46 protein-coding genes, 1 other RNA gene and 1 riboswitch (2 of these 48 cut by a window edge) are annotated in these 57,671 nt (G+C 60.7%); of the genes, 43 read left to right on the forward strand and 4 right to left on the reverse strand.

Going from position 1 to position 57,671, the window contains the following annotated elements; all coding sequences use genetic code 11:
* From atpF to NFR19_RS02160, 36 genes are all read left to right on the forward strand, one after another.
* A protein-coding gene (gene atpF / locus NFR19_RS01985) for a F0F1 ATP synthase subunit B (RefSeq protein ID WP_251212102.1) crosses the window boundary here: on the forward strand, nt 1–248 show its end. 364 nt of this gene lie to the left of the window's left edge; 248 of the gene's 612 nt are visible here — the last part of the coding sequence; the start codon falls outside the window, past its left edge; it ends in the stop codon at nt 246–248.
* On the forward strand, nt 238–813 hold the full coding sequence (atpH, locus tag NFR19_RS01990; protein ID WP_251212103.1) for an ATP synthase F1 subunit delta: 576 nt from the start codon (nt 238–240) through the stop codon (nt 811–813). The genes atpF and atpH overlap by 11 nt, the downstream gene beginning before the upstream one ends.
* Nucleotides 813–2,378: a F0F1 ATP synthase subunit alpha gene (atpA, locus tag NFR19_RS01995; RefSeq protein ID WP_251212104.1), complete on the forward strand. Its 1,566-nt coding sequence runs from the start codon at nt 813–815 to the stop codon at nt 2,376–2,378. Before atpH ends, atpA begins: the two co-directional genes overlap by 1 nt.
* Nucleotides 2,379–2,394: 16 nt before the next feature.
* Complete coding sequence (atpG, locus tag NFR19_RS02000; protein ID WP_251212105.1) at nt 2,395–3,330, forward strand: ATP synthase F1 subunit gamma; 936 nt, start codon at nt 2,395–2,397, stop codon at nt 3,328–3,330.
* Nucleotides 3,331–4,776 (forward strand): F0F1 ATP synthase subunit beta, encoded by a 1,446-nt coding sequence (gene atpD / locus NFR19_RS02005; protein WP_251212106.1) that lies wholly within the window; start codon nt 3,331–3,333, stop codon nt 4,774–4,776.
* A complete protein-coding gene (locus tag NFR19_RS02010) occupies nt 4,777–5,217 on the forward strand; it encodes a F0F1 ATP synthase subunit delta/epsilon (protein ID WP_251212107.1) in 441 nt (146 codons plus the stop codon).
* Nucleotides 5,218–6,359: 1,142 nt separating this feature from the next.
* Complete coding sequence (locus NFR19_RS02015; protein ID WP_251212108.1) at nt 6,360–6,761, forward strand: DUF2185 domain-containing protein; 402 nt, start codon at nt 6,360–6,362, stop codon at nt 6,759–6,761.
* Nucleotides 6,762–7,017: 256 nt separating this feature from the next.
* Nucleotides 7,018–13,176, forward strand: a complete 6,159-nt coding sequence (locus tag NFR19_RS02020; protein WP_251212109.1) for a leucine-rich repeat protein — start codon at nt 7,018–7,020, stop codon at nt 13,174–13,176.
* Between the two features lie 195 nt (nt 13,177–13,371).
* The gene (locus NFR19_RS02025; protein ID WP_251212110.1) at nt 13,372–14,100 is read left to right on the forward strand and encodes a hypothetical protein; all 729 of its coding nucleotides are present in this window, start codon (nt 13,372–13,374) and stop codon (nt 14,098–14,100) included.
* A 163-nt stretch (nt 14,101–14,263) separates the two neighbouring features.
* On the forward strand, nt 14,264–15,064 hold the full coding sequence (locus tag NFR19_RS02030) for a hypothetical protein (protein ID WP_251212111.1): 801 nt from the start codon (nt 14,264–14,266) through the stop codon (nt 15,062–15,064).
* Between the two features lie 60 nt (nt 15,065–15,124).
* Nucleotides 15,125–15,904 carry a flagellar protein FliS gene (locus NFR19_RS02035; RefSeq protein WP_251212112.1) on the forward strand — a complete coding sequence of 260 codons (780 nt, stop codon included), beginning with the start codon at nt 15,125–15,127 and terminating at the stop codon, nt 15,902–15,904.
* Between the two features lie 60 nt (nt 15,905–15,964).
* Nucleotides 15,965–20,305 (forward strand): InlB B-repeat-containing protein, encoded by a 4,341-nt coding sequence (locus tag NFR19_RS02040; protein WP_251212113.1) that lies wholly within the window; start codon nt 15,965–15,967, stop codon nt 20,303–20,305.
* Between the two features lie 202 nt (nt 20,306–20,507).
* Nucleotides 20,508–23,963 (forward strand): DNA polymerase III subunit alpha, encoded by a 3,456-nt coding sequence (dnaE, locus tag NFR19_RS02045; RefSeq protein WP_251212114.1) that lies wholly within the window; start codon nt 20,508–20,510, stop codon nt 23,961–23,963.
* Between the two features lie 40 nt (nt 23,964–24,003).
* Nucleotides 24,004–24,777 (forward strand): tRNA pseudouridine(38-40) synthase TruA, encoded by a 774-nt coding sequence (gene truA, locus NFR19_RS02050; protein ID WP_251212115.1) that lies wholly within the window; start codon nt 24,004–24,006, stop codon nt 24,775–24,777.
* Complete coding sequence (locus NFR19_RS02055; protein WP_251212116.1) at nt 24,764–25,024, forward strand: hypothetical protein; 261 nt, start codon at nt 24,764–24,766, stop codon at nt 25,022–25,024. The genes truA and NFR19_RS02055 overlap by 14 nt, the downstream gene beginning before the upstream one ends.
* A gap of 207 nt (nt 25,025–25,231) precedes the next feature.
* Nucleotides 25,232–26,671, forward strand: a complete 1,440-nt coding sequence (locus NFR19_RS02060; RefSeq protein ID WP_251212117.1) for a sodium-dependent transporter — start codon at nt 25,232–25,234, stop codon at nt 26,669–26,671.
* A gap of 69 nt (nt 26,672–26,740) precedes the next feature.
* Nucleotides 26,741–27,805: a redox-regulated ATPase YchF gene (ychF, locus tag NFR19_RS02065; protein ID WP_251212118.1), complete on the forward strand. Its 1,065-nt coding sequence runs from the start codon at nt 26,741–26,743 to the stop codon at nt 27,803–27,805.
* A 346-nt stretch (nt 27,806–28,151) separates the two neighbouring features.
* Nucleotides 28,152–28,463, forward strand: coding sequence for an Asp-tRNA(Asn)/Glu-tRNA(Gln) amidotransferase subunit GatC (gene gatC / locus NFR19_RS02070; protein ID WP_251212119.1), 312 nt, complete (start codon nt 28,152–28,154; stop codon nt 28,461–28,463).
* A complete protein-coding gene (gene gatA / locus NFR19_RS02075) occupies nt 28,463–29,956 on the forward strand; it encodes an Asp-tRNA(Asn)/Glu-tRNA(Gln) amidotransferase subunit GatA (protein WP_251212120.1) in 1,494 nt (497 codons plus the stop codon). The genes gatC and gatA overlap by 1 nt, the downstream gene beginning before the upstream one ends.
* 156 nt (nt 29,957–30,112) lie before the next feature.
* Complete coding sequence (gene gatB, locus NFR19_RS02080; RefSeq protein WP_251212121.1) at nt 30,113–31,702, forward strand: Asp-tRNA(Asn)/Glu-tRNA(Gln) amidotransferase subunit GatB; 1,590 nt, start codon at nt 30,113–30,115, stop codon at nt 31,700–31,702.
* 176 nt (nt 31,703–31,878) lie between these two features.
* Nucleotides 31,879–33,567, forward strand: a complete 1,689-nt coding sequence (hisG, locus tag NFR19_RS02085) for an ATP phosphoribosyltransferase (protein ID WP_251212122.1) — start codon at nt 31,879–31,881, stop codon at nt 33,565–33,567.
* Nucleotides 33,568–33,652: 85 nt separating this feature from the next.
* Nucleotides 33,653–35,026: a histidinol dehydrogenase gene (gene hisD, locus NFR19_RS02090; protein ID WP_251212123.1), complete on the forward strand. Its 1,374-nt coding sequence runs from the start codon at nt 33,653–33,655 to the stop codon at nt 35,024–35,026.
* Nucleotides 35,026–36,141 carry a histidinol-phosphate transaminase gene (hisC, locus tag NFR19_RS02095; RefSeq protein ID WP_251212124.1) on the forward strand — a complete coding sequence of 372 codons (1,116 nt, stop codon included), beginning with the start codon at nt 35,026–35,028 and terminating at the stop codon, nt 36,139–36,141. Before hisD ends, hisC begins: the two co-directional genes overlap by 1 nt.
* Nucleotides 36,134–36,721 carry an imidazoleglycerol-phosphate dehydratase HisB gene (gene hisB, locus NFR19_RS02100; protein ID WP_251212125.1) on the forward strand — a complete coding sequence of 196 codons (588 nt, stop codon included), beginning with the start codon at nt 36,134–36,136 and terminating at the stop codon, nt 36,719–36,721. The genes hisC and hisB overlap by 8 nt, the downstream gene beginning before the upstream one ends.
* 61 nt (nt 36,722–36,782) lie before the next feature.
* Nucleotides 36,783–37,541, forward strand: coding sequence for an imidazole glycerol phosphate synthase subunit HisH (gene hisH / locus NFR19_RS02105; RefSeq protein ID WP_251212126.1), 759 nt, complete (start codon nt 36,783–36,785; stop codon nt 37,539–37,541).
* A 3-nt stretch (nt 37,542–37,544) separates the two neighbouring features.
* Nucleotides 37,545–38,330: a 1-(5-phosphoribosyl)-5-[(5-phosphoribosylamino)methylideneamino]imidazole-4-carboxamide isomerase gene (gene hisA, locus NFR19_RS02110; RefSeq protein ID WP_251212127.1), complete on the forward strand. Its 786-nt coding sequence runs from the start codon at nt 37,545–37,547 to the stop codon at nt 38,328–38,330.
* A 67-nt stretch (nt 38,331–38,397) separates the two neighbouring features.
* Nucleotides 38,398–39,162, forward strand: coding sequence for an imidazole glycerol phosphate synthase subunit HisF (gene hisF / locus NFR19_RS02115; protein ID WP_251212153.1), 765 nt, complete (start codon nt 38,398–38,400; stop codon nt 39,160–39,162).
* A 15-nt stretch (nt 39,163–39,177) separates the two neighbouring features.
* Nucleotides 39,178–40,296: a DNA/RNA non-specific endonuclease gene (locus NFR19_RS02120; protein ID WP_251212128.1), complete on the forward strand. Its 1,119-nt coding sequence runs from the start codon at nt 39,178–39,180 to the stop codon at nt 40,294–40,296.
* 19 nt (nt 40,297–40,315) lie between these two features.
* Complete coding sequence (hisI, locus tag NFR19_RS02125; protein WP_251212129.1) at nt 40,316–40,645, forward strand: phosphoribosyl-AMP cyclohydrolase; 330 nt, start codon at nt 40,316–40,318, stop codon at nt 40,643–40,645.
* 140 nt (nt 40,646–40,785) lie between these two features.
* Nucleotides 40,786–41,916 carry a cell division protein FtsZ gene (ftsZ, locus tag NFR19_RS02130; RefSeq protein WP_251212130.1) on the forward strand — a complete coding sequence of 377 codons (1,131 nt, stop codon included), beginning with the start codon at nt 40,786–40,788 and terminating at the stop codon, nt 41,914–41,916.
* 24 nt (nt 41,917–41,940) lie between these two features.
* Nucleotides 41,941–42,813 carry a purine nucleoside phosphorylase YfiH/LACC1 family protein gene (locus NFR19_RS02135; RefSeq protein WP_251212131.1) on the forward strand — a complete coding sequence of 291 codons (873 nt, stop codon included), beginning with the start codon at nt 41,941–41,943 and terminating at the stop codon, nt 42,811–42,813.
* Nucleotides 42,804–43,493 (forward strand): YggS family pyridoxal phosphate-dependent enzyme, encoded by a 690-nt coding sequence (locus NFR19_RS02140; RefSeq protein WP_251212132.1) that lies wholly within the window; start codon nt 42,804–42,806, stop codon nt 43,491–43,493. Before NFR19_RS02135 ends, NFR19_RS02140 begins: the two co-directional genes overlap by 10 nt.
* A gap of 98 nt (nt 43,494–43,591) precedes the next feature.
* Complete coding sequence (locus NFR19_RS02145; protein WP_251212133.1) at nt 43,592–44,380, forward strand: cell division protein SepF; 789 nt, start codon at nt 43,592–43,594, stop codon at nt 44,378–44,380.
* Between the two features lie 14 nt (nt 44,381–44,394).
* Nucleotides 44,395–45,207, forward strand: coding sequence for a pyrroline-5-carboxylate reductase (gene proC, locus NFR19_RS02150; RefSeq protein WP_251212134.1), 813 nt, complete (start codon nt 44,395–44,397; stop codon nt 45,205–45,207).
* Complete coding sequence (locus NFR19_RS02155; protein WP_251212135.1) at nt 45,204–45,461, forward strand: YggT family protein; 258 nt, start codon at nt 45,204–45,206, stop codon at nt 45,459–45,461. The genes proC and NFR19_RS02155 overlap by 4 nt, the downstream gene beginning before the upstream one ends.
* A 54-nt stretch (nt 45,462–45,515) precedes the next feature.
* Nucleotides 45,516–46,289, forward strand: a complete 774-nt coding sequence (locus tag NFR19_RS02160; RefSeq protein WP_251212136.1) for a DivIVA domain-containing protein — start codon at nt 45,516–45,518, stop codon at nt 46,287–46,289.
* Nucleotides 46,290–46,465: 176 nt separating this feature from the next.
* Here NFR19_RS02160 and rnpB read toward each other — a convergent pair.
* Nucleotides 46,466–46,907, reverse strand: an RNA gene (gene rnpB / locus NFR19_RS02165) — RNase P RNA component class A.
* Between the two features lie 54 nt (nt 46,908–46,961).
* Between rnpB and NFR19_RS02170 the strand changes: the two genes are divergently transcribed.
* A complete protein-coding gene (locus NFR19_RS02170; RefSeq protein ID WP_251212137.1) occupies nt 46,962–47,591 on the forward strand; it encodes a thiamine diphosphokinase in 630 nt (209 codons plus the stop codon).
* Nucleotides 47,592–47,626: 35 nt separating this feature from the next.
* On the opposite strand, the gene NFR19_RS02175 is transcribed toward NFR19_RS02170, so the two are convergent.
* From NFR19_RS02175 to NFR19_RS02185, 3 genes are read right to left on the reverse strand one after another with little or no spacing between them, the layout of a single operon-like run.
* Nucleotides 47,627–48,859 (reverse strand): ABC transporter permease, encoded by a 1,233-nt coding sequence (locus NFR19_RS02175; protein ID WP_251212138.1) that lies wholly within the window; start codon nt 48,857–48,859, stop codon nt 47,627–47,629.
* Complete coding sequence (locus NFR19_RS02180; protein ID WP_251212139.1) at nt 48,846–50,036, reverse strand: ABC transporter permease; 1,191 nt, start codon at nt 50,034–50,036, stop codon at nt 48,846–48,848. Before NFR19_RS02180 ends, NFR19_RS02175 begins: the two co-directional genes overlap by 14 nt.
* A 12-nt stretch (nt 50,037–50,048) precedes the next feature.
* The gene (locus NFR19_RS02185) at nt 50,049–50,984 is read right to left on the reverse strand and encodes an ABC transporter ATP-binding protein (RefSeq protein WP_251212140.1); all 936 of its coding nucleotides are present in this window, start codon (nt 50,982–50,984) and stop codon (nt 50,049–50,051) included.
* Between the two features lie 145 nt (nt 50,985–51,129).
* Between NFR19_RS02185 and NFR19_RS02190 the strand changes: the two genes are divergently transcribed.
* The 6 genes from NFR19_RS02190 to NFR19_RS02215 all read left to right on the forward strand — a co-directional run.
* Nucleotides 51,130–51,834, forward strand: coding sequence for a helix-turn-helix transcriptional regulator (locus NFR19_RS02190; protein WP_251212141.1), 705 nt, complete (start codon nt 51,130–51,132; stop codon nt 51,832–51,834).
* Between the two features lie 36 nt (nt 51,835–51,870).
* A riboswitch (TPP riboswitch) is annotated at nt 51,871–51,980 on the forward strand.
* Entirely contained in the window at nt 51,970–53,352 is a 1,383-nt protein-coding gene (gene thiC / locus NFR19_RS02195) for a phosphomethylpyrimidine synthase ThiC (protein WP_285813430.1), read from the forward strand. It overlaps the preceding riboswitch by 11 nt.
* A gap of 47 nt (nt 53,353–53,399) precedes the next feature.
* Nucleotides 53,400–54,008, forward strand: coding sequence for a cysteine hydrolase family protein (locus tag NFR19_RS02200; RefSeq protein ID WP_251212142.1), 609 nt, complete (start codon nt 53,400–53,402; stop codon nt 54,006–54,008).
* Nucleotides 54,005–54,817 carry a bifunctional hydroxymethylpyrimidine kinase/phosphomethylpyrimidine kinase gene (thiD, locus tag NFR19_RS02205; protein ID WP_251212143.1) on the forward strand — a complete coding sequence of 271 codons (813 nt, stop codon included), beginning with the start codon at nt 54,005–54,007 and terminating at the stop codon, nt 54,815–54,817. Before NFR19_RS02200 ends, thiD begins: the two co-directional genes overlap by 4 nt.
* Nucleotides 54,818–54,833: 16 nt before the next feature.
* Complete coding sequence (locus tag NFR19_RS02210; RefSeq protein WP_251212144.1) at nt 54,834–56,396, forward strand: Re/Si-specific NAD(P)(+) transhydrogenase subunit alpha; 1,563 nt, start codon at nt 54,834–54,836, stop codon at nt 56,394–56,396.
* On the forward strand, nt 56,396–57,671 hold the 5' portion of the coding sequence (locus tag NFR19_RS02215; protein WP_251212145.1) for an NAD(P)(+) transhydrogenase (Re/Si-specific) subunit beta. 200 nt of this gene lie beyond the right edge of the window; 1,276 of the gene's 1,476 nt are visible here — the first part of the coding sequence; the start codon lies at nt 56,396–56,398; its stop codon lies beyond the right edge, outside the window. The genes NFR19_RS02210 and NFR19_RS02215 overlap by 1 nt, the downstream gene beginning before the upstream one ends.

Genomic DNA, 57,671 nt, shown 5'->3' on the forward strand with positions numbered 1-57,671 from the left:
CCACCGGCGAAGCCGTGAAGGCCGACATCGAAGCGAAGGCGCATGCCGAGGCAGCCGATATGATCGCCAAGGCCAAGACCACCATCGAGGCCGAGAAGAAGGCTGCACTGGCAGAGCTGCAGGCGTCCATTGCGGACACTTCGATCGATGTGGCGCAAAAAATCATCGGTCAGGATCTCTCCGACGCCGAGCACCGCGCCATCATCGAGCGCTACGTCAAAGAGGCAGGTAGCTTCAATGGCAACTAATCGTCAGGTCGAAAAACAGAAGGTCGCGATCTACGCGGACGCGATGTTCGACACGGCTGACGAGGTTGGCGGCAAGGACGCGGTCCTTGAGGTGCGCAACCAACTGCGCAGCGTTCGCCACCTGATGTATTCGGACATGGATCTTTCCATGGCCTTGGGCAGCTCCGAGTACACGGCCGAAGAGCGCCGCAAGCTCGCCGAGGCCGCATTCGCCGATTGCCACATCGCGTTCCGCGAAGTGGTGGCCATGATGGCGGAACGGGGCGACATTGAGGATCTGACGAAGGTGTACTTCGCCTACGCCAGCCTGATGGAGCAGAAGCTGCGGCTGTGCGTATGCGACGTCATCACGGCGGTACCGCTGGATGACGACCTGCGTACGCTGATCAAGAACAAAGTCCAGGCCGATCTGGGGCTTGAGGCTGCGCTCAACGAGAGCGTGGACAAGGGCATCTTAGGCGGCATAATCATGAGTGTGAACGGGATGCGCATCGACGCCAGCATGATCAGCCAGCTGAATCGCGCCCGCTACACGTTGAAGGAAACAGATGGAGGTGAAAGCTAGTGACTGAAATCACCGCTCAGGCAATCGACGAAGCGCTGCGCAAGCAGCTCGACGCGCTGAACGTCAGCGTGGAGTCTCGCGAAGTCGGCACGGTCATTCAGGTCGGTGACGGTATTGCCCGTGTTGACGGCCTGCGTGATGCCATGGCTGGCGAGCTTCTGGAGTTCACCGGGGAAGGCGGCAAGACCGTTTACGGTTTGGCTCAGAACCTCGAAGAAGACGAAGTGGGCGCCGTTCTTCTCGGCGATGTCACGGCTATTAAAGAGAACGACCAGGTGCGTACCACTGGTCGCATCATCGAGGTGCCGGCAGGCCGTGGTCTGTTGGGCCGCGTGGTCAACCCGCTGGGCATGCCGATCGACGGCAAGGGCCCCATCCAGGCCGAAGGCAGCCGTCCGGTGGAGTTCAAGGCTCCTGGCGTGACCGCCCGCCGTCCGGTGGACGAGCCCATGCAGACCGGTATTCTGGCCATCGACTCGATGATCCCGATCGGCCGCGGTCAGCGCGAGCTGATCATCGGCGACCGCCAGACTGGCAAGACGGCTATCGCCATCGACGCCATCATCAACCAAAAAGAAACCGACATGATCTGCATCTATGTCGCCATTGGCCAGAAGGCCTCCACGGTGGCGGGCGTTGTTGAGACGCTCGAGCGCCACGGCGTCATGGATAAGACCATCATCGTTGCAGCGAACGCATCCGACAGCGCGCCGCTGCAGTACATCGCTCCCATGTCGGGCGCTGCAATGGGCGAGTTCTTCATCTACAACGGCGAAGACGGCAAGCCAGCGAGCGCTGAGAACCCGGGCCGCGCTGTGCTGATCGTCTACGACGACCTGTCCAAGCAGGCAGTTGCCTATCGTCAGATGTCCCTGACGCTGCGCCGCCCACCCGGACGCGAGGCATATCCCGGCGACGTGTTCTATCTGCACAGCCGCTTGTTGGAGCGCGCGGTGAAGATGAGCGACGAGAACGGCGGCGGCTCCATGACCGCACTGCCCATCATCGAGACGCAGGCAGGCGACGTGTCCGCCTACATCCCGACGAACGTCATCTCCATCACCGACGGCCAGATCTTCCTGCAGACCGACCTGTTCTTCCAGGGCCAGCGCCCGGCAGTCGACGTGGGCATCTCCGTTTCCCGCGTCGGTGGCTCCGCGCAGATCAAGGCCATGAAGCAGGTTGCTGGCTCGCTGCGTCTGGACCTGGCGTCCTACCGCGAGCTGCAGGCGTTCACCCAGTTCGGCAGCGATCTGGACAAGGCCACGCAGGATCAGCTGACCCGCGGCAGCCACATGACCGAGCTGCTGAAGCAGGGTCGCTACAACCCCATGCCGGTGGCCGAGCAGGTTATCGCCATTTATGCGGGCAACCAGGGCTACCTGGACGACCTGCCGCTTGTTGACGTGGTGCGTTTCCGCACTGAGCTGCTGGATAGCATCCGTCTGAACAACGCTGGCATCATCGATGCCATCAACACGGAGAAGAAGCTGACCGACCAGATAGAGGCCGACCTGAACGCTGCGATCGAGGCGTTCAAGAAGTCCTTCGCACCGACGGAGTAAAAGGAAGGGTGGTTGCATGCCTAACCTTCACGACATAGAAAGACGAATCAACTCCGTCTCGTCGACGAAGCAGATCACGCGCACCATGGAAATGGTGGCAGCGGCGAAGATTCGCAAGTCGACGGAGCGAATGGAAGGTGCGCTGCCCTGGGCTCGTGCGGTGTCGGATATGCTCATATCCACCGCGCCTCATGCGCCCATCGATTCCGAGCCGCTGCTGCGCGTCCATGACGACGTGAAGCGCGTGCTGGTGGTGGCAGTGACGTCGGACCGCGGTCTGGCAGGTGGCTTTAACAGCACGGTGCTCCGTGCCGCCGAGAGCTTGATCCGCGAGAAGGAAGCGGCCGGTGCAAAGGTTGAAGTGGCAGCCTGCGGCAAGAAGGCCATCGGCTATTTCAGCTATCGTGGCGTGAAGCCGGTGTTCGAATTCGCTGGCATGTCCGCTGATCCCTCTTATGAGGAATCGGTGGAGCTGTCGAAGTACATCGCCCCGGAATACGCTGCTGCTGAAGATGCGCTCGACGAGGTGTACGTGGTGTTCAACCACGCGAAGAACGCCGCCGAGCAAACGCTGGTCATGCAACAGGTGCTTCCGATCAGCCGCGAGAGTTACGCTGAGATACTGGGCCTGGTGAAGGCGGAGGAAGACGTCTTCCTGCAATTCCGCGAGCCCACCGGCGAGTTCCCGGCAGGGGATATCGACTACGAGCCTGACGCCACCAGCGTCATGCATTGGCTGATGATGCGCTATCTGCACAATTCGGTTAACTTCGCTCTGCTCGATTCGGCGGCAGGGGAGCAGGGCGCGCGTCGTAACGCCATGAAGTCGGCGACCGACAACGCCAATGAGATGATCTCAACCCTGACCCGTGTATACAATCGTGTACGTCAAGGCGCCATTACCACCGAGATCACGGAGATCGTCGGCGGCGCCGCAGCTTTGGAGGAATAAATGGCTGATACTATTTATCAAGAAAGGAGTCAGGGCACGGGCGCAAAGGGCCGCATCGTTCGCGTGGTCGGCGCCGTGGTGGACGTTGAGTTCCCGCCGGAGCAGATGCCGGCCATCTACAACGCTCTCACGGTGAGCGCGACTACGCCAGCAGGCGAGTTCAACACCGTTTTGGAAGTGCAAACGCAGCTTCCGGGCGATATCGTGCGTACCGTTGCCATGACATCCACCGACGGCCTGGTTCGTGGCGTTGAGGCCGTGGACACCGGGGCACCGCTGATGATGCCTGTGGGTCAGTCCACGCTGGGCCGCATTTGGAACGTGATGGGCGAGCCGGTAGACGGCAAGCCCATGCCCACCGATGTGGAATGGATGCCCATCCACCACCCGGCCCCGCCCTTCGATACCCTGATCACGTCCACTGAGACGTTCGAGACGGGCATCAAGGTGGTCGACCTGATCGAGCCCTACGTCAAGGGCGGCAAGACCGGTCTGTTCGGCGGCGCAGGCGTTGGCAAGACGGTTACCATCCAGGAGCTCATCAACAACCTGGCTCAGGAGCACGGCGGTACGTCGGTGTTCACGGGCGTAGGCGAGCGCACCCGTGAGGGCACCGACCTGTACCTGGAGATGACCGAGTCTGGCGTTATCGAGAAGACCTGCCTGGTCTACGGCCAGATGAACGAGCCTCCGGGAGCGCGTCTGCGCGTGGGCCTAGCGGGTCTGACCGAGGCGGAGTACTTCCGCGATCAGGGCCAGGACGTGCTGTTGTTCATCGACAACATCTTCCGCTTCACCCAGGCGGGTTCCGAGGTGTCGGCGCTTCTGGGCCGTATGCCTTCCGCGGTGGGCTACCAGCCGACGCTGGCTACCGAGATGGGCGACCTGCAGGAGCGCATCTGCTCCACCACCACGGGCTCCATCACCTCGGTGCAGGCAGTCTACGTTCCCGCAGACGACCTGACCGACCCCGCGCCGGCCACCACGTTCACCCACTTGGACGCCAAGACGGTTCTTTCCCGTGGCATCGCCGAGCTGGGCATTTACCCCGCGGTCGATCCGCTGGAGTCCACCAGCCGCGCCCTTGACCCCGAGATCGTGGGTCAGGAGCACTACGACGTGGCTGTGGGTGTGCAGCAGATCCTGCAGGAGTACAAGGACCTGCAAGACATCATCGCCATCCTGGGCATGGACGAGCTGTCCGAGGACCAGAAGCTGACGGTGAACCGCGCCCGTAAGATCCAGAAGTTCCTGGGGCAGCCGTTCCATGTGGCCGAGGTCTTCACCGGCGTGCCTGGCGTGTACGTGCCCGTTGAGGACACCGTGCGCTCGTTCAAGGAGATTCTGGACGGCAAGTGCGACCACATTCCCGAGCAGTGCTTCCAGAATAAGGGACCCATCGAGGATGTGTATGCAGCCTACGAGAAGATGAAGGAAGAGGCGTAAATGGCTTCCACGTTCCATTGCGTAGTGGCTACTCCCACCCGCAAGCTGTTCGACGGCGATATCTATTTCGCGTCGGTGCCGGGCGGCGAGGGATCGTTCGGTGTGATGGCGGGGCACGAACTGCTGGTGGCGTTGAACGCTAAGTCGGGCATTGTGTCGCTGAACCTGGACGAGGCTGGCTCGCAGAAGGAAGAATTCCTGATCAGCGAGGGTGCCACGCAGATGTACAACGGCATCCTGACGGTGCTTGGGCGCTTCGGCAAGAACGTGAAGAACATCGACCGCGAGTCCATGGCGGCACGTGCTGATGAGATGCGCAACCACATCCAGGAGCTTGAGGGGCAGGCTGAGTCCGCGCAGGATAAGGCCGAGTTGGAGTCGAGCCGCGACCGCTTGGAGTGGTACGAGCGCCAGATCGCCTACGCCGAAGAGGGAAAATAGCTTTAGGTGATGCGTCTGCGGTCGTTCAGGCGCATCATTGACGCCCATGGCTGCGACGGTAGCTACGTTCCAAGTGATGTATTTGGGGCAGCTCAGGTGCATCATTGACGCGGTGCAGGGCGTGCTTGAGGGCGCGCTGCACATCGCGAAGAGTTTTGAGCCTGTTTTAAAGGGGCGCTTGCGGAATGCGGGCGTCCCTTTCATTTCGGCTGATGGATTCTCGAAAAGTCAGACCATCCTTTCTTTCTGCTCCCTTCTTTCTGTCCTTTTTCCTTCTTCCCCTCCCTATCCATCCATCTACCGACCTATCTATCTGTCTCCCCCGCATCCTCTCTCTTCCCTTCTTTTCCCCTCCGTTTCTTTTTTCTCATTCCCTCTCTTTCCCCTTTTTCTCGTTCCCGTACCTCTTTTTTTCTTTCTCGTCCCCTGATCCCCCTGTTTTTAGCAAATTTCGCTTCTTTTTGGGAATTTCAGCCGCTAATGCGAGTCGCAACTCAACTTTTTTGCGACACGCGATTTGCTGCTGTAGTATTTTCCCTGTTCAGGAGCTTGAACGTTTTTGAGTCATGACAAAAACAGAGCGCTCGACTCGCATTAGCGGCTGAAATTCCCAAAAAGAGGGGTGAAAAAGCCAAAAAAGTGCTGAAAATGCTACTAGAACCAGAAGCGTTGAAAACTAGGAGTGCTAAAGGCTGGGCTATCAGCTGATCTCTGATAACGCGAACTAGAAGCGCTGAGAGGCAGGAGGGGCAAAGAAGCGGGAGTACCAAAGACTCGGAAGTCCAAAGAGTTGGAAGTGCTAAAGTGAGTGACTTTGCCATCCCAAAGAGCCAAAGTATCATGAAGAATGAGCTTGGCATCCCAGAGATCTAGAAATACCGGAGTGTGCGACGTTAACATGGGCGGCTCTGACAGAACTGGAAGCTTCGAAGAGTCAGAGGCCCTCAAAAAGCCAGGGAACTAAGGAGCCAAGAAGCCAAGGAGCCAAGAAGCCAAGGAGCCAAGAAGCCAAGGAGCTAAGGAGCTAAGGAGCCCAGCGTAATGACTGAGGGCAATCGATAGGATCAACGGCAGTGCGAAAGGTCGCAAGAAAGAGCCAATGCGACCAAAAGGTGAATCGTGAATTGTCAGGGGAGAAGATCATGGAAAAGCACTATCTGCTTTCAGGTGAGGCAATAGAACAACTCATCGATTGGGAATACAACGCCGGGTGCATCGCGAGCGATCGGATTACGGTTGATGGCTGCAAGGTCGGCTACTTTTCGCGCGAAGAACCGCTTGCGAATATGCCCGATAGCGGATGGCGCTTCTGGTCGGGTGATGAATCCGACGAGTATGCAAGCGATGTGGGTAATTTCACCGTGTTCAATACGAATACGATTTGCAATTATGATCGCGAGATCATTCCTTTTCTGGAGGCGCCGTGTGGGTGTGAATTCGTGCGTGACGAGACGATCGTTGCACATTTTGCGCCTGACAATGAGCTTGCATTCGCGTGGTTAGTGGAGACCAACCCCGATCTTCTCGCGCGCGTGGGCGAGTAAGAAACGCTGCATACATACCCCATTAAACCTTGCAAAGGCCCAGTTCAGAGCCTTGAAAACGTACGCATGTACCCGTATTGAACCCGTTTGTTGAAAATGTGGAGTCGGTCTGTAGGGGGTTGCTAAAATCGAATTCGACTTTTAGTTTTAGTCGTGGCTTCGGCCAATAGTATCGGGAAAATACTATGGCACATAGAGCTTCGTAACGGGACTAGCGCGTAAGCGCACGAAGCGTGCCGAAAAGGGACGGAATATCATGCGTACTTTACGTGCACCCAAACGGGTCTTCTTGGGCGTGCTCGCGTTGTCATTGGCGTGCACTCTCACTCCTATCGCACCCTCATACGCAGCAGAAACGAACGAAACGCCTCTTGCGAGTGGCGTCAAGAATGCCGTTATCGCTGAGGCGTCGCAAGCCGACCAAAGCGCAGCGCAAACGGACGGCAACGCATCGGCAGCTGATGCGTCCGCAGGCGATAGCGCGTCCAGAGCGGTCTCTGCGGCTGACCAAGCTACCGCTAGCACACAGCCCAGCGCTGGCGAATCTGCTGGCGCAGGCACCGGTGAAGCCGAGGGCGCTCCCGCGTCGGCGGCAACGGCCAGCAACACATCGGCTAGCGCGGCTCCGATTGAGATCATCTCGGGCCAGGTATCGCTTGAGGATGCCGCTGCCGCCCGCACGTTGATCCAGCAAAACGGCCTCACGTTCATCGACAACACCGACGGCACCGCCACCATGGTGGGCTGGAGCGGCAGCGCCCCACAGGGCGAGCTGAGCATCCCTGCCCAGGTCAACGGCCTTGCCGTAACCAACATTGACTTTCTGGCTCAGGTACCGCTTGTCACGGACGACCTGGACCTCAGCGATGCTGCCCGCGCCGTTGCCGAGAGCAACGCCGTGGCAGCCGCCATGCAGGCACCGGCTGTTACGCGCCTGAGCATTCCGGCCAGCGTTGCCACCATCAACACTGCCAGCTTCGCGGCATTCCCGGGGCTCGTTGCCATTGAGGTAGCGGCCGACAATCAAATCTATTCAAGCTACAACGGCATGCTCTTCGACGAGCAGCTCTCTCACCTCCACCTCGTTCCGGAGGCTATGGAGGGCGTTGCCGTGCTCCCTGCGTCTTTGGCCACTGTCCCTGCTTGCGTAATCTCCCGTTGCACAAAGCTTTTTGGCCTGGACATCCCAACAGGGGGCGCGGCTGACGCAGCCTTCGCAGTCCGGAACGGTATTCTGTATGCCAAGAATCTGACACCCTCTGGGACGCCCGATGGCACCCTGACGTTGCTGGCGGCGCCGATGGGAATAGGCGCCAGCACGGTGATAGACGCATCGTGCACGAGCATCGCCGAGGGTGCCTTCTGGGGCAACACGGCCCTTAAGACGATCGTGGTGAAGGGCACGGTTGACCGCATCGCCGCGGGCAGCTTTGCCGCAGCGGTTGCGGAAGGCGAAGAAGGCGCTCCCATCAATACCGCCATGCCGCTTGGCGAGGACGGCACCGTGTGGGCCGCTCTGCCAGCGTTCAGCGAAGAGGCTCCCAAAAACGCCACTGTGGCGCTGATGGTGGGCGAGACCGAGCATGCATTTGCGAAAGGCGCGTGGGAAGCCGCTGGCTTCACCCGCTTCGCGGACCCTGCCACGCCTGGCGACACCGCAGAGACCGATGGCTTCGTGTTCACCTTACTTGATGACTTCACGCTGGCCGTAACCTATGAAGGGGAAGCCCAAGGAGACATCGCCATCCCAGCGCAAGCTGAACTCGGTGGGGTGTCATATGGTGTGACCCGCATAGCCGATGCTGCCTTTGAGAATCAAACGGGCATGACCTCGGTGAGCATCCCGGAGAGCATCACCTCAATAGGCGCTCGCGCTTTTGCCGGGTGCACAAGCCTTGCAAGCGCATCCCTTCCGGGAAGCGTTGTGAACATCGGCACCGCTGCGTTTTCGGGATGCAGCGCGCTTGGCTCAGTTGAGCTGCATGAAGGCACGACCACGATCTCAGAAGGCGCTTTCGCGGGCACAGCACTCACCTCGATCACCCTTCCAAAGACCATGCGCACCGTAAGCGCTGCCGTCTTTGAGGATTGCGCACACCTTGAGCAGGTGCTCATGCTAGGGACTCAAGCAGATATCTCATCAACCGCCCTGGGCAACACGAGCGGAGTTAAGATCTATACCCCCTATAGCGAATCAGGACCGCTCTGGCCCCAGCTTCCCGCCTCTGGTAACACCGTCTGCGAATACGGGGTTGCCATGCCGAGCGATCCTATCGCGCTTACCGTGGGAGATGAGATCTATCTGCCCAACTACGAAGGCGTATCCCTTCATAGCGCAGGGGACATTACCACAAGCTACACCTACAAAGGATATCCCGTCTACGTAGATACCGAAGGCACCGTCAAGGCCAAAACACCCGGGACCGCACCTGTCAACGTCATGCTGTATCTAGGTCCCACTCTGCTGGCCAAGGCTACTGTCACCGTCATGGTGCAGGCTGCTGCAGAAGAAGAGCGCGAGGTCATAACGCCTGAGCCTATCGTGGAGGCCGGGGAAACGGGAGACCTGCAAGAGGAAGATGAAAATGGAGATGAAGGACAGCAACAGGGCAGTGCTGCTGCTCTATATACGGTTGCCTCTTTGAATTTGGTGAATTTTTCTTCAAGCACTCTTTTTAACTCATTAACCGAGCACATGTCTTTGTTTAATGAGTCAGCCAGCAGAGCATCGGGCGGTGTAATAGAGTATGTTGGTGTAGGTCCTGTAACGATTCTGGGGGCATCACCCTTTACTAGGTATTACTACAATTATGATACGGACAAAACAAGTACGGTAGCGGGGCAAAGCAACCACTATACACCCAGATATAAAATGGGAAGCTTTAATCTTGGTAGTACTGGGAAAACAGGGCCGGATGGGCAAAAATACAAAATTCACTTAACAGGTAAAAACACCGACAATAATAATAGTTGCGATTATTATGTTCGGCTTACAGGTAACGGAGATATTACTTCTATTCGCTATGCGTTTGAGAATGCGAATCCGCTTGCTGACTATAAACACACTGTGGGAGATTGTTCTGCCGGAAGCGGTGCAAGTGTCGATTCTATGTCCCATGCCTATCTCTACGTGAACGGATACGGAACCAGAACCGTTACATTTAATGCTAATGGTGGTTTGATTGGATCGGCTTCAACAAGCTCTGCAACAGTGAAGCCATACGAAATCAAGAACTCTCCAACACCAACTCGCACAGGATATACGTTTGCAGGGTGGTATACGGCTAGTAGTGGCGGAAGTCGTATCATGGGCGCCAATGAAGAAATAGAATCTACCCAGCAAACTACTATTCTTGGGAATCAGACTCTATACGCTCAGTGGAATGTCATCAGCTATACCATCACGTGGAACCCCAATGGCGGAACCTGGTCTGATGGGACGACGGGGAACAAGACAACTTCAGTTGCGTACGGCTCCAGGCCGTCAGCACCAGCTACGCTAACAAAAGCTGCTACGGCTCAGTACACCTACGCTTTCACGGGTTGGAGTCCGAGCCTTGCTGCTGTTACTGGCGCTACAACCTACACGGCAGCATATTCGCAAACCCCGCAAAGCTATTCGATTTCAGCTTCTGCAGGTACGGGAGTTAATACAATCACGCCATCAATTTCTAGCTACAGCTTTAGCACAAGTGCGCAGTCGTTCACGGTAACAGCAACAGCGAGAACAGGGTATAACGCAAGCAAGCTAACACTGACGACAAGTACAACAGGCGTTTCTTTTAGCAATAATGGAACTGCGAGAGTCACCGTTACCCTTGCAGCTAGTAAGACGGGCAATGTGACCGTGACCGGCTCTCTTGCACCAAGCACATATACCGTTTCATTTAATGCGAACGGTGGAACGGGAGCGCCGAACGCCGTTACGGCAACCTATGGAGCGGCGATGCCAACGCCGCTCAGTAGTACGCCGAGCAAGACAGGGGTGACGTTTGCGGGATGGTGGGACACCAGTGCCGCTACAGGTGGCACGATGTATTACAACGCAAACAACGCAAGTGTTCGGAACTTCGATAAGACAAGCAGCACTACCTTGTACGCGCGCTACTACGCAACTCCCGGCATTTACGCAAACGGGTATCCTCTGACATGGAATTCCAGTGGGACCATTGGTGGTGCCAGTACGGGAACTATATCGGCTACGGGATCTCACTGGGTCACGCACCGGTATAGCTACAATATCAACCACACATATGGAGTGCTCAGCAGTTATGGTCTCTTTACCAATCTGAGTGATGGATCGTACGTTACGTATACTACGGCAAATAGCAATAATGCTATTATTGGGTGGAGCACGAGTTCTCTCGGGTCGATCATAGGGTCGGGTTCGGGCAGCTATACAGGACAGAATCTATATGCCCAATGGAAAAATACCGTTGTTACGTTGAATCCTAATTTTCCTACAGATGCCGCAACGAGAAGCACAAACCATTCGACCAGCGCCAATACGACATACAATACTGATATGCCCTCAATCACAGCGCCGAGTGCTGGCGGCTATACGTTTTTGGGATATTTCTATGGCGATACCAAATACTATAACGCCGATGGCACGAGCGCTAAGAAGTGGGATAAAGGCGGCAACGCAACGCTGACGGGCAAGTGGGAGCGAAAGACTCTCACGTTAACGCTGAGCAATAAAAGCGCCACGTCGAACGGCACGTCAACGATCTACCTGAAATATGGGGTGGGCTATTATTCCAATTCGACCTGCACTGCGTCCATAACCAAGCTGCCTACGAACCCCTCGCGCACGGCTTATACCTTTGCGGGGTATTCAGGTTTGATCGACAAGGACGGCAAGATCACTGCGGGCAAAACGGATTACTACGAGAACAAATCATTTGATCCATCATGGGATCCCATCGAATACGACATCACATATCAGCTGAATCATGGATCTATGCCGTCGGGTAAAACGAACCCCTCTACCTATACTGTTGAGACGACCACATTTACCCTGAATAACCCTGAGCGCACGGGTTATACCTTTACGGGTTGGACCATTACGGGTGCTTCGAACATTACCGGTGGCGGTGTGGTCAACGGCACTTCTGCTCAAGTGAAGAAGGGAACATACGGCGCGCTCACGTGCTCAGCAAGTTGGGAGCCCAAGGTATATACCGTTCGCTTCGACACGAATGTGGGCGACACGGGCGATGTGGTAAGGAACATGCCGAGCAGTTTCAGCATCAAGTATTCCGATCCATGGATTCTTGGCGATGGCGTATACAACGAGACCAAGCGTATTCCGAGCAATGTACCAACGCGTACCGGGTATACCTTTGTCGCCTGGGAGCTTGACGAAACAACAGGCAACAACGAGCATCTTACCCTCAACTATGCTCCCGAAAGCTGGTATGCGCATCTCTATCCGCGAGACATCACGCTCAAAGCTATGTGGAAAGAGAACTCTAACTACCGTATCAACTTCTACAAGTTCACCGAAGATGGTGCAGATGACCGCATCGAGTTCACCCCTGACTATGCCAACCTCAAATACGAGGACAAGTTCCAGCTGCCGGGACGCGGCAACGTGCCTGACAACGACAAGGTATCGGGCTACTACCTCTACGGGTGGAGCTGGTCTCGTGAGGCAGGTCCTGACGGGAGCGCTCAAGCAACGACGTTCGTGATACCGGCAAGCGCCACGCTTGACGATCGGGTCAGCGTGCGCGATATCCTGACCGCCCTTGGAGGGGGCACCCCCGAAGAGCCGGAAAACGCAGAGATCAACCTCTATGCTGTCTGGCAGATGGTCTATAGCGTGTCCGCCCCGACCTCATCTGACGCAACGGGCATCGTGTTGGATGCGAGCGAGGTTGCGGTGTATCGCCCGGCAGATATCACCTTCACCAACACCACGCCCTGCGAGGTGGCGGTGGGCGCCTACTCCGAATACGACAAGGCGATCTTTGAAGGGGTGTTCCCCAACACGCGGGTGAGGGATGTGGACTTCTCCTTCATCGAGGCTGGAGCAGATGAGGACAGCGCCAAGTACTTCCAGCTCAATGGTGATGCGCTCGACGATGAGACGTGGAGGCGGCGCCTGACGCGCCTCAGCCAAGGATCGGCGGCAATCCCCTCAACGCTTGACGCGCAACTGTCCTTCGACTTCAACAAAAGCTCGGTCAACATCAGCCATGAGCTTCAAGAAGACGCAGATGGCATCCTCATGAACGGCAAGCATTGGGAGCGTCCTATCGCGCGCATCACGTGGCTTCTTTCCCCTGATGAGACCACCGCGCTCACCTATACGCTCCTGCCTCATATGCCAGCTGCGGGAAGCGCTCCTGGACACGGAGAGGTAGACCTTGCAAGCGACTCGTTGCCCTTCGTGAAAGACGAAGGCTAGGCCAGCTCCGCACAGCTTCTAGTAGATGACGAACCTTTGAGGGTGCGCACAGCGCACGCCCTCAAGGACAAGACATATCAAAACACGCAAAAGATACCGAAGACAGAGCAGAGAGACACACCAAAGGCACCACCAAACGATGACCGCACGCAGGCACCCCGGTGCCCCACACGATGCAAAGGACATACCAAGACGATGGCGAACAACAAAGCAGACACGACCCAAACGCACACCCCGCCCATCCAGGCGCCGAACGTGAACGTGCGCACGCGCATGTCCACGCCAGATGCGCAGATGCCCTCGCGTGAAGCTGCGCTGCGAACAAGCCAGGCAGCCGCTTCTGTCCAAGGTGGCGCATCTGCGGGCGCATCCTCGAAAGCGAACATGCCCCCCTCCGCTGCCGTGGCAGCAGGGCAACCTCAGAAGAGCGCGCACGCGCGCACCTTCGTCATCGTTGCCATCATCGTCATCGCAGCCCTTCTCATCTGGCTTTGCGTGTGGCTGTTCGCCTGCGGTGGTCCTTCCATGTTCGATCCCAACGCACGAGACGGGCAAGCACCGTACAAGAGCGCAGAAGAGATGCAAGCAGAGCTTGATCGGGTGGTCGATGAAGGCATGTTCAACATCTCCATCGCAAGCGCTATCCAATTCGATGATGGCGCCTCAACGGGCACGGCCTACATAGAAAACGTTCCCGGCAACCACTACCTCATGCAGGTATCCATCACCGAGGACGCCACAGGGGAGCTGCTCTACGAATCGGGGGTGCTCAAGCCCAACCAGTTCATCGAAGAGATAGCGCTTGCCAAGGACTTGGATGCGGGAACCTACCCTGCAACGGCCACCTTCACCGCACTGGACGAGACGACGCACGAAGAGACCGGACGCGCTGCCGCAAAGATCAACATCAACGTTTTGAACTGACGGCAGCCGCATCACCTGGCGCTTTGCGCATACGCGGAAGCGCACCGGGCACCAGAGATGCTTCGCGGAAAGCATTTCGCACACAAGGTACCACGCACCGCGGGAAACGGTGCTGGACATAAGCAGGACGGAAATGGCTTTTACGATAAAGGAGGATGAAGCCATGAAGAAAAGCAAGTTGATCGGGGCGGTCGCGCTCTCAAGCGTATTGGCCCTGGGGTGCGCTCTGCCAGCGTTTGCTGACCCCTACGGCACCAAGGTCGGCGAGATGGACAGCAGAAACGACCTCAAGCAACACGATGACTCCATGGGCACCGACGTCAACATCGCCACCATGATCACCAACATCTCGGTGGCCGTGCCGCTGGATCTGACCATCGTGACCGACTCGGCAGGTGGTGCTATCATGGCGCCCTCATCGGGGGTCAAGACGCTGGATACCTCGGGCAATCTCGTTGCAGATGATCCGATCTCGGGTTACCGCATCGAGAACTACTCGACCTATCCGGTCAAGATCGAGGGCATCTCCATCACTGACAACAGCAATGGTCAGTGGGAGCTCGTCCAAGCGATCGCCGCGGATGGCAAGACCACCGGAGGCGCGAACAAGATAGGGGATCTGTGCTTGACGCTCACCCCTGCGGCCCCTAAGGCATGGAGCAGCGCCATTCCTACCTTGAACGAAGGAGACGTCTCTGGCGTGAGCGCACAGGTCGCGCTCTTCGATGCGAAGAGCGCAACGCAAAACCCTGCCTGGATCGTGGATCGTCAGGTAAGCGATGCTCATCCCTCCATCTTGGGCCTTACCTTGGCAGGCACCTCATCTGCGCTCAAAAACGTCAATGACGCATCGGTGCTGCTGGGAAGCGATGACGACCCGCGCGATCCTGACCCGACCATGGCAGATCGCGCCTTCCGCATCACCTACACGGTAGCCGCTGCATCCACGGCCGCGACCGCCTAAGGCAACGCGCCCACGCGCACGATAAGACGGGGCGCTTGAGCGCGCCCATAAGGAGAGACCATGACCTCACCCGAGCGATACGATATGCCCTCAACGCCAGCAGTTGGCGCTTCTCGCACACCTGATGGCGCGCCTCGGGTGGGTCACTTCGGGATGGCACACCCCCAAAGCGTGCCATCCCGTATGCCGCACGAGCATCTGCCGCACGGACAAGGCGCGCCGCTCACCCCGCAGGCGTCCTATCCCGGATATGGCGCAGCGGGAGCCTCGTATCCCTATCAGGCCTATGGGGCACAGCCTTATGGAAACGTGCCGGGACGCGCGGTGGAAATCCCTCCTGAGAAGAAGAAGCGCAAATGGTGGGTGGTGCTGCTCGTGGCGCTCATCATCTGCGCGCTCGTCGCAGCAGGGCTGCTCATCTTTTTTGGACACGAGCCTGCCAAAACGACCCGGCAGGGAACAGCCGGTCAGCTTGAGGGCAAAACAGCTGATGAGATCCAAGCAGAGCTTGACCGGGTGGTCGATGAGGGCATGTTCAACATCTCCATCGCAAACGTCATCCAGTTCGCCGATGGGACGAGCGCTGGGGAGCTGCGCATAGAGAACGTACCGGGCAACCGCTATCTCATGCGGGTGGTCATCACCTTAGATGACACCGGCGAGCAGGTATATGAGACCGACATGATAGAGCCGAACTACCACATACAAAAAGACACGCTCGATGTGGACCTTGATGCGGGCACCTATGCAGCAACGGCTCTCTTCGGGGCATACGACATGCAAACAGAGCAGCAGATCGGTCAAGCTGCGGCAAAGATCACGCTGGTGGTGGAAAGCTAGCGGCGCACGCGCGCGGTGCAGGTGCCGCCGAAGTAGGGATCTGAAGGGAAAGAGTAGATCATGGGAGACACACTCAAACGGATGGCAGGCAAGCTAGGGGCGAGCATGCTTGCTCTTTGCTTGGCGCTCAGCCTCGTGCCTGCATACGCGCATGCGGCAGGTGAGCCGTATGGCACCCACGTAGGAGAGATGGCGCAGACAACAGCGTCAGGAGACCATGTGCGCACGGGCACCGACGTCAACATCGCCGTGAAGGGAAACCTCACCCTTGAGACGAGCCCGGCTCTTACCATCTTCGACTATCCCGAACAGCTCGAAGGAGACGAGCGCTTCTTGGTGAGCACTGCGCGCGGAGGCGTGAAGATCAAAGACGCACCCGATGGGCTTCCCTATGCCTATAGCTGGTCTCGTCAGGTCTATGACGCAGCTACCAAGACCTTCGTCGATGAGCTGCCGACCGATCCCTACAAGATGACGGGCACCGTTGAGGTGCAACCAACCGACGATGGCATGACCATGCGCTATGACCTCGTATCGGATGCTTATCGCATGAACACGCTGTACCGCTATCGGGTGAGCATCACGGACGCGGCGGGAAACACCTGCGAGAACACCGTCGAGGTCTTTTGTGGAAACGAATACATCTACGGCACCATCACCAATGGCAAGCCAGGCAAGCGCGATGCGGTGCAAACGGCAGCAGACCTTGCAGCGGAGGCGGACGCCAACACGGACACCGACACCACCATCGTTGACGTGACCGCGATGCGCCTGTTCGACTCAGAGCTCGTGGTCGCAGAGCTTGGAGCTGAGATGCGCTCGATGCTGCTGTCGTATGCGCAAGGAAACGTGATGGACTCGGCCACCAACGTCTCGCTCGTCTCTGAGCGCGCCACCGAGGACAAGCCGGTCTTCATCACCCCTCCCATGGTGAAGCTCGCCTTCCGGCTGCACGATCAGACGATCGAGGAAGGCTGGCCGGTGCGCGTGCTCGCCATCCAAGACGGGCGCGTGGTGACGGTATCTGAAGAAGATGCCGTCGTTGAAACGGATGCTGATGGATACAAGATCGCACGCGTTGGGATCCTAGATGATGAGGACTCAGGGGTAGATGCTCTCGGCGTGTTCGCTGTGACCTATCCGCCACGCGGGGGTGCGGCAGACCAGGTGAAGGTCACCTCAGGCGCGCGCATGCCCGTTGGCCTTGACGGGTTCGGTGAGGCGATCGCTGCGGGAGGTCGCGTCGCACCGGCAGATACCGACACCCTCTATGCGGTCGGCACCCGCGTTCGCTATACCTTCTTGCCCGATGAGGGATACGCCTTCGACTTCGTCACGCTCGGCGCAAACCCTGATGGAGCCAAGAACCCGCGCGTGGTGAGCACCACCGACAACACCACGCTCGGCGCGAACTTCCTCGACCTGAGCGTCTACAAACCAGATACGACAGACCACCTCTACGTGACCGCCTACTTCAAGCATGTGGGGACGCCTTCGGTGCCGGGCACTGACCCGACCGATCCCGACCCGGTCGACCCGATGCTGACCCATCAGATCCAAGCGGTGGCGGGGCCGGGCGGGTCTATCTCGCCTGCGGGTACGTTCCAGATCCGTACCGGCGCTTCCGAAACCTTCACCATCCTGCCCGACGATGGCTTTGACGTGGATGCGGTGACGGTGAATGGACACCCTGTTGCCATAGAGACGCACGAAGGTGGCTTCTCGACGCTCACGCTCAAAAACATTACGAGCAATATGCTGGTGTTCGTTACGTTCAAGAGCGTGCCGGGCCATACCGTGACGCAGGATCCGCTGCGCGTGAGCGTTTCGTCAAGCGGTTCGGGCAGCGCACAGCCCGAGGGCGAGATAAGCGTTGCGCGTGGCGAAGGACTCACGATCACGCTTCTGCCCGATGGCGCTTCGCGGCTGCTTTCGCTGACGCGCGATGGGCGCGACATCACCTCGGAGGTGGCGGCGAACCTCACCTACACCCTCGAAGCCGTGCAGGCGGACACGCGCATCCATGCCACGTTCTCGGACGCGGCGGGCAACGTGGACCCGGTGGTGCCGGGGGCCAGCTTGATCACCACGAAGACCGAGACGGTGCGCGTACAGAACATGTACGGCGATGCGGTGGGCGGTTTCGTGGTGCCCAGTCGTGTTGAGACGAGCTTCGGCGCAACAGAGCGCTTGGTCATCAAACCGGCGAACGGTTCCTACATCGTCTCGGCTACGAAGGTGGTGCGCGCGGCGGATGGGAGCCTGACCGAGACGCCTTTGGAGGTGCATCCGTTCAAGGTGGTCGGTGCAGGCGAGAGCGTGACAGGCGGTATTCGCATGCCGTACTCCTACGTGGATGTGGTGGCTGATGCGCAGGAGGTGGAGGTGCGCGTGGTGTTCGACGGGTCGGAATATGACCCCGACAACCCTGGTGGCTGCATCGATCCGAACGACCCGAACCCGCCAGCGCCGGGCGACCCCGATGCGCCGCCGCGATATGTGTATGAAGAAGAACCGGCCCCTCTACAGCATCGGGTCGATATCGAAGTGGTCGCGCCGGAAGGCGTGCCGGGTGGTCTGGTGAGCGCGGCGCGCAATGGCCAGCAGATCGGGGCCGTTGATTCGTACGTGATGATGGACCATGGCGGAACCTTGTCGTTATCGGCCTTCCCGTATGGCGGCTATGCCGCGCAGATAGCGGTGGTGCGCGGCGAGGATAACCTGCAAGCGGGCAGTGGCGTGCAGGCGACGGTTCCGCAGGTGGGCGATCGCAACCACGCATTGGGCGAGGCGGTCTCTGCGTCATATACGGTAACGGGTCCGGGGACCATTCGCGTCACCTTCACCTTCGTCGGCGGCTACACGCCTCCCGAGGTTGACGAAGGAACGTCGCTGTATCACGCGGTATCGGTGGGCGCGGGTACGGTGACCCCTGATTTCGCGAGCGTGGTGGAAGGCGCGCCTGCGGCTACGTTCACCATCACTCCCGATGAGGGGTACCGCGTGAGCGCGGTGACCCTGTATGACGAGACAACGGGGCGCGACGTGTCAGACAAGCTGGGGGCTTGGAGCGCGTCAGGCGGCACGATCGAACTGGGCTACCTTGGTCAGGGTGCGTATGTGCTCAGCGTTGTGTTCGGCAAGGCGACCGAAGGTCCGGACGGGCCGAAGCCGCCGGTCGATCCGATCGATCCGAGCAACCCTGACAAACCGTACGACCCTGACAAGCCCGTGGCACCGTCCGATCGAGAATACACGCTCACCGCGCGCGTGGGGCATGATATGACCCAGTACGATGGCGATGGCACGGTTGCCATCGTGGGGTCGTCTGCCACCGATCAGGCGGGAAACCCCATCATGAAGGTGAAGGCGGCGCAGAAGGCTGTTGTCACGTTCGCGCCAGAGACGAATTCGATACTGGCATACGTGACCATCGCGACGCCGGGGTCTGAGCCGCGCGAGGTGTCGGTGGTCGGCAGCACGTTGGTGCTCACGTCGTTCACGGCCGACACGACGGTGACCGCTTACTTCAAGTACGGCACCTTCATTCAGCCGGTCGAGCTCAGCGTTGATTTCTCGCAGAACCTCTCGCCCGAGGAATGCGGCTGGGAGCTGACGGGCGCCCCGGCCGACAAGGTCGCCTATGGCGATTCGCTGACAGCGATGGTCTCGCGCGTGGCGGGAAGCGATAAAGCCGACGACTACAAGCTGACCTCGCTCACCGTGAACGGGGAAGAGAAGATCGGCGAGATGGTGGGCGCCGCACAGGGACGCAGCGCGGATGCGCTGGCGTTCTACACGCTGGAGAACGTCGTGCGCGATACGCAGGTGCGCGCGGTGTTCGCCTACGACCCGCTAGGCGTCGATCCGGGCCCTGGCCCGGATGAACCGGACGATCCGAACAATCCGGATAATCCGGATGACCCTGATGACCCGAACGATCCCAACAACCCAGGAAACCCCACGGGTCCCTGGGATGTATCGGGCACGGTCACGGTGACGGCGTCCACCTCGGGTCGTGGCACCATCTCGCCTGAGGGTCGCGTGACGGTGCGCGCGGGCACTCCGTTCACGTTTACGCTGAAACCGAATGCGGGCTACCAGCCGGTTTCCATTACGCTGACCGATTCGCATGGCACGCGCACGCAGCGTCAGACGACCACGCAGTTGAGCCTGACCGTGACCGAGGATACGACCGTGGTGGCGAACTTCGCCGTGCAGGCGTATCCGGGCGCCAACGACACGGTCTCGCGCACCATCAGGCATCTGCAATCGCTTGCCAAGACGGGGGACATCCAGATGGTCGGCGCTCTGGCGCTGGTGGCGCTCGCGTGTGGTGCGGGCGGTATCGCGCTCGTTGCGGTGGCACGCCGTCGGAAGAAGGACGAAGAGACTGCCTAGCGCCGCGAGCCATTCCGTATGAGCCAGATGCGCCCCGTGCTGGCAGGGCGCATCTGGCATCTTCGATCCGTCATCAAAATCGCACAGGCTGTTCGCTGTTTTCGCGCGCCCGATGCTGCTATGATGGCAACGAACGAACAGGCGCCAGAGCATGGCGCAAACCACAACACGTTGCATCAGAGAAACGAGCGAGGCGCTATATATGGCATTCGTGCATCTTCATAACCATACCGAGTATTCCCTGCTCGACGGCATTACCCATGTGAAGGACATGGTGCGCCGGGCGGCCGATCTGGGCATGCCAGCCGTGGCCATCACCGACCATGGCGTCATGAGCGGGGTCGTTGAGCTGTGCGACGCCTGCGATGCGGTGGAGGCCGAAACGGGCAAGCGCGTGAAGCCCATTTATGGGTGCGAGGTGTACTTCACCACCGATGACGAATTGCGCACCGACATGAAGCCGCGGCTATATCATCTGCTGCTGCTGGCGAAGACCACCGAGGGTTACCACAACCTGCTGAAGCTGGTCAGCGAAAGCCATGTGGACAACTTCTATTACAAGCCGCGCACCACGCTCGCGCAGCTGAAGAAGTACGGTCGCGGGGTCATCGGCGCCTCGGCGTGCTTGGCGGGCATCGTGCCGCGCATGATCGATGCGGGCCAGATGGACGAGGCGGTGCACTGGGCGCGCACGCTGGCAGAATGCTTCGAGCCGGGCGATTTCTATATTGAGCTGCAAAATCAAGGGCTCACCACCGATGGCGGCCTGACGCAGGCGCAGCTCAACCACAAGCTCTCGCAGATCGCCGAGCAGCTGGGCTTTCCCACCATCGCCACCAACGATTTCCACTACCTGCTGCAAGAGGACGCGGTGGCTCAAGACATCATGCTGTGCATCGGCACGGGCTCGAACGTGAACGACGTCAAGCGCATGAAGTTCGAGAACGACCAGTTCTACATGAAGACCGAAGAAGAGATGCGCGCCGCCATGGCTGATTTCCCGGAGGCGTGCGACAATACGGTGGCGCTTGCCGAGAAATGCAACGTAGAGCTTGCGCGTGACAGCATCCTGCCGCGCTTCCCGCTGCCCGACGGCGAGACCGAGGAAAGCTATTTCCGCAAGCAGGTGCAAGCGGGGCTCGAGCGCCGCTACGGCGTGCCGGTGCCGCCCGAGGTGCAAGAGCGCGCCGACTACGAGATGGGCATCATCATCCAGCAGGGCTTCCCAGCGTACTTCCTGATCGTGCAGGAATATATTGACTGGGCGCGCAGCCAGGGCATCGGCGTGGGGCCAGGCCGCGGGTCGGCGGCGGGCGCCATCGTGGCATACGCTATGGGCATCACCGATCTTGACCCGCTGTCCAACGGGTTGCTGTTCGAGCGCTTCTTGAGCCCCGAACGCGTGGAGATGCCCGATATCGACGTTGACTTCGAGCAGGGGCGCCGCGAAGAGGTCATCAATCACATCAAAGATGTGTATGGCGAGGACCACGTCTCGCAGGTCATCACCTTCGGCACCTTGCAGGCGAAGAACGCCGTGCGCGACTCGGCGCGCGTGCTGGGGTATCCGTATGGCACGGGCGACCGCATCTGCAAGATGATCGGCGATGAACTGGGCATCACCATCGACAAGGCCATCGCGCAGAATCCTGACTTGAAGCGGGCGTACGCCGAGGAAGAAGACGTGAAGGCGGTCATTGACGCTGCGAAGTCCATCGAGGGGCACATTCGCGGCGAGGGCGTGCATGCGTGCGCCACCATCATTTGCCGCGATCCCATGAGCGATCACGTGCCGATGAAGCGCGACACCAAAGGTGGCGGCATCATCACGCAGTACGACGGCCATTTCACGCCCGAGCTGGGTTTGTTGAAGATGGACTTCTTGGGCCTGCGCACGCTTGACGTGTTGTCCATGGCGTGTCGCAATATTGAAGAGCGCACCGGAGAGAAGATCAGCCCAGAAGACATTCCCACCGACGACGAAGCGGCTTTCGAGTTGATGCAGGCGGGCAATATGGATGGCCTGTTCCAGGTGGAGGGCGCGCTGTACGTGAGCCTGTTCAAGCGCCTGCCACCCAAGCGCTTCTCCGACGTGGTGGCCTCAATCGCGCTGAACCGCCCGGGCCCGTTGGAGTCGGGCATGGTGGACGACTACGTGAAGGTAGCCTCGGGCAAAACGCAGATCCACTACTACGACGATCGCCTGCGTCCTATTCTGGAAGAGACGTATGGCACCATGGTCTACCAAGAGCAGATCATGCAGATCTCTATGGCCATGAGCGGTTTCTCTGCGGGTAAGGCGGACAAGCTGCGTAAGGCTATGGGCAAGAAGAAGCTCGACGTCATGAAAGAGCTTCAAGAGGACTGGAACACCGGTGCTGTGGAAAACGGGTTCTCGCTCGATATTGCCAAGCAGATCTGGACCGACGCCGAGAAGTTCGCGAAGTACGCGTTCAACAAATCGCACAGTGCAGCGTATGCTATTTTGGTGATGCGCACCGCCTACCTGAAGGCGCACTATCCCAACGACTACATGGCGGCGGTGCTGTCAAGCTACATGGGCAAGACCGATCGCCTGATCCGCTACATCGCCAGTTGCAAGCGCAACGGCATTGCGGTGCTGCCGCCGGATGTGAACTCGTCGAATGCGGAATTCACGCCGGTTGAGGGCGGTATTCGCTTCGGACTCGTGGGCGTGCGCGGGGTTGGGCAGGCGGTGGCCGAGGCCATCATCGCCGAGCGTGAAGCGGGTGGTCCGTTCTCGAGCTTGCATGATTTCGTGGAACGCGTGGATGCGAAATGCTGGAATCGCAAGACGCTCGAGGCGCTCATCATGGGCGGGGCGTTCGATAGCACGGGCTACACGCGCAAGCAGCTGCTGTGGTTCGTGGATGAAACGCCGTTGCTCGACGAGGTGTCCCGGCGCCAGCGCGACAACGATCGCGGACAGGTCAGCATGTTCGACATGTTCGGCGACGACGAGGATTCGGGTTTCCAGCAAGACATTCCGGAGCCCAATGGGGTGGAGTGGCCGCTGCGCACGAAGCTCAAGAACGAGAAGGACATCATGGGCATCTACGTGTCGGGTCATCCGCTCGATCCGTATGAGGCAGCCGTGGCGCGCATGAGTCGGTGCAACCTGGGCGATCTGGCCGATGCCAAGCGCGACATCAAGATCGGCGATTATGTTGGGTTGATCAGTGGGGTGAATGTGCGCTTGACCAAGCGTGGCACCAAGATGGCTACGTTTACGCTCGAGGACACCACGGGTTCGGTGGAGTGCCTGACGTTCGAGTTCGAGAAGTTCCAGGATGCCGTGCAGGAGGACTCCATTGTGCGTGTGCGCGGGAAGTTCGAGGTGAGCGACCGCGGCAATCAGATCATCGCCAACGAGATACAGGTGATCACGCTGGAAGGCAAGGAGGGCGACTTGCCGCCGGCGCACCTGGAGCTACGCTTGCGCGCGGGCGAGTTCGATGCGGTGCGCTCGCAGCATTTGAACCGCATCTTGAATCAGTTCCCCGGGCGCGATGGGGTGTGCATCCTGATCAGCCAGGCAGACGGACGAAACTTCCGCGCTGAACTGCCGGTCACGGTTGACAGTCGCAGCCCTCTGATGCGCAACGAGTTGAATGAGTTGTTCGGGCGCGCCGTATAGGTTTCGGGTATCTTAATGGCAGGCAAGGATGCCGAAAGCGATGCAGGTCGAACAGGCCACATACTCTCTCACGCTCGCCTACGATGGGGCGCCGTTTGCAGGCTTCGCGCGTCAGCCAGGTCAGTTGACCGTGCAGGGGGAGCTGGAGCATGCGCTCGAGCTCATCTTTCGCAGACCCGTTGAGACCACGTGCGCTGGTCGCACGGATGCGGGCGTGCACGCGCTCTGTCAAGTGGTCAGCTTCGGGGTGCTCCCCGGTGAGATGGACGGCCGCAGCCCGCGTTCTTTCCTTCGTTCCATGAATGCGCTTACTTGCGACGGCATTTCAGTGCGCGAAGTGTGCGAGCGCCTAGCAGGCTTCAGCGCCCGCTTCGATGCGAAGGCGCGCGAGTACCGCTACTTCATCTGCCAGCAGGAAGCGCCGCCCATCTTCACGACGGCGCACAGCTGGCATATCTCCCAGCCGTTGGATGTGGCCGCTATGGAAGCTGGTGCTGCGCATCTGATCGGCGAACATGACTTCAAGAGCTTTTGCATGGCTGCCTCGGCTGTGGGCAAGCCGACCTGTCGCAACGTCAGCGAAATATGCTTTTCGCGCGAGGTGATCATGGGAGAGCCTCAGCTGGTGGTGCGCGTGGTGGGCAATGCTTTTTTACATAGCATGGTGCGTACGATCGTAGGGACGTTGGTGTTGGTTGGGCGTGGCAAGCGTCGGGCCGATTGGGTGCGCGATGTGCTGGCGGCCCGCGATCGCACGGCAGCGGGCGAGAATGCTCCTGCTCAAGGTTTGGTGCTCTGGCATGTGGAATACTGAAACCAAGGCTAAGGCACGCGACGCGGGTGCGGTGCATCCGGCGGATGAGGCGCAGAACGGCAAGACGTATGCGCTAGGCTATTCTGCTGCGCGGCCTTCTGGTGCAGATGCCTCTCCGACGGACGCTGCGTGCGCTGCGCCACCGGCCCGCATTCGCTGTTTGTACGAAGGGGCCGACCAGCGACTCTGTCTCTTCGAGACGGCGGATGGTCATCTCATTTCCGTGAACGCGGCGCGCCTCGTGTAGCCCATTTAGCTTTCTTCATCGTGCGATAGCAGGTTCGACGCAGCTTATGCGGCGGAGCCACGTACGGCGTTGTCTTGATCGCGCCTCCGTTATTGCTGTTGATCTCGTACCCACTGCCCGGCGCACCCGCGCGTAATTTCGCTTCCTGTGCATCGGTGGGCCAGCGTGCGGCTATAATCGTGCGCAACCGATTCACAGGAGAGGGATATGGACCAGAACGAACGTGCGGCAGCAACCACGCAGAAAGGCGCAGGATCGCTTGAGAAGCGCTCTGCGTGGTCGGGCAAGTGGGGATTCATACTAGCGGCAGCAGCTTCGGCGGTTGGCCTGGGAAACCTGTGGCGTTTCCCATACCTAGCGGCGAAGTACGGCGGCGGCGCATTCCTGCTGGTATACATCATCTTGGTGGTCTCCTTCGGCTTCGCGCTCATGATGGCCGAAACGGCCCTGGGTCGCAAAACCGGGCAATCCGCCATTGGCGCCTTTAGCGCATTCGGCAAGAAATACATGATTATCGGCATTCTTGCCAGTGCGGTGCCATTCATCATCACTCCGTATTACTCGCTGATCGGCGGTTGGGTCACCAAATATATGGCGGCCTATCTCGTGCAGCCAGCAACCGACATTGCCGACGGTGCATTCTTCGGCGGCTTCATCCTGCAGAATGCCGAGAGCTATCTCTGGATGTTCCTGTTCATCGCGTGCGTGATCCTTGTGGTGGCGCTCGGCGTGAAGAACGGTATCGAACGCGTGAATAAAGTGCTCATGCCCGCTCTTATCATCATGGCCATCATCATTTCGGCGTTCGCGCTGACGCTACCTGGCGCCCTTGATGGCCTGGCGTACTACCTGATCCCCGATTTCTCGAAGTTCAGCGCTGAGCTCGTGGTGGCTGCCATGGGGCAGATGTTCTTCAGTCTCTCGCTCGCCATGGGCATCATGATCACCTACGGCTCGTACTTCTCGAAGAAAGAGGACCTTGAGCATTCCGTGCGCCGCATCGAGGTGTTCGACACGGGCATCGCCATTCTCGCTGGCCTCATGATCATTCCTGCGGCGGTTGCCGTGCAGGGTTCGGGCGAAGCGGTGGCCACCACGGCCGGGCCGGGTCTGATGTTCGGCGTGTTACCTCAAGTATTCCTTGGGTTTGGCCCGGCGGCGAATGCGGTGGGCTTCCTGTTCTTCGCACTCGTGTTCTTCGCGGCGCTGACCAGCTGCATTTCGCTGTTCGAGACGCTGGTCTCCATCGTGGATGACGCGACGCACAAGGGGCGTCCCTTCGCCATCATGGTGTGCAGCGTGTTCGTGGTCGTCGTGGGCGGCATCGTGAACCTTGGCTATAACGAGTTGCTCTCGGTGGACCTCATGTACAGCCTCTTCGGCATCGGCGAATACCAGGATTCGCAGTTGCTCGATTTCTTCGATTTCCTATCGAACACCATCATGATGCCCATCGTGGCGCTGCTCACCTGCATCTTCGTGGGCTGGATCATCAAGCCGCAGACGCTCATCGACGAGGTGAAGCAGTCAAGCAAGTTCACCGGCGAGAAGCTGTTCGTCGTCATGATTAAGTACATTGCCCCGGTGCTCGTAGTGGTCATCTTGGTGGCATACGTGATGAACACGGCTCATATCATTTCGCTGTAGGTTTGGCTGCGCGTCGGCTGTCGAGATCGCGGCGTACCGCGAGGGTCGCCATGTCATTGAAGGAGGAACATGTCGCTTTCCATCGGGATCGTGGGGCTGCCCAATGTGGGTAAGTCCACGCTGTTCACGGCGCTGACCAACAAGGGCGGCCTGGCGGCGAATTACCCGTTTGCCACCATCGAGCCGAACGTGGGCATGGTGCCGGTGCCCGATGCGCGCTTGGATGAGCTGGCAAAGATCGATAATCCGGTGAAGGTCGTGCCAGCTACCGTGGAGTTCGTGGATATCGCGGGCTTGGTGGCGGGCGCGAGCCAAGGTGAGGGGCTTGGCAACCAGTTCTTGGCGAACATCCGCGAGACCGATGCTATCTGCGAGGTGGTGCGCTTCTTCAGCGACCCTGATGTGGTGCATGTGGCGGGCAAGGTGGACGCGCTCTCGGATGTGGAAACTATCAAGACCGAGCTGATCTTGGCCGACATCGCTACGGTGGAGAAAGCGCTGCCGCGCCTGGAGAAAGAGGCTAAGCGCGACAAGGCTGCTGTGGCTCAGTTGGAAGCGGCGAAGAAGGTGCTGGCTGGGCTCAACGAGGGGCATCGTGCGCGCACACTTGATCTGACCGAGGATGAGCAGGAGGCGCTCTACGGGCTGCATCTGTTGACCATGAAGCCCATGCTCTACATTGCGAACGTGGACGAGGATCAGCTGGATGCGCCGCTGCCGCAGATCGACGGGCTCACCCCGGTGCCTATCAGCGCGAAGGTGGAGGCTGACCTTGCTGAGCTTGATGCGGCAGAGGCGGCTGAATATCTTGAGGCGATGGGCTTGTCCGAGAGCGGCCTGGCGCGCCTGGTGCGCGAGGCGTACGCGCTGCTCGGTCTGCAATCGTTCTTCACCAGCGGCGAGACTGAGAGTCGCGCCTGGACGGTGCCCATCGGTGCGAAAGCCCCCCAGGCAGCTGGTGTGATCCATTCCGATTTTGAGCGCGGCTTCATCAAAGCCGAGACTGCCAGCTTCGAGGATTACGTTGCCAACGGCGGCGAAAAAGGGTGCCGCGAGACCGGCAAGCTTCGTCAAGAAGGCAAGGATTACGTCGTGCAGGATGGGGATGTCATGCACTTCAAATTCAATGTCTAAGCGGCTGTGGCACGCGATCTTGCTGCTTTGCTCGGGCTCGGCGTTGGGCGAAGCCAACTTGGCCCTCGCACACAGCAATCCCGCACACCACGGCCGCTCATCCGCTGAATTTGCCATTCAACGTCTAGCGTGCCAGTGCACTCGATCTAGCTGTTGCGAGCGCTCCTTCTTCGCGTAGCGAAGTACGCTTAGGCGCACTCTCGCAGCTATCTCAAGCACCCTGGCGCACTAGATTGCTTTGCTCAGGCGCACCGTCAACATAGATTCCACAGCGTTCTTCTTCTGCATGGGGCGCAAGACGGTATATCATAAGCAAACCGTTTCACCTGCTTGAAAGCGAGTCCTGATGACACAGCATCTGACTGAATCCGACGTGCGCGGCATCGCTGAATACGTGCGCATCGGCATGACCGAGGATGAGGTGGCCCAGATGACGGTGGACCTGAACGCCATCATCGACAGCCTGAGCCCCATCACCGAATACGACCTTGAGGGCGTAGAGCCCACCTTCCATCCTATCGGCGTCCTCGTGAACGTCATGTGCGAGGATCTGGAGCGCGACAGCTTCACGCAGGAAGTGGCGCTGATGAATGCGCCAAAGCAGCAAGACGGGTGCTTTTTGATCCCCTCGGTGCTCGGGGACGGAGGTGATCGCTGATGACGGCGATAGGAACGCCCTTCGGCGCGATGAGCATCCGCCAGCTTCAAGCGGGGCTTGCGGCAAAGGAATTCTCGGCAACAGAGGTGGCGGCGGCCAGCATCGAACGCATCGAGCGCGACGACGCCCGCATGCACGCCTTCTTGGAGCTGACGGCCGACATGGCAGCCGATGCGGCGGCGAAGGTCGATGCCGCGCTCGCCGCAGGATCGCTTGCTGATGCTGGTCCTTTGGCCGGGGTGCCTGTGGGCTTCAAGGACAACATGAATCTGCTCAACACGCATACCACCTGCGCGTCGAACATGCTGGCGAACTATCTGTCACCCTATACGGCCACCTGTGTGGCGTATACGCTGCATGCCGGGGCGCTTCCCCTGGGCAAGCTGAACATGGACGAGTTCGCGTTCGGCAGCTCGACCGAGACGAGCGCATTCGGGCCTACGCTCAACCCGTGGGACTTCGAGCGCGTGCCGGGCGGCAGTTCGGGCGGAAGCGCTGCTGCGGTGGCGGCGGGTCTGGTGCCGGTGGCGTTAGGGTCTGACACGGGCGGCTCTATCAGGCAGCCCGCCAGCTTCTGCGGCATCGTGGGCGTGAAGCCGACCTACGGTGTGGTCTCGCGCTACGGCGTGGTGGCGTTCGGCAGCAGCCTTGACCAGGTGGGGCCGTTCGCTCGCACCGTGGAAGATGCGGCATTGGCTCTGAACGCCATTTCTGGCTTTGATGAGCACGACTGCACCAGCCAAGCAGCCGATGTTGATTTCACAGCGAATCTGGCCGAAGGGGTGCGCGGCATGCGCATCGGGGTGGTACCTGCGTTCATGGAGGCCGAAGGGCTGACCGACGAAGTGCGCGACCGTGTGGCCGAAGCGGCGCAGAAGCTTGCCGATCTGGGCGCTGAACTGGTGGAAATAGAGCTTCCCAACGCGAAAGCCGCCATGAGCGCCTATTACGTGCTTGGCCCGTGCGAGGCATTCAGCAACTTGGCGCGGTTCGACTCGGTGCGCTACGGCTATTGCGATCCAGGCCATGCCGATCTGGGGGCACAATACGAGGCAAGCCGCGCGAAAGGGTTTGGCCCCGAGGCGCGTCGCCGCATCATGTTGGGCAGCTACTTGCTCTCGGCGGGCGTCTATGACACCTATTACTACCCCGCGCAGCAGGTGCGCACGCTTATCACACAAGATTACGAGCGCGCTTTCCAGAAGGTCGATTGCATCCTGACGCCGGTCAGTCCGCGCACTGCATTCAAGTTCGGCGAGATCGGCGATCCCACGCAGATGTATCTGTCTGACATGTTCACCATTTCCATCAACATTGCTGGCAACGGTGGCATGTCGGTACCGGTAGGTCTTGGGGCGAACACGAATCTGCCGGTCGGCGTGCAGCTGATATCGCCCGCGTTCAAGGACGTGAACATGTTTCGTGCAGCTGCGGCGCTGGAGTCGGTCTACGGACCGGCGCCGGTAGCTCCGCAGTTCGCCGGAACGCATTGAGATAAGCGAATGGGGATGGTCGGGGTAATGCTCAGTCGCTCAAACAGTCCTCGCTCGGCGAATATGCCCACTGGGCATATTCGTTCGCTGCGGAACTCGCTTGGTGAGCACCACCCCGCCCATGACTAAGCATCGACCATAAGAAAAGGTGCGCAGATGAAGAAGCTGGAAGAGATACTGAAAACATGGGAGCCGGTCATCGGCCTTGAGATCCATGCCGAACTGACCACGCTGAACACGAAGATGTTCTGCGGCTGCAAGCTGGAGTTCGGTGCGGCGCCCAACACCCACACCTGTCCGGTGTGCTTGGGGCTGCCCGGGGCGCTGCCGGTGCCGAATCGCGCTGCCATCGAGAGCATCGTGCTGGCGGGCTTGGCCACCAACTGCGATATCGAGAAGCACTCCATGTTCTATCGCAAGAACTACATGTATCCCGATATGGCGAAGAACTTCCAGACCACGCAAGGTCCCATCGCCTTCTGCATGCGCGGTCACTTGGATCTGGACGTTGACGGCGCGAACGCTGACGAGCGCTATGGGCTGGCCGATCTGAAGCCGGGCGAAAGCGCGGACAACATCACGCGCACCGAGGACGGCTACGTGGCGCATGTGGGCATCACGCGCATCCATATGGAAGAGGATGCGGGCAAGATGGTGCACATCGGCGGTGGCGAAGGTCGTATCGCGGGCGCCACGCATAGTCTCGTGGACTACAACCGCGCTGGCACGCCCTTGATCGAGCTGGTCACCGAGCCCGACCTGCGCACGCCCGAAGAGGCTCGCCTGTTCATGCAGAAGCTGCGTCAGATCTACCTGGCCATCGGCATCTCCGATTGCTCCATGGAAGAGGGGAGCCTGCGCTGCGATGGCAACGTGAGCTTGCGCCGCCGAGGCACGACAGAGCTGGGAACGAAGACCGAGCTCAAGAATATGAATTCCTTCAAGAACCTGCATGACGGGCTGCTCTACGAGATATGCCGCCAGGCCCAGGTCCTCGAAGAAGGTGGCATCATCTACCAAGAGACGCGGCACTGGGATCCCACGGCCAAGCGCACCATCGTCATGCGCGTGAAGGAATCGGCCGATGACTATCGCCTGTTCCCCGAGCCCGATCTGGCGCCCTACGACCTGTCGGATGAGTTCATCGAGAGCGTGCGCGCGAAGCTGCCCGAGTTACCCGACGATAAAGCAGCCCGCTTCCAGCAGGAATTCGGGCTGTCCGCCTATGATGCGCGCCATCTGGTGGAGCACCGCAGCACCGCGCAGTTCTTCGAGGCATGCATGAGCGATGCGGAGCGTGAGCTGGGCAGTGCGGCAGCGAAGCTGGCGAAACCGCTGGCGAACCTGGCCATCAACGACGTGTCCGGTTGGTTGAATGCAAACCCGGATGCAGTGCTTGACGAATCGCCGCTCACGCCCAATCGTGCCGTGCAGTTGGTGCAGCTGGTGGCTGATGGCACCATCTCGTCCAAGCAGGGCAAAGAGGTGTTCGCCGCGGTGATCGAGGAAGATGCCGACCCGAAAGCTATCGTGGAGGATCGGGGTATGCAGCAGGTGAGCGACACCGGCGCCATTGAGGCAGTGGTGGATGCGGTGCTGGCCGAGAACCCCGACAAGGTCGAGCAGTACCAGGGCGGCAAGACCGGCCTGATCGGCTTTTTCGTCGGCCAATGCATGAAGCGGATGCAGGGCAAAGGCAATCCCCAGATCATCAACGAACTGCTGGCGAACAAGCTGGATGCGTAACGGAGCGCCCGGTGCGTCCTGCGCTCGTGGGAAACCTGCTTCGCTCTTATTGCTTTATTACTCTACTGTGATAAAGTATTACCCTATTCAGATCTCGGTACGTATCGAAGAGGGACTACGACAAGGATGCGCCCCTGTTCTCTTTGAAGCGAGAGGGCGCAAGAGGTGATGGACACATGAATCTGGTGACCCCGTTGGGCTTTCGCGATGTGCTGCCCGCCGAGGCAGGCGAGCGCGAGCGCATCACGCGCGCTGTGCAGGATCTGTTCGCGGCGCGCGGCTATCTCCCCGTTGAGACGCCTACGCTCGAGGTGATGGATGTGATGGCGGTGGGTGGTCGTATGCCCGCGTCGTCATTCAAGTTCTTCGATTCGCAAGGTGATCTGCTCGCGATGCGGCCCGATGTGACGCTCCAGATCGCGCGTATGGCGGCCACGCGCATGGGCCCTGACATCGAGCAGTTGAAACTCCGCTACACCCAACGCATCTTTCGAGAGACTGATGCGCTCGGTGCTGCCCAGACGCGCGAGATGACCCAGATTGGCATCGAGGACATTGGGGCCTCCGGCGAAGCTGCCCCAGCCACTGCCGATCCAGATGCCGAGATCGTGCAGCTGTGCGTGGAGGCTTTGGCGGCGTGCGAGGTTCCGTATGTGGTGCTCGCCATCGCCACGGTGGGCCCCCTCCGGGCGTTGCTTGATCGCTCGGGTGCGCCGGAGGCATGGCGGCGCGCGGTGCTGAACGCCTATCACGCCTCCGATTTCGTGGAGGTTGACCGTTTGTGCGATGTCGCGCATCTGCATGAAGGGACAGCTCCGGCATACGCGCAGGCCATTCAGCAGCTCGCGCGCATTCGCGGAGGGGCGGAGGCGATTGATGCTGCGCGCGATCTGTTGGTGCCGCTTGGCTGCACGGATGGGCTCAGCGCCCTTGCCGATACCTGCGAAACGCTTCGGTGTACCTGTGCGCACGCTGAGGTGCTGATCGATTTCTCGGTGATCAGCTCGTTCGATTACTACACAGGCATCGTCTTCGAGGCATATGCGCCCGATCTGGGCACACCACTTGCCAGTGGTGGTCGCTATGACAATCTGATCGGCGCCTATGGAACGGCGCGCCCGGCGGCTGGCTTCGCTATTCTTCTCGAGCGCGCGATGGAAGCGGCGGCAGTTCCCCGCACGGCGGAGCGCGCGCTGCGCCCGTTGCGTATTGCGGTTCCGAAAGGGGCGCTGAACGCGCAAGCGCTGGCGTGCTTGGAAGCGTGCGGCCTTGATGTGGCAGGGCTGCGCGACCCGGGTCGTCAGTTGGTGATCGCAGCACCCGGCGTGGAGTACATCATCGTGCGCCCCTCCGATGCACCCGCCTTCGTAGCCTCAGGGGCGGCCGATTGCGGCATCTGCGGACGCGACAGCTTGGACGAAGCTGCGCTTTCCGTGGTGCAGCTGGCCGATCTGCGCTTTGGTGGCTGCCGTTTCGTGGTGGCACAGCCCGTGGGCGCCGAGACGCGCATCGCCGAGCGCTACCGCCGTTTGGGGTCCATTCGCGTTGCCACCAAGTACCCGCGCATCGCTCAGGCGCATTTCGCGCGGACGGGCATGCAGGTTGAGATCGTGAAGCTCAACGGCAACATTGAGCTTGCACCGCTCACGGGCATCGCCGAGTGCATCGTTGACATCACGGCCACGGGCACCACGCTGCGTGAGAACGATCTTCGCATCGTCGAAGATGTGCTCGATTCCACCGCGCGCTTCTTCGCGAACCCGTGCGCGCTGCGCACCGATGGGCGCATAGTAGAATTAGCCAGACAATTGGCCGCGCATGCGCGAGGGGCCGTATTCGACCCTATTGCCGGAGGCACGACGTGAGCGGACGTACGGGCACGATCGAAGATGTTCGCGCGTCGACGCATACGCGCAGACGCAGTCAGCCGATGACCGTAAGGAGCACGCAATGATGCGACGCATCGAATTGAAGCCATGCGAGCCGTTCCAGAGCTCGTTCATCGATCGCACGGGCGCCTTTAACGCGCAGGCGCTCACCGCCGCCACGCAGATCGTGGAGGACGTGCGCACGAGGGGAGATGCTGCGCTGATCGCATTGACGGAGCGCTTCGACGGGGTAGTGGTAGATGCGCTGCGCGTTCCGCAGGCGCAGCTCGACGAAGCGGCGGCGAAGATCGATCCGGCCACGTTGGCGGCGCTTCAGCACGCTGCATGGCAGATTCGCGATTTTCACGAGCGCCAGCTCCAGCAGAGCTGGGTATATGCGCGCGAGGATGGCGCGGTGGTGGGTGCAAAGGTGACCCCGCTCGATTCGGTGGGCATCTATGTGCCCGGCGGGCGTGCGCTCTATCCGTCCACGGTGCTCATGAACGCGCTGCCCGCAAGCGTTGCCGGTGTGGAGCGCATCGTGTGCGTGACGCCGCCTGGGAAAGACGGCCAGGTGGATGCGGCTCTTCTGGCAGCTGCGAAGATAGCGGGCGTGACCGAGGTGTACACGGTGGGTGGGGCGCAGGCCATTGCCGCGCTCGCGTACGGCACCGAGACGATCAGCCCCGTGTGCAAGATCACCGGACCGGGCAATGCGTACGTGGCGGCCGCGAAGAAGATCGTGTCGGGCGATGTGGGCATCGACATGATCGCGGGGCCCTCCGAGGTCTGCGTGGTGGCCGATGGTACTGCTGAGCCTGCGCTGGTGGCTATCGACCTCATGGCGCAAGCCGAGCACGACCCGCTGGCCGCCTGCTACCTGATCTGCGAGGACGCCGAGTATGCCGATGAGGTGGAGCAAGCCATCGAGGAGCGGCTGGCGCATTCTCCGCGCGCGGAGATCACGCGTCGCTCGCTTGAGGATCATGGCCTGATCGTCATCGTGTGCGACATGGATCAGGCGATTCAGGCAGTGAACGTCATCGCACCTGAGCATCTGGAAATGCACGTGCGCCACGCCATGGACTATCTGGGCCAGATCACAAACGCAGGCGCTATCTTTTTGGGCGCATGGACGCCGGAGGCGGTGGGCGATTATGTGGCGGGCCCGAACCACACGCTGCCAACAGGGGGCACGGCGCGCTATGCGAGCCCGCTTTCGGTGGACGAGTTCGTGAAGAAGAGCTCCATCATCCAGTACTCGCCCCGCGCGCTGGCAAACGATGCGAAGCATATCATGCAGATCGCCTTGCACGAGGGGCTCTGGGCGCACGCGCAGTCAGTGGCGCTGCGCATGGATGGGGTAGCAGGCGCCATCGGGGAACATGCCTCGCATGCCTGTGAAAGCGCTGGTGGGTCTGCTGTGGGCGTTCCTGCGCACGGGGTTGATGCGTGATGGATCGCGTGGTTGCCGCAGCGCCACAGCTTGCGAACATCGTTCCGTACGATCCGAAATACCTGCCTGCACAAGCGTATCTTTCGGCGAATGAGAATCCGCGCGATGTTGACGGCGACATTCGTGCGCAGATCGAAGAAGAAGTGCGCGCGGTGGCGCTCAACCGCTACCCTGACCCGCTCGCGAACGATCTGCGCGATCTGATAGCGCATGCCAACGGGCTTGACCGCGATTGGGTGCTGGTGGGCAACGGGGGAGATGAACTGCTCTTCGACACGGCGCTCGCTTGGGGCGGCCCGGGGCGCACGTTCTTGAACATGCCGCCCACGTTCAGCGTGTATGCAGCGAATGCGCGTTTGACCAACACGCCCATCATGGACATTCCGCGCACGCATGGTTTCGCCATTGACGAGCAGCGTGTGTTGGAAGCGCTGGCTGATCCCGACAACAACATCACCTTCACCATCGTGGCGAGCCCCAACAATCCAACGGGTCTCATGGCGCCACCGGAGTTCCTCGAGCGCGTGCTTGCCGCCACCGATGCGCTCGTCATGGTGGACGAGGCGTACTTCGAGTTCAGCCGTCAGACCATGCGACCGCATCTGGAGCAGCACAAGAACCTGGTCATCTTGCGAACGTTCAGCAAAGCGTTCAGCTTGGCCGGTGTGCGCATCGGCTATATTCTGGCGCACCCTGAGGTGATCCGCGAGTATCTGAAGGTACGTCAGCCCTATTCGGTGGACGCGGTCAGCCAAGCCATCGCGCGCGTGGTGTTTCGTAATCGCAGCGCGTTCGAGCCGCGCATTCAGGAGATCATCTCCGAGCGGGGCCGCCTGACCGAGGCGCTGCGCACGCTTCCTGGCGTCATACCGCATCCCAGCGAGAGCAACTGGGTGCTCTTCGAGGTACCCGACGCACCACAGGCATGGCGCTTTCTGTATGACCGCGGCATTCTCGTGCGCGATTTCAGCACCGCGCCCGGCCTGGAGGGCACGCTCCGCGTTACCGTGGGCACGCCGGCGCAAAACGATGCGTTCTTGTCGGCGCTGCGGACCTTCGTGCTCGATCCTGACGATAGGTTCCGTTCTGAGAAAGGAAGTGGCAACCATGCGTGAAGCGACCGTTCATCGGGCCACGCGCGAGACTGACATTGTGGTCACCATCGACCTCGATGGCACGGGCAACGCCGATATCAGCACGGGCGTGCCGTTCTTCGATCATATGCTGGATGCGTTCTGTCGCCACGGCTTGTTCGATCTGACGGTGCAGGCGCAAGGCGATTTGGACGTGGATGCGCACCACACGGTAGAGGATGTGGGCATCGTGCTCGGGCAGGCCATCTGCCAAGCGCTTGGCGACATGCGCGGCATCACGCGCTTCGCGAGCCCCGCGGTGCCCATGGATGAAGCGCTGGTCATGGCGGCTATTGATATTTCCGGCCGCGGTGCGCTGTACTGGCGCATGGATATCCCCATCGAGGCCATCGCAACCTTCGACACGCAACTAGCAAAGGAGTTCTTCGTGGCGCTCGCGACCAACGCGCGCATGACGCTGCATCTTGAGCAGTTTGAAGGCGAGAACGCCCATCACCTGATCGAAGCGGCGTTCAAGGCGTGCGGGCGTGCGCTTTGCCAGGCGGTGGCCATCGATCCGCGCAATGCAGGGAATCTGCCCACCACGAAAGGGAAGCTATGATCGGCGCCGCGCTTCGGAAGGAAAGCCCGCGCGGGCGCAGCCGCTGTTTCGAAAGGGCGCTATGATCGTCGTCGTTGACTATCAGAAGGGCAACATTCGCTCGGTGGCGCGGGGGCTGGAAGCTGCGGGTGCTCAGGTGGTGGTGTCGCAAGATGCGGAGGTCATCGCGCACGCCGATGCGGTGGTGCTGCCCGGCGTGGGTGCCTTTGCGGATGCGATGCGCACCATGGAAGAGCTTGGTCAAGACGAAGCGGTGCGCGCAGCGATCGAGCGCGGAGCTCCGTTCCTCGGCATCTGCTTGGGCATGCATCTGATGTTCGAAGCAGGCGAAGAGCATGCCGAAGGCGATGGGCCCACGCCTGGCCTTGGTCTCATTCCCGGCGTTGTCTGTCGCATGTCCCGCACCGATGCGGAAGGTATCCCCTACAAGATCCCGCATGTCGGCTGGAACGCGGTGAATTCCGTTCCAACAAGCGGCGGGGGCTGTGCTCACAAAGCGAGTTCCGCACGAGCCGGAACGTCCAGTGGACGTTCCGTGCGAGCAGGACTGTCTGAGCGACTGAGCATTGCCCCCGCCGCTATGGGCGATGCTCCGCAGTCGCTCTTCGAGGGCATCCCCTCCGGCGAGCACTTCTACTTCACGCATAGCTACATCGCGCCGGAGAGCGATGCGACCATCGCAACGACCACGCATTCCGTCACATTTCCCTGCGCCGTGCGCCACGGTGCGGCATTCGGCGTACAATTCCATCCGGAGAAAAGTTCGGATGCAGGTCAGCGACTTCTCGCTAACTTCGTCCGTTTCGCGAGAAAGGCGTAGAGCATGTATCTGCTTCCTGCGATCGACATCCTTGACGGCAAAGCGGTGCGCCTTGAGCGTGGCGATTATGCGAAGGTGACGGTGTATCACGATGATCCGGCGCTGCAAGCGCAGCTGTTCGAAGAGGATGGCGCCGACTGGGTGCATGTGGTCGATCTGGACGGTGCGCGCACTGGCGAGCCGCAAAACATCGCGGTCATCGAGCGCATATTGCAGCGCACCAAGCTCAAGGTTGAGGTTGGCGGGGGCGTGCGCACGCTGGATACGTGTCGTCGGCTGGCTGATGCGGGCGTGGCGCGTATGGTGCTCGGCACTGCGCTCGTGAAAGACCCCGATATGGCGCAGGCGGCGCGCGAGGAATTCGGGCCCGATATGCTTTCCGCGGGCATCGATGCTGACCGGCATGATGTGAAGGTGGAAGGTTGGGTGCAAGGTGCGGGCGTTGACGCATTGCAGCTGGCCGCCACCATGCGCGATTTCGGGTTCGAGCACATGATGTACACCGACATCGCGCGTGATGGCATGCGCACGGGCATTTCGGCGGCGGCCTACGTGGAGATGGCGCAGGCGTTCGGCAACCCGGTCATCGCCAGCGGAGGCATTGCCATGCTGGCCGATATCACGGAGCTCGCGCGCGTCTCAGACGATATCGAGGGCATCATCGTGGGCCGTGCCATCTACGAGGGCGCGTTCAGCGTGAAGGACGCCGTGGCAGCGTGCGCAGGTACGCTGCGCGCTGATGCGGATTTTTTGCAAGACCTGGAAACGCCGATCGAGATCGATTCGTAAGGAAGAGATGCATGATGGGTAGCGCCAGCGAGCAGAACCTTTGGCACTCGCACGTGAGGGCGGCGGTATGCTGACGAAGCGCGTCATACCTTGCATGGATGTGCGCGATGGGCGCGTGGTGAAGGGCGTGAACTTCGTGAACCTGCGCGACGCGGGCGATCCTATCGAATTGGCGCAGCGCTACGATGAAGAGCGCGCCGACGAGGTCGTCTTTTTGGACATCACCGCAACGAGCGACGACCGTGCGACCACTGTTGAGCTGGCCAGTCGTGCCTCGGAGTGTTTGCGGCTGCCCTATACGGTGGGTGGTGGCTTTCGCAGCGTTGCCGACATTCGACGCATGATAGCGGCGGGGGCGGACAAGGTCTCCGTCAATTCCGCGGCGGTGAAGGACCCATCGCTCATCACGCAGGCGGCACGCGCGTTCGGCACGCAGGCGGTCATCGTGGCCATCGATGCGAAGCGGGTTGCTGGTGCGCGCGATGCGTGGGAGGTCTACGTGTCGGGCGGTCGGAGCGCTACCGGGATAGATGCGGTTGCCTGGGCGCGCGAGGCGGCGCGGCGCGGCGCGGGAGAGGTCTTGCTGACCAGCATGGACCGCGACGGCAGCCGCGAGGGTTTCGATTGCGCGTTGACCCGCGCAGTGGCGCGTGCGGTCGACATTCCGGTCATCGCCAGCGGTGGCGTGGGACGCCTTGAGCATTTCGCGCAGGGTATTCTGGAGGGTGAGGCCGACGCGGTGTTGGCTGCCAGCGTGTTCCACTTCGGTGAATTGACCATTCGAGAGGTGAAAGAGGACATGGCCCGCCACGGCATTCCCGTTCGCCTCTAAGGGAAGGAGGGCATCGTGCTCGAAAAGGACCGTCGGATCGCTTCCGCACTGCGGGCGGTATGCGCCTTTGCTCTGACAGGCGCGCTCGTGCTGAGCACGGGGTGCGCGGGCGTCGTTGCTGCTTCACCTGCCGAAACGGCGGCACAGACTGCGACCAGCCAAGCACCCTCTGCCGACCTGCGCTCTCTGCAAGAGCATGCCTTCGCAGAGACGACGCGCGTCGAGGACATCACCGATCAGGTTGCTTCTCTGGCAGATGTTGGCGCATACGCAGGTGAGCCGGGCGTCTACTTGAACAACAATAACCCTGTTTTCTCAGATGACGACCTGGCGCAGCCCTACGGCACCGAAGCGTACGGCGAGCTCGATCGTTTAGGCCGTTGCACCGGCGCGTTCGCGGTTGCTGGTCCTGAGACCGAGCCCACGCAGAAGCGGGGAAGCATCTCGGGCATCCATCCGAGCGGCTGGCAGCAGGCGGCCTATCCCGATCTGGGTCTTGACCATCTGTACGAGCGCAGTCATTTGATCGCCCATTGTCTGACGGCTGAGGATGCCAACGAGCGCAATCTGATGACGGGCACGGGCTATATGAACCAAGGCGTCATGCAGACGCTCGAGCAGAAGATGGACCGCTACATCGATGCCACCGATGGTCATCTGCTCGTGCAGGTCACGCCGGTATTCCACGGAGACGAACTGGTTGCCCGCGGTGTTCAGATGCAGGGGTATTCCCTCGAGGACGCAGGAGCATCCATCTGCTTCAACGTCTACCTTCATAATGTGCAGCCTGGTGTGTCCATAGACTATGCAACGGGATCAAGCGCGCCTGAGCAAGAAGCGGCATCGTTGGCCAGTACGGACCCCGCGCCCGCCGAAGCCGCAGACGAGGCAGCGACGGCCGCAGTGGCTCAGCAGGCGCCCGCGCATCATCAGGAAACCGCTCATCATGAAGAGGCAGCCGCTCATCATGAGCAAGCGTGCTCGTACGTGCTGAACACCAATACGCATAAATTCCACTACGCGAGCTGCTCTTCGGTCCATCGCATGAAGGACAAGAACAAGAGCTATGTGGAAACGACGCGCAGCGAGGTCATAGCGGCTGGCTATACGCCTTGCGGCAACTGCTGTCCGTAGCGTGGGGGAAGGCGAGCAGGTGAACGATCTCAGCTTGACGTATAACGAGCACGGCCTGATCCCCTGTATCGTGCAGGATGCCGATACGCGCGAAGTGCTCATGATGGCCTGGATGAACGCGGAGGCGCTTGACCGTACGCTCGAGAGCGCGCAGATGTGGTTCTGGTCGCGCAGCCGCCAAGAGCTCTGGCATAAGGGTGCCACCAGCGGTAACGTGCAGCACCTGACAGAGCTGCGCTACGATTGCGATGCGGATGCGCTGCTCGCACTCGTTCATCCGGCGGGGCCTGCGTGCCACACCGGTCAGCGCACATGCTTTTATCGCGTTCTTGCTGACGAGAGGTCATGAACGGTGCGGAAAGCATCGGCTTTACATTGCATGCGCTCGGGATTAGTGTAGAATTGCCTATTACGTATGCCTAGCGCACAGGGCGCAGGCGAACAACATGAAAACGCAGCACGCAAACGCAGCAGCTTGGAGGAAGTCACATGCCGAACTACACAAGCGATCATCTGGCGGTCATCAAGGTGGTAGGCGTCGGCGGCGCCGGCACGAACGCGGTCAACAGGATGGTCGAGAGCGGGGTGCGCGGCGTTGAGTTCATCGCGGTGAACACCGACCGCCAGGCTTTGCTGATGTCAGACGCCGACAAAACCATCCATATCGGAGAAGAGCTCACGCGCGGTTTGGGTGCGGGCGCTAACCCTGAGGTGGGTTGTCAAGCTGCCGAAGAGAGTCGTGCTGAGATCCGTGAAGCGCTGGCCGAGGCCGATATGGTGTTCGTTACGGCGGGTGAGGGCGGCGGCACGGGTACGGGCGCTGCCCCTATCGTGGCCGAGATCGCGCGCGAAGAGATCGGCGCGCTCACGGTGGGCATCGTCACCAAGCCGTTCGGCTTCGAGGGGCGTCTGCGTCGCAACCAGGCCGAGCAAGGCATCGACCTGTTGGGTGGCAAGGTGGACACTCTCATCATCATTCCCAACGATCGCTTGCTCGAGATCGTGGATAAGAAGACCTCCATGGTCGACGCGTTCCGCATCGCAGACGATACGCTTCGTCAGGGCATCCAGGGCGTGACCGACCTCATCACCATTCCGGGCCTCATCAACCTTGACTTCGCCGACATCCGTACCGTCATGAAGGATGCGGGCACGGCCATGATGGGCATCGGTTTGGCATCGGGCGAGAACCGCGCGTTGGAAGCGGCTCAGCAAGCCACCAACTCGAGCCTGCTCGAGGCTTCCATCCAGGGTGCCTCGCGCGTGCTGTTCTCCATTGCGGGCGGCATGGACCTCACGCTCACCGAGGTGAGCGATGCGGCGCGCACCATCGAGATGTGCGCCGACGAGAACGCCAATATCATCTACGGCCAGATCATCGACCCCGAGATGAACGACGCGGTGCGTATCACCGTCATCGCCACCGGTTTCAAGAGCTCGCCTTCGCAGTCAGCTATGGATTTCTCGGCGCGTCCGGCTATGCAGGACATGTTCAGCTCCACCGAGCCGCCAGCCGCTTCGGCCTATGAGCAGCCGCAACTCTCGCAGACCTCATACGGTCGCAGCAATGGCAGCTTCGCTGACGACGACTACATCCCAGATTTCCTGCGTCGCTCGTAGCGCGCGCTCACACGGCAGAGCCGCATGCATACCGTTTGTGATGCCATGTATCTTCCGATGCCCCAGCTTGTCTCTCGCACAGCTGAGGGCATCTCTTTTTTGACCGACGACGCGCTGTATGCGGCATGCGGCGTGCGCATCGCGTTTACCGGGCGGGCAGGTGGCGTGAGCGAAGGTGCGTTCTCGTCGCTGAACCTGGGAGATCATGTGGGTGATGATCCGTGTGCGGTCGTGCAGAATCGCACACGGCTCCTGCAGGCGCTCCATGCCGACGCTGCGCAGCTGATCACGCTCAATCAGGTGCATGGCGACACGGTGCTCGTGGTGGAGGATGCGTCATCTGATGAGTTCTCCGCTGTGCGCGCGCAAGCGCGCTCCGGTGCTGATGCCATAGTGGTTGGCGCGTGCGAGGTGGCGCCCGTGCTCTGCTTCGCGGATTGCGTGCCGGTCATCATCGTCTCTCCATGTGGTGCCTTCGCGGTTGCGCATGCCGGGTGGCGGGGGGTCATGGCGGGCACCGCGCGCGCAGCGCTGCATCAGCTGGCATCGCTCGACGTTCGACGTGGCGTGGCACCGTCCGTGCGCGAAGCAGCTGCCACCTTCAATGCGTACATTGGGCCGCATATCGGTGCGTGCTGCTTCCAGACAGGCCACGATGTGCGCCTTCGCTTCGCCGAGCGCTTCGGAAACGATGTGCTGACAGGAGACGATCGCGTCGATCTTGCGGCTGCTTTGCGTATAGATTTGGAAGCAGAAGGTGTGAGCGCGGAGCGGATCGCGCAAAGCGATCGGTGCACCGTGTGCAACGCGCAGGAGTATTTCTCGTATCGAGCGTCGGGCGGTACGTGCGGCAGGCATGGTGCTGCGGCGGTCAGGAGGTGTGCGCCATGTCCATAGCGGCCCAGTATGCAGAGGTTTCGTCAGAGGTTCGCGACGAGTGCGAGCTCGTCGGTCGGGCGGTGTCGGAGGTCACGCTGGTTGCGGTGTCGAAGACGGTGGGGCTTGCCGGAGTCGAGCAGGCCATTGCTGCGGGGGCTACCGATTTCGGCGAGAACCGCCCCGATCAGCTGGTGGCTAAAGCTGAGGCGTTTCCGCAGGTGCGCTGGCATTTTATCGGCAATATCCAAAGCCGCCAGATTCCCAAGATCGTGCAACATGCTCACCTGATCCACTCGCTTTTTGAAGAGAGGCATGCTGCCAAGATCGGCGAAGCTGCTGCTGCGCTCGGCAAGGTGCAAGAGGTGCTTCTTGAAGTGAATGTATCCGGCGAGCAGTCGAAAAGCGGCGTCGATCCCGCGTCGTTGCCAGCGCTCGTGGAGTTTGTGGGCGCGCTGCCTCAGGTGCGCATACGCGGGCTCATGACCATGGCACCGCAGGGCGACCGGGATGCCGCCCAGCGTGCGTTCGCAGGGTTGCGGCGGTTGGCAGACGAGATACGCAGCGGTATGGATGCCGTACAGGCCGCTTCGTTCGATCAGCTTTCCATGGGCATGAGCGAAGATTGGCGCATCGGTATCGAAGAGGGCGCAACCATTGTCCGCATCGGACGCGCCATATTCAGTGACGATTTCGCGTGATCTTAGCAAATTGGGCCGTTTTAGGGTTTAATGGTACCTACGTATGCGTAAGACCAGAAGACGCCGCCACGCGGCGCTGATCTGAGGAGACATGAGTAATGGCGAATGTCAGTGAGCTGTTCGGCGACCTGAAGTCGAAGCTTGGCATAGGCAATCGGAACGCCCAAGCCGAATACGATGAATACGACGAGTACGAGGGCTACGACGACTACGAGGGCGACTACAACGACTACGAGGATTATGACGATTACGATGACGGCTACACCACCCGTGGCGGCTATGGCAACCGCAATACGGTGACAACGCGCGAAGCGGGAACGACGCCGCGCCTGGTATCGTATTCGGACGTGCGCGAGAGCAGCCGCTCTACCAGCCTGTCGGGCACGGGCGCGCGGCGCTCGTCGGGCGGGCGCACGTTGATGGATTCGTCGCTTCCGCACTCCATGACGCCGGAAGGGGCTGCTGAGGTATCGGCGGCTGCATCGTGCAAGCACGCAGGTGGTGGTCTTGATTCGCTGTTCTCATCCACGACGCAATCCGATCGTGCCTCTGATAGCGGCAGTCGGCTGCCGGTGATCGGCGCTGCAAGCGCTGCGCGCGTTTCGGCATCGCTGGCGGGGCCGCGCGGTTTGCGCGTTATTCGTCCGACCGATTACGCGCAAGTGGCCGAGGTGGCCGGACTGCTGCGTGCGGGCGATGCGGTGGTGCTGGTGTTCAAGCAAACGCCAGCAAACCTCGAGAAGCGCCTGCTCGACTTCTCGTTCGGCGTGGCAAGCGCGCTGGATGCCAGCGTGGATTGCATCGCTAATAAGGTGTTCGCCATCACGGTGGGCGCGGCGCTGAGCGATTCCGAGCAAACGAGCCTGCGCACGCAGGGCATTCTGTAGGTCGGCGGCAGGCTATGACCATCTGCATCATCGGTTGCGGGAAGATGGGCGAGGCGATCCTCACCGGTTGGATCGGCGCTCGCACGGGCGCGGCGGCAGCGCTCGCTCCCGCAGATTTTCTGGTGGTGGGGCACAGTGACCAGCGCTGCGAGCAGCTGCGCCAGCGCCACGGTGTGCACGTGCAGACGGACATGGAAGGCGTCGATGCGGCCGACGTCATCGTTCTTGGGGTGAAACCGCAGGTGCTTCCAGGCGTTTTGGAAGAGCTGGCACCTCATCTGGCAACATCGCCGCACCTTGTCATCAGCATCGCAGCTGGCGTTGCCAGCGCCACCATCGAGGCGGCGTTGCCTGCGGGGGTGCGCGTGGTGCGCGCTATGCCGAACACGCCGCTGCAAGTGGGCCAAGGTGCGACGGCGGTAGCGGCAGGGGCATCCGCCACGCCAAGCGATCAGCGGCTGGTATGCGATTTGTTCGAGAGCCTTGGCGTGGCCGTTGAGGTGCACGAAGATCAGATCAACGCGGTAGCGGCATTGAGCGGTGCCGCACCGGCATACTATGCAGCGCTCATCGAAGCGCTCGTGGCGGCTGGCGAGCGCGCAGGTCTGCCCGCACCTCTGGGGGAGGCGCTGCTCGTGCAGAGCGGGTTTGGCACCTTCGATATGATGCGCAAAACGGGTGCAAGCCCTGAACAGACGCGCGTGGCGGTCTGTTCGCCTGGCGGCACCACGCTTGCTGCTCTGTCGGCCATGGACCGGGGAGGATTCGCGTCCTCCATTCAAGATGGGGTTCAGGCCGCCATCGATCGCGCAAAGGAGTTGGCATGATGCTTCCATGGATACTCGGTCAACTGATCAATGTCTACACCTTCATCATCTTCATCTATGTGTTGATGTCGTGGATCCCGAATCGCGGAGGCGTGATCGGGGATATCGAAACCGCACTCGGCAAGATATGCGATCCGTATCTCGACTTGTTTCGCCGTTTCATAAAACCTATCGGGGGAATGGTGGATATCTCGCCGATTGTCGCAATAATTGTTTTACAATTGCTGGAGATGCTTATATATTGGGTGCTCTAGCATCCATGTTTATTTGAGAGACGCGCACTGAGACGGACATCGAAGGGAACGAACATGGCCATCACCTCGGAAGATATTCAAAACCAGAGCTTTTCCATAGGACGTAAGGGCTATGACGTCGACGAGGTCGATGTATTCCTTGAGCATGTTGCTGACGAAATAGACCTTCTCAACGATCGTATCGCCGAGCTTGAAGACCAGCTCGCCGAAGCTGAGGCTCATGAGCAGGTGGTCGAGGTCGAGCGCGTTGACGCGGTCGAGGTCGAGCGCGGCGGTTCAGATGTTGATGAAGGCGAGTATGCGGCGCTTTTGGCCGAGAAGGACGACATCATCGCCGATCTGGAGGCGCAGCTCTCCGATAAGCAGGCGAACGACTCCGCCATCAGCCAAGCCCTCATCATCGCGCAGCGTTCTGCCGACGAGATCATCGTGAAGGCGAACGCACAGGCCAGCGAAACCATGCAGGATGCGCGCGACGAGGCTGAGCGCATTTTGGCTCGTGCGAATGCCGACAAGCAGGATGTGGTGGATGCCATCCGTAAACTGGAAGATGACCGCGAGGATGCGCGTACCGAATATGCCGAGATGCTGCGCGACATGATCGACGATGCTACCAGCAAGCTGAATGGCCTTGGGTTCGATGATGATATCGATGCCATCCCGGATGCGGGTGATATCGGCATCGTTTATGAAGAAGATGTGGCCGTTGAATACGAGACGCCCGAAACGGTGGAGCCGTCGGTCACGGCAGCGCCGGTTGCCAGTGCGTACGAGAAGGACCTCTCGGGCTTCGGCGATGTTGAAGACGACTTCGAGGACGTTGACTAGCCAAGGCACCACGCTTCAGACTTCATGCTCAGAAGAGGATCCCCCGGTAGAACCCGGGGGATCTTTTGTGCAGCGTACCTGTTTGTGTGGGCGCACCCTGTGCGCCCGATCGGCTCCATCGAAGCAAGGAGGCTGCTCGGCATGGGTAGCCCATAAGCGCAGCAGAGAATTTGAAAGGAGCAGGAGGGCCGATAAGCCGGGTTCTGTCGCGGGCGACCATTTATCTGGGATGCACGTCACCGCGCATCTCTAGCACGCTACCCGAACGCACGGCAGGCGGACCGTATCGCGTTCCTATTTGCGCTTGCTCCGGATGGGGTTTACCAAGCCATGCCGTTACCGGCATGCTGGTGCGCTCTTACCACACCGTTTCAGCTTTTCTCCTAGCCTGCGGCTCGTATGCACGTCACCTTCGCGTTCAAGCTTCGCTCGCAGCACCCAAGGCTGCTCACTCAGCTTTCAAGCGAATATGACGCACCTACGAGCCGCAGGCCGGTTAGAGTCTTCTTTTCTGCGGCACTTTCCGTCGGGTTGCCCCGCCCAGCCGTTAGCTGGCATCCTCGCCTGTGGAGCCCGGACTTTCCTCACGCCGAAGCGCGCGATCGCCTGGTCCTCCTGCGTCGTGGTATTCTAGCAAAACCGCAGCCAGTGCGCAGAGGAGGCGATACCCGCGTGAAGACGTGTGCGCTCGTAGGAGCATCGGAGTTCAATGCTGATTATTTCCAGTTCATGGACGACAACGGCCTGTTCGATTATGTGATGGCCGTTGATGGCGGATTCGCGCACCTGGAGGCCATCGGGCGGGCGGCGGATGCGGCCATCGGCGACTTCGATTCGCTCGGCTATGTTCCGCGCGGCTTGCGCGTGATACGCAAATCGCCCCATAAGGACGAATCCGATATGGAGCTTGCCATGATGCGGGTGAAGGCGCAGCGCTTCGATACCTTCTACGTGTTCGGTGCGCTCGGTGGACGCATGGATCACACGCTCGCGAACATGCAGCTGTGCGCCCAGTATGCGGAGAAGGGCATCAATGTGGTGGTGATCGATGCCAGCGCGCAGCTCACGTTTCTCGTCGGCCCCGATTCGCTCGAGGTACCGGCTTGCGAGAGCGGCACGCTGTCCATCTTCGCCATGAACGATGCATGCACGGGCGTTTTCGAGCGCGGACTGGAATGGGAGCTTGAGGACTATACGCTCACGAATCGCACAACGCTGGGGTTGTCGAACGAGTTCAAGGGCGATGCGGTCATGGTAGGTGTGGAAGAGGGCACGCTGGCGGTGTTCCTGCCGCTGTGGTGATTCGGCGGGACGCGGCACCTAGGTGCCCCCATCCGTCATGAGATGACTGTTTGCGCGGCAGCGTTGCCGCCAGCGGTGGAGGTTCGCGTGCGTAAGCGCGCCACCAAGAGCGCTATGACCAACAGCACCGCGGTGAATAGGAGCAGCACTCCCACGCTCTGCAGGATGGGCACGATCGCATCCAAGGTAGGCGTGCCGCTCAGATGCGCCGCCAGATCGCACGCCTTGTTGTACCAATACCCCGGCATGCATTGCGCTACGTGCAGCACCGTAGGCGACATGAGGTCGAGCGGCATCCATGCCCCGCCCAGGAACGACACCACCATGCCGCAGATGTTCCCGATGGCGTTCGACATGGTGATGGAAGCGCCGAATTGCCCGAGTAAGAACCCGACCGCCAGCGGGATGAGGCAGAACCCGAACATGCTCAGGGCGCACCATATGATGCCCGATATGGTCATGCTCGCCACTGCTTGAGGGAAGGTTGCCGCTCCGATGCCGAACGACCAGAGCCATGCGAATACGGTGATGGTCAGGCAGGCGAGTCCGAGCTGCACGTTGTAGGAGACGAACGATAGGGGCGAGATCAGGCTGCGTCTGCGCACGTCCGTGCGTCCCATGGCGGCCGTCAGCACGCCGATGCACACGGTGATGCCCGCGAATAGCGTGTAGGTGCTCCATTGCAGGTAGAAGAGGAAGCGATCGACCTCGGTCATGCTGGAGCCGGTCTCGAGGATGGTCGTGTGCGCGGTATGGCCGATCGCTTCGAGCGCGTCGTTCGCCACTTTGTTGAGCGTTGCCTCCGGATGCGCTGCCGCTATGGTGCGCACGGCGCTCAGATAGCTCCCCACGGCCTCATCCAGGTAGGCTCCTTCTGCGGAATAGTAGCTGAACACCACATCCAAGGAAGGCGGTTCGGCGCCTTCGCGCGCAGCGGTCGTGAACGCGTCTCCATAGCCTTCCGGAACGACGAGCAAGTAATCCACTGACCCTTTCGCCACTGCATCTTGGAATGCCTGACGGTCGTCAGCCACCTCGATCCTGCCGCCCTTTGCGCTCAGCGCTTCCGATATGCCTGCGGACACCGCGCTCGTGTCGCGATCGACGACGGCAAAGTCTCCGCGCTCGGGTTGGAACTGCTCGTCTGCTTGTCCGAAGTTGAACGACATGGCCATAAAGATGCCCATGAAGCTCAAGCCTATGATGTAGACGATCGGGAATATCAGATGCGCGCGCATGACGCGCAGGGCGCATTTAAATGCTCGCATAACGCTGCCTCCTGAGAGAGCTGGCCGATACTAGGAAGAGCAGGATGCTCATCGTGCATAGGATGCCAAGGTGTCCCATCAGTGGCCCTACGGTGTCGTAATACATGATGCTGTAGAAGGCTTGCGATATCTGGGTGGCCGGGTTGATGATGTCGGCGGCGGGGAATGCGGCCGAGATGGTATCAGCAAGCTCCATGGTGGGCTGCCCATACAGACCCGCGAAGAGGCTCGCGAAGCAGACCACGCCGGACAGGATGCCGTTCTTGCCATCTTCGGGAATGCGAGGGATCGCGGACAGCGCACAGCCTAGAGCGGTCGCCACCAATGAGGCTGCCGCTACAACGGTCAGGCAGGCTCCTTCGCGACCTGCGAAGTTCACACCACCGGCTATCTCCATGTAGGCGAAGGCGACGCTCAGGCAGGCGAACGAGAGCAGCCACGATGCAGCAAGGGTCGCGACGACGGTGCGCGCATAGTTGGTGGCGCCGATGGTACGGCGTGCTCCCAGCGCTGAGGTGTTCGCCTTGAGGCGTCGACAGGCGGTGAGTCCCATGCTGCCTCCGAAGAGCGCCGCCATGCCCAACAGGGCGAAGTAGAATCGCGTGGATTCCTTGGGCTGGTTATCGGTCACGTGCACCTGCACGGTGGCTCGCATCGGCTCGAACAACGCCTGGCTCACCGTGGGATCGACCAAGGCCGCCGGATCGGTCCGCGCGAGCTCTTTCGCGAGGTACGAACGTGCGGTGTATTCGTCCAGCATGAGCGCGAGGATGGAACTTTCCAGGTTCTCGAGGCCGCTCGTCGAGACGTTCCCGATCACGTACGCCTGCGGTTCGCCCTGGTCGAGCGTTATGTATCCCACGTAGGGCTCGTCGGTGCCCGCATGTCTCCGCACAAGATCGGCGGCGTCATCGGCCGTGGCGACGAAGGTGGGATCGAGCAGGCGGTCGTTCCCTTCGCTCATCGTATCGACGAATGCTTCGAAGGCCTGACCTTCTGTCGTATCATCAGGTTGCACAACGGCTACGCGCATGGGTTCGAGTTGTGCCATGTCGTCGAGGGGGCCGAACATCGCGATGAAGACGCTCGTGAGCACGAGCGGGAACAGAAGCGCCCACACCATGATGTCGGGGCTTCGCACCAGCCAGAGCAGCGTGTATTTGAAGGTGTTCCACATGATCCGTACCGCCTAATCGCGCAGGTCGCGGCCGGTGATCTCAAGGAACACGTCGTTCAAGGTGGGTGGTTCGGCCCAGATGCGTCCGGGGGTCACGTCGAAGGCGCGCAGGATGCCCAGCACATCGGACACATTGTGCTGCCCGTTCCCGCACGTGATGCGCAGCACATGCCCGTCGTAGTCCGCGCTCTGGACGCTGTCGAGCCCTTGTAGCTTAGCGCGTGCAGCTTCGGGCAGGTCCAACACGTCCACTTCGATGCGCTCGCCGATGCCGGTCATGATCTTCAGTTGCGCATTCGTGCCGATGGCCAGCGTGCGACCCTTATCCATGATCATGATGCGGTTGCAGAGCTCTTCGACCTCTTCCATGTAATGGCTGGTATAGACCACGGTGGTGCCGCGCTCGTTCATCTCAGTGATGCCTTGCAGGATGGAAGCGCGGCTCTGTGGGTCCACTGCGACCGTCGGTTCGTCGAAGAACGCCAGTTCGGGCTTATGCGCGATGCCGCAGGCGATGTTGAGGCGACGCAGCAGGCCGCCGGAGAGCTTCTTCGGCCGATGCTTTGCGTAGTCCTGCAGACCGACGAACTCGATGGCGTCGTTCACGCAGGCGCGCCGCTCGGCGGCATCGCTCACGTACAAGCCGCAGAAGTAGTCGATGTTCTCACGCACGGTGAGCTCTTCGAATACGGCGACATTCTGGGGAACCACGCCGATGCGCCGTTTCAGGTCGTAGCGCGTCGAGCTCATCTTCTCACCGAACAGCTCGATGGTGCCCTTGTCATAGGTGAGCAGCTGCAGGATGCAGTTGATGGCGGTGGTCTTGCCGCTGCCGTTTGGTCCGAGAAGCCCGAACACTTCGCCGCGCTCGATCTCCATATTGAAATGGTCGAGGGCGAGCGTTGTGCCATAGCGCTTCACCAGATTCTTCACATCCACGATGTTCACGTGACGGCCTCCTTGTCTTCGTGTGCGCTGCCATTATGTGAGAAAGAGCCTGCGCTCCGGTAGTGATATTTGTCATTCGTTAGCATCTTCCCTGTTCAGGCGGGTAAAAATGCAACGGGATCGACGATGTGGGTATAATCGGGGCATGGACAAGTTGATCGACAGCATCGCGATCTGGGGCGCGTGCGCTACGCTGGTGGTCGTGCAGGGAACCTCCGAGTTCTCTATCGTAGGGATGCTAGCGGCGCTCTTAGCGCTCTGTGCGAGCCGGGCGGCTCGGTGGAGCGCGCTGCGGATTGCGATCGCGTTCGCTTTAGCGCTCGCATGCGCGCTCTTCGCTCCTTTGATGCCCTTCCTTCCGGTGGCGACCTGCCTTGGCATGTTCGAGCGCCCGTGGTCAGTGCGCTTCGCGTGGGTCGCAGCGCTCGCCATCATCGCTTGGCGTTGCGGTGTCGCGTATGCGCTGCCTGTGCTCGCGCTGAGCTGCGTTGCAGTGCTGCTGTCGATCCGCACGGTTCGCTCCGTCGCTGATCGTAGCGGCATGCGCATCTCGCGCGATGCTCTGCGCGAGGACATGATCGAGCTTGCTGATCGCGCGCGGGCATCCGAGCTCGATCCTTCCCACGAAGCGCCGATCGTAGCAGATGCTCCCGCATTCGACCCGCTCGAAGGGCTGACCGACCGCGAGCGCAGCGTGGCGCATCTGGTCTCTGAGGGGTTGGACAATCGCGAGATCGCCGCGCGCCTCTTCTTGAGCGAAGGGACGGTGCGCAACAATATCAGTGCCATCTTGCAGAAGAAGCAGCTGAAGAATCGTACACAGCTGGCCGTGCTCTGTCTTTCCCATTAGCAGGCGCGCCGCGCTAGGCTACAATCCTTTATGACAAAGCAAGATCCGGGGAGCTCGGGGAAGCCGGGCTGAGAGGGGCGCCCCTGCGCTCGACCCGCAGAACCTGCTTGGATAATGCCAGCGAAGGGAGTTTTCATGACCACCGTCACCGATCAAGACCATGCTACCGATGAGCCGCGTGTCGCATCGGGCGCCGAACGTGCCTGCACGACGCAGATCGATTTCGCCCGGGCCGGACGCGTGACGCCGCAGATGCAGGCGGTAGCGCAGGCAGAGCAGCTGGATGTTGAGGACGTTCGGCAAGCTGTTGCGTGCGGACGTGTGGCGATCCCCGCCAATATCCACCATGCTGCACTTGCTCCGGCCGGTGTTGGCAGCCTGCTCGACGGGCGGCCCCTTTCCACGAAGGTGAATGTGAATTTGGGCATTTCGGGGGACAAGGCTGATGAGGCGCAGGAGTGGCGCAAGGTGGACGTGGCGCTTGAATTGGGCGCCGATGCCATCATGGACCTTTCCAACAGTGGGAAAACGGAAAGCTTTCGTCGCCGTCTGATCGAGCGCGCCCCCGCCATGATCGGTACGGTGCCCATGTATGACGCTCTGGGATACCTAGAAAAAGCGCTCATCCACATTACTGCGCAGGATTTCCTGGACGTGGTGCGCAAGCATGCCGAGGACGGGGTGGATTTCGTTACCGTGCATGCGGGCATGAATCGACGCGTGATCGACTCCTTCAAGGAAACCGGGCGCCTCACCAACATCGTCAGTCGTGGCGGGTCGCTCATCTTCGCGTGGATGGAGGCGACCGGCAACGAGAATCCGTTCTATGAGCACTACGACGAGGTGCTCGATATCCTACACGCACATGATGTCACCATCAGCATCGGTGACGCTATGCGCCCTGGTAGCACCTACGATGCCACCGATGCTGGCCAGATCGCCGAACTCATCGAGATCGGCAAGCTGACCCAGCGCGCGTGGGATGCCGGCGTGCAGGTGATGGTGGAAGGGCCGGGGCATATGGCGCTTGATGAGATAGCCGCCAATATGAAGTTCCAGAAGCGTTTGTGCCACGATGCTCCGTTTTATGGGCTCGGGCCGCTCGTGTGCGATATCGCGCCGGGCTATGACCACATCACGGCGGCTATTGGCGGCGCGGTGGCCGCCAGCGCTGGCGCCGACTTTCTCTGCTATGTGACGCCGGCTGAGCATTTGCGCCTTCCCGATGCGCAGGATGTGCGGGAAGGCCTGGTCGCCACTAAGATCGCCGCCCATGCTGCTGATATCGCGAAGGGGGTCGCCCATGCGCGCGACCGCGACAACCGCATGAGCGATGCGCGGCGGCGCGTAGCGTGGGACGAGATGTTCTCGTTGGCGCTCGACCCGGTGCGTGCGCGCGAATACTTCGAGAGCGCGCCTCCCGCCACGGAGGGCACCTGCACCATGTGCGGCGCCATGTGCGCGATGCGAACGGTTAATCAACTGATGGACGACAATGTGGTCGATCTGGGTCTTTGATACGCTAGAATCTGAGACCATTTCCACATCAAAACGATAAGGGGCGCATGATGTTAGGTGAATCCAGCAACAAGGGCAGCGTTGATTTCGTAGCCGATCGGGCAACCACGGCGTTGCTCGTCATAGACGAGCTGGGCGATTCGTCCGGTGGGCCGCTGGAAGAGGTGTTGCTTGCGCCCACGCTGAACACGGCGCGTTTGGTGGAGGCCGCGCACGAGGCGGGCATGCCGGTCATCTTCGCGAATGACGCGCACATCCCCGGGCTCGACCGCGAGCTCTTGCTGTGGGGCGAGCACGGCATCGCAGGGAGCGCTGAGGCGCAGGTGTCGCCGCAGATTCCGGTGCAGCCCGGCGACCACATCATTCAGAAGCGCCGCTACTCTGCCTTCTTCCAAACGGGGTTGCGCCTGTTGCTCGACGAGCTTGGCGTGCGCACTCTCATTCTCACTGGGTTCGACACGAACATCTGCGTGCAGCACACAGCGGCTGATGCGTATTTCAACAACTTCAACATCGCCCTCGTCACCGATGCCACCGGAACGTTTCTGGTGGGCACGCAAGCGGAAGGGCTGGCCTATCAGCAGAAATGCTATGCGGCAAAGCTGGTCACCACCGACCAGGCGCAACGCTTCATCGAAGGGGAAGGCGCTCTGTGAAGGCGGTCTTGACCATAGCAGGAAGCGATTCCAGCGGGGGCGCCGGTATTCAGGCCGACGTGAAGACCATCGCGGCCCATCGTCTGTTCGCCGAATGCGCCATCACGGCCTTGACGGCTCAGAATACCACCGGCGTGTTCGCGGTGGACGAGGTGGGGCCGCAGATGGTGGAGCAGCAGATCGATGCGGTGTTCGCCGACATTCGGCCTTCCGCGGTCAAGATCGGCATGGTTTCCAGTGGAGAGATCGTGGAGGCCATTGCACGCGCGCTCGTTCGTAACGAAGCTGAAAACATCGTGGTCGATCCTGTGATGGTGGCTACGAGCGGCTCTGCGCTGATCGCGACGGACGCTATCGATGCGCTCATACGTTATCTGGCGCCGCTGGCAACCGTTGTGACGCCTAACCTGCCCGAGGCAGCTGTGCTGGCAGAGCGCGAAATAGCTTCCGAGGCCGATCTGGAAGCGGCGGCAGAGGCGATCGCGCAACGCATCGGCGCTGAGCGAGGACGCACGCCCGCGGTGTTGGTGAAAGGCGGTCACGGCACAGAATCGTCGGATGCCGCCAATGATGTGCTGCGATTGCCCGAGGGCGTGTGCGTCTGGATGCGTGGTCCGCGGATCGACAATCCGAACACGCATGGCACAGGATGCACGCTCTCTTCTGCCATCGCATGCGGTCTGGCAGAAGGGCTATCCGTCGAGGACGCCGTGCGCAGTGCGAAGGAGTACGTGACGGGCGCGTTGGCCGCGCAGCTGAATCTGGGGCGCGGGGCGGGTCCGCTGGACCATATGTGGGAGTATCGGTGAGCAGGAGATGACGGATATGTCTGCAACAAGGATGACGATCGGCGTTCCCAAGGAGCCTTTCGAGTACCAAATGCGCGTGAGCGTAGCGCCGCAGAACGTGGAGCGCTTGTTGAAGCTTGGTTACGAGGTGCTGGTAGAGCACGATGCGGGCATCAAAGCCGATCTGTACGACCAGCAGTATGAAGTGCAAGGCGCGCGCATCGTTGACGCGCCTGAGGCGTGGGGGGCCGATGTGGTGGTGTGCATGAACACGCCACCGGCCGAGCAGCTCGCGCATATCAAGCGCGGGGCACTGCTCATCACGCGGGTGAATCCGCGTGCGAATCCAGAGCTGCTCGATGCGTTCTCGCAGATGGGCATCACCGTGCTCGCGCTCGACTGCGTGCCGCGCATCTCGCGTGCCCAGTCGCTGGATGTGCTGTCCTCCATGATGAGCATCGCCGGATACAAGGCGGTGGTTGAAGCGGCGGATGCGTTCGGGCGCTTGCTGCCCGGGCAAGTGACGGCTGCGGGCAAGATGCCGCCTGCGCGCGTGTACGTGATCGGTGCGGGCGTGGCTGGCCTCTCTGCCATTGGCACGGCATCCAGCATGGGCGCGGTCGTGGCAGCCACCGATGTGCGTCCTGAGGTGTACGACCAGGTGGAATCGCTCGGCGGTGAGTTCATCGAGATACCGGTGAAGCAGGAATCAGCCGATGGTTACGCCAAGGAAATGTCGGAAGACGAGCAGGTCGTCGCGCAGCGTTTGTACGCCGAGCAGGCCGCGCAAAGCGATATCGTCATCACAACGGCGCAGATCCCGGGGCGCCCCTCGCCGCTTCTGCTCACCGAAGAGGCTATCGCGGGAATGAAGCCCGGGTCGGTCATCGTCGATATGGGCGCATCGGAGCAGGGGAGCAACACAGCGCTGACGCAGGTTGACCAGGCGGTGCAGACCTCCAACGGCGTCACCATCTTGGGATACACCAATTTGGCGAATCGCCTGCCTTCCCAGGCCTCCCAGATGTTCGGCCAGAACGTGGTCAATCTGATGAAGCTGATCACGCCTGCGAAGGACGGCGCCTATCAACTCGACGAGGAAGATGAGGTCGTGCGCGGCATGACCATCGCGCTTGACGGCCAGATCATGTGGCCGCCGCCACCGGTGAGCGTGTCGGCCGCACCCGCGCCCCAGCAGGCAGAGGCTAAGGCTGCTGCGCCGGAGGTCAACTCCGCTGAGCCACCTTTGCGCTGGAAGGGCCTGTGGTGGAAGGTGCTCTTGGGCATCCTCGCCATCGTGCTCATCGTCATGGCGCCGGCGAGCATGGCAAACCATTTCATCGTGTTCATGCTGGCTGTCGTGGTGGGCTTCTACGTCATCACCGCGGTTACGCATTCGCTGCATACGCCGCTCATGTCGGTGACGAACGCCATCTCGGGCATCATCATCGTGGGCGCCATCCTGCTCGCAGGCACAGGCAACCTCGTTGTCACGGTGCTGTCGTTCATCGCGATGGTCATCGCGTCCATCAATATCTTTGGTGGCTTCCTCGTGTCGCATCGCATGCTCAAGATGTTCCAGAGGAGCTCTGACGAATAATGGAAGACATCATGCTCATATCCCTTACGCCCGCCTTCGACCCCGTGTTGCTTGATGGCATGTTGCGGTTCCAAACGCTGGCGTACATCTTGGCGGCGCTGCTGTTCATCTTGGCGCTGGCGGGCCTGTCTCGCCAGAAGACGGCCCAACGCGGCAACACGCTCGGCATCATCGGCATGGCGCTCGCGCTCATCGCCACGGTCGTGGTGGCGGTCGCGCAGAGCGAGGTCACGGCCGCAGTCACGGTCGGACTCATGATCGTCGCCATCGCCATTGGCGCGTGCATCGGCGTGTGGAAGGCGCTGCGCGTGAAGATGACCGGCATGCCCGAGCTGGTGGCCATGCTGCACTCGTTCGTGGGCGCAGCCGCCGTGCTCGTCGGGTTCAATTCGTTCCTGATGGACCCGGGCAACGGCACCTACGATAACGCCTTCCATATGGGGGAGGTGGGCCTGGCGGTCTTCATTGGCGCGGTCACGCTCACCGGCTCCATCGTGGCGTACCTCAAGCTTTCCGCGAAGATGTCGGGCAAGCCGCTCACGCTGCCCGGGCGCAACATCATCAACCTCATCATGGTCATCGTCTCCATCCTGCTCATCGCGTGGTTCGTGAACACGCTCGGCGTGGATGCGGGTCTGCTGCCGCTGGTGCTGCTCACCATCGTGTCGCTCGTGCTGGGCGCGCACCTCGTGCTCGCCATCGGTGGCGGGGATATGCCCGTGGTGGTTTCCATGCTGAACTCCTATTCCGGCTGGGCGGCCGCCATGGCCGGGTTCACGCTGGGCAACGACCTGCTCATCATCACCGGTGCGCTCGTCGGGTCGTCGGGCGCCTACCTCTCGTGGATCATGTGTCAGGGCATGAATCGCTCGTTCGTCAGCGTCATCCTCGGCGGCTTCGGTGGCGATTCTTCGACTCCGGCAGGTGGCAGCTCCGGTGCGGTTTCCGGTGACTACACCGAGGTCACGCCGGAAGAAGTGGCTGAGCAGCTAAAGAGCGCCAAGCGCGTCGTCATCGCGCCGGGCTACGGCATGGCGGTGGCGCAGGCGCAGTATCCGGTGGCCGACCTCACGCGCAAGCTGATCGATCGTGGCGTGGATGTGAAGTTCGCCATCCATCCTGTTGCGGGCCGTATGCCGGGGCATATGAACGTGCTTTTGGCCGAGGCGAAGGTGCCCTACGATAACGTGTACGAGATGGACGAGGTCAATGACGATTTTGGCGACGTGGACGTGGTGCTGGTGGTGGGTGCCAACGATACGGTGAATCCGTCGG

This window comes from Adlercreutzia murintestinalis, from assembly GCF_943192905.1.
Classification (GTDB): Bacteria; Actinomycetota; Coriobacteriia; order Coriobacteriales; family Eggerthellaceae; genus Adlercreutzia_A; species Adlercreutzia_A murintestinalis.

Bases quoted from the DNA above. Each gene is read 5' to 3' on its own strand.
- atpH (WP_251212103.1), top strand. From the start codon at position 238: ATGGCAACTAATCGTCAGGTCGAAAAACAGAAGGTCGCGATCTACGCG.
- atpG (WP_251212105.1), top strand. From the start codon at position 2,395: ATGCCTAACCTTCACGACATAGAAAGACGAATCAACTCCGTCTCGTCG.
- atpD (WP_251212106.1), top strand. From the start codon at position 3,331: ATGGCTGATACTATTTATCAAGAAAGGAGTCAGGGCACGGGCGCAAAG.
- NFR19_RS02010 (WP_251212107.1), top strand. From the start codon at position 4,777: ATGGCTTCCACGTTCCATTGCGTAGTGGCTACTCCCACCCGCAAGCTG.
- NFR19_RS02015 (WP_251212108.1), top strand. From the start codon at position 6,360: ATGGAAAAGCACTATCTGCTTTCAGGTGAGGCAATAGAACAACTCATC.
- NFR19_RS02020 (WP_251212109.1), top strand. From the start codon at position 7,018: ATGCGTACTTTACGTGCACCCAAACGGGTCTTCTTGGGCGTGCTCGCG.
- NFR19_RS02025 (WP_251212110.1), top strand. From the start codon at position 13,372: ATGGCGAACAACAAAGCAGACACGACCCAAACGCACACCCCGCCCATC.
- NFR19_RS02030 (WP_251212111.1), top strand. From the start codon at position 14,264: ATGAAGAAAAGCAAGTTGATCGGGGCGGTCGCGCTCTCAAGCGTATTG.
- NFR19_RS02035 (WP_251212112.1), top strand. From the start codon at position 15,125: ATGACCTCACCCGAGCGATACGATATGCCCTCAACGCCAGCAGTTGGC.
- NFR19_RS02040 (WP_251212113.1), top strand. From the start codon at position 15,965: ATGGGAGACACACTCAAACGGATGGCAGGCAAGCTAGGGGCGAGCATG.
- dnaE (WP_251212114.1), top strand. From the start codon at position 20,508: ATGGCATTCGTGCATCTTCATAACCATACCGAGTATTCCCTGCTCGAC.
- truA (WP_251212115.1), top strand. From the start codon at position 24,004: ATGCAGGTCGAACAGGCCACATACTCTCTCACGCTCGCCTACGATGGG.
- NFR19_RS02055 (WP_251212116.1), top strand. From the start codon at position 24,764: ATGTGGAATACTGAAACCAAGGCTAAGGCACGCGACGCGGGTGCGGTG.
- NFR19_RS02060 (WP_251212117.1), top strand. From the start codon at position 25,232: ATGGACCAGAACGAACGTGCGGCAGCAACCACGCAGAAAGGCGCAGGA.
- ychF (WP_251212118.1), top strand. From the start codon at position 26,741: ATGTCGCTTTCCATCGGGATCGTGGGGCTGCCCAATGTGGGTAAGTCC.
- gatC (WP_251212119.1), top strand. From the start codon at position 28,152: ATGACACAGCATCTGACTGAATCCGACGTGCGCGGCATCGCTGAATAC.
- gatA (WP_251212120.1), top strand. From the start codon at position 28,463: ATGACGGCGATAGGAACGCCCTTCGGCGCGATGAGCATCCGCCAGCTT.
- gatB (WP_251212121.1), top strand. From the start codon at position 30,113: ATGAAGAAGCTGGAAGAGATACTGAAAACATGGGAGCCGGTCATCGGC.
- hisG (WP_251212122.1), top strand. From the start codon at position 31,879: ATGAATCTGGTGACCCCGTTGGGCTTTCGCGATGTGCTGCCCGCCGAG.
- hisD (WP_251212123.1), top strand. From the start codon at position 33,653: ATGATGCGACGCATCGAATTGAAGCCATGCGAGCCGTTCCAGAGCTCG.
- hisC (WP_251212124.1), top strand. From the start codon at position 35,026: ATGGATCGCGTGGTTGCCGCAGCGCCACAGCTTGCGAACATCGTTCCG.
- hisB (WP_251212125.1), top strand. From the start codon at position 36,134: ATGCGTGAAGCGACCGTTCATCGGGCCACGCGCGAGACTGACATTGTG.
- hisH (WP_251212126.1), top strand. From the start codon at position 36,783: ATGATCGTCGTCGTTGACTATCAGAAGGGCAACATTCGCTCGGTGGCG.
- hisA (WP_251212127.1), top strand. From the start codon at position 37,545: ATGTATCTGCTTCCTGCGATCGACATCCTTGACGGCAAAGCGGTGCGC.
- hisF (WP_251212153.1), top strand. From the start codon at position 38,398: ATGCTGACGAAGCGCGTCATACCTTGCATGGATGTGCGCGATGGGCGC.
- ftsZ (WP_251212130.1), top strand. From the start codon at position 40,786: ATGCCGAACTACACAAGCGATCATCTGGCGGTCATCAAGGTGGTAGGC.
- NFR19_RS02135 (WP_251212131.1), top strand. From the start codon at position 41,941: ATGCATACCGTTTGTGATGCCATGTATCTTCCGATGCCCCAGCTTGTC.
- NFR19_RS02140 (WP_251212132.1), top strand. From the start codon at position 42,804: ATGTCCATAGCGGCCCAGTATGCAGAGGTTTCGTCAGAGGTTCGCGAC.
- NFR19_RS02145 (WP_251212133.1), top strand. From the start codon at position 43,592: ATGGCGAATGTCAGTGAGCTGTTCGGCGACCTGAAGTCGAAGCTTGGC.
- proC (WP_251212134.1), top strand. From the start codon at position 44,395: ATGACCATCTGCATCATCGGTTGCGGGAAGATGGGCGAGGCGATCCTC.
- NFR19_RS02155 (WP_251212135.1), top strand. From the start codon at position 45,204: ATGATGCTTCCATGGATACTCGGTCAACTGATCAATGTCTACACCTTC.
- NFR19_RS02160 (WP_251212136.1), top strand. From the start codon at position 45,516: ATGGCCATCACCTCGGAAGATATTCAAAACCAGAGCTTTTCCATAGGA.
- NFR19_RS02175 (WP_251212138.1), bottom strand. From the start codon at position 48,859: ATGCGAGCATTTAAATGCGCCCTGCGCGTCATGCGCGCGCATCTGATA.
- NFR19_RS02180 (WP_251212139.1), bottom strand. From the start codon at position 50,036: ATGTGGAACACCTTCAAATACACGCTGCTCTGGCTGGTGCGAAGCCCC.
- NFR19_RS02190 (WP_251212141.1), top strand. From the start codon at position 51,130: ATGGACAAGTTGATCGACAGCATCGCGATCTGGGGCGCGTGCGCTACG.
- thiC (WP_285813430.1), top strand. From the start codon at position 51,970: ATGACCACCGTCACCGATCAAGACCATGCTACCGATGAGCCGCGTGTC.
- NFR19_RS02200 (WP_251212142.1), top strand. From the start codon at position 53,400: ATGATGTTAGGTGAATCCAGCAACAAGGGCAGCGTTGATTTCGTAGCC.
- NFR19_RS02210 (WP_251212144.1), top strand. From the start codon at position 54,834: ATGTCTGCAACAAGGATGACGATCGGCGTTCCCAAGGAGCCTTTCGAG.